The sequence below is a fragment of the Paracoccus endophyticus genome, from assembly GCF_003286075.1.
GTDB lineage: Bacteria > Pseudomonadota > Alphaproteobacteria > Rhodobacterales > Rhodobacteraceae > Paracoccus > Paracoccus endophyticus.
This window is the reverse complement of sequence record NZ_QLUV01000014.1, coordinates 1-55710: the sequence shown is the minus strand read 5'-3', so window position 1 is coordinate 55710 and position 55710 is coordinate 1. Positions and strand designations below refer to the sequence as shown.

56 protein-coding genes and 1 tRNA gene (1 of these 57 only partly in view) are annotated in these 55710 nt (G+C 69.0%); 26 read left to right on the top strand and 31 right to left on the bottom strand.

Annotated elements, in window-relative coordinates; genetic code table 11:
* The 5 genes from DPQ23_RS13410 to DPQ23_RS13390 all read left to right on the top strand — a co-directional run.
* On the top strand, positions 1-102 hold the 3' portion of the coding sequence (locus DPQ23_RS13410) for a DUF3572 family protein (protein ID WP_162630745.1). 174 nt of this gene lie to the left of the window's left edge; 102 of the gene's 276 nt are visible here — the last part of the coding sequence; its start codon lies off the left edge, out of view; the stop codon is at positions 100-102.
* A 51-nt stretch (positions 103-153) separates the two neighbouring features.
* Positions 154-723, top strand: a complete 570-nt coding sequence (locus DPQ23_RS13405) for a heme NO-binding domain-containing protein (RefSeq protein WP_112875296.1) — start codon at positions 154-156, stop codon at positions 721-723.
* Entirely contained in the window at positions 720-1724 is a 1005-nt protein-coding gene (locus DPQ23_RS13400; protein WP_112875295.1) for a GGDEF domain-containing protein, read from the top strand. Before DPQ23_RS13405 ends, DPQ23_RS13400 begins: the two co-directional genes overlap by 4 nt.
* Positions 1725-2460: 736 nt before the next feature.
* Complete coding sequence (locus DPQ23_RS13395) at positions 2461-3099, top strand: recombinase family protein (RefSeq protein WP_112875294.1); 639 nt, start codon at positions 2461-2463, stop codon at positions 3097-3099.
* A gap of 95 nt (positions 3100-3194) precedes the next feature.
* Positions 3195-3680, top strand: coding sequence for a BRO-N domain-containing protein (locus tag DPQ23_RS13390; protein ID WP_112875293.1), 486 nt, complete (start codon positions 3195-3197; stop codon positions 3678-3680).
* A 1056-nt stretch (positions 3681-4736) separates the two neighbouring features.
* On the opposite strand, the gene DPQ23_RS13385 is transcribed toward DPQ23_RS13390, so the two are convergent.
* The 3 genes from DPQ23_RS13385 to DPQ23_RS13375 form a co-directional block, all read right to left on the bottom strand.
* Positions 4737-6482, bottom strand: a complete 1746-nt coding sequence (locus DPQ23_RS13385) for a DUF6538 domain-containing protein (protein ID WP_338067058.1) — start codon at positions 6480-6482, stop codon at positions 4737-4739.
* Between the two features lie 100 nt (positions 6483-6582).
* A tRNA-Ala gene (locus DPQ23_RS13380) sits at positions 6583-6658 on the bottom strand.
* A 205-nt stretch (positions 6659-6863) separates the two neighbouring features.
* A complete protein-coding gene (locus DPQ23_RS13375; protein ID WP_112875291.1) occupies positions 6864-7187 on the bottom strand; it encodes a TIGR02300 family protein in 324 nt (107 codons plus the stop codon).
* A gap of 105 nt (positions 7188-7292) precedes the next feature.
* Between DPQ23_RS13375 and DPQ23_RS13370 the strand changes: the two genes are divergently transcribed.
* A complete protein-coding gene (locus tag DPQ23_RS13370; RefSeq protein WP_112875290.1) occupies positions 7293-8018 on the top strand; it encodes a M48 family metallopeptidase in 726 nt (241 codons plus the stop codon).
* Between the two features lie 32 nt (positions 8019-8050).
* Positions 8051-8716 (top strand): GntR family transcriptional regulator, encoded by a 666-nt coding sequence (locus tag DPQ23_RS13365; protein WP_112875289.1) that lies wholly within the window; start codon positions 8051-8053, stop codon positions 8714-8716.
* 15 nt (positions 8717-8731) lie between these two features.
* Here the strand turns inward: DPQ23_RS13365 and DPQ23_RS13360 are convergent, their stop codons facing one another.
* The 6 genes from DPQ23_RS13360 to scpA all read right to left on the bottom strand — a co-directional run bounded on the left by DPQ23_RS13360 (position 8732) and on the right by scpA (position 14386).
* Positions 8732-10018 carry a homoserine dehydrogenase gene (locus DPQ23_RS13360; RefSeq protein ID WP_112875288.1) on the bottom strand — a complete coding sequence of 429 codons (1287 nt, stop codon included), beginning with the start codon at positions 10016-10018 and terminating at the stop codon, positions 8732-8734.
* Between the two features lie 59 nt (positions 10019-10077).
* Entirely contained in the window at positions 10078-10536 is a 459-nt protein-coding gene (locus DPQ23_RS13355) for a methyltransferase family protein (RefSeq protein WP_112875287.1), read from the bottom strand.
* Positions 10518-10985, bottom strand: a complete 468-nt coding sequence (locus tag DPQ23_RS13350) for a hypothetical protein (protein WP_112875286.1) — start codon at positions 10983-10985, stop codon at positions 10518-10520. Before DPQ23_RS13350 ends, DPQ23_RS13355 begins: the two co-directional genes overlap by 19 nt.
* Positions 10986-11023: 38 nt before the next feature.
* Entirely contained in the window at positions 11024-11842 is an 819-nt protein-coding gene (locus DPQ23_RS13345; protein ID WP_112875285.1) for a glycosyl transferase, read from the bottom strand.
* Positions 11843-11936: 94 nt separating this feature from the next.
* Positions 11937-12191, bottom strand: coding sequence for a hypothetical protein (locus DPQ23_RS13340; RefSeq protein ID WP_112875284.1), 255 nt, complete (start codon positions 12189-12191; stop codon positions 11937-11939).
* Between the two features lie 59 nt (positions 12192-12250).
* Entirely contained in the window at positions 12251-14386 is a 2136-nt protein-coding gene (gene scpA, locus DPQ23_RS13335; RefSeq protein ID WP_112875283.1) for a methylmalonyl-CoA mutase, read from the bottom strand.
* A 138-nt stretch (positions 14387-14524) separates the two neighbouring features.
* Here scpA and DPQ23_RS13330 point away from each other — a divergent pair, with 138 nt between their 5' ends.
* On the top strand, positions 14525-15004 hold the full coding sequence (locus DPQ23_RS13330; protein ID WP_112875282.1) for a DUF4174 domain-containing protein: 480 nt from the start codon (positions 14525-14527) through the stop codon (positions 15002-15004).
* Between the two features lie 84 nt (positions 15005-15088).
* A complete protein-coding gene (locus tag DPQ23_RS13325) occupies positions 15089-15271 on the top strand; it encodes a hypothetical protein (protein WP_112875281.1) in 183 nt (60 codons plus the stop codon).
* Here DPQ23_RS13325 and DPQ23_RS13320 read toward each other — a convergent pair.
* The 8 genes from DPQ23_RS13320 to DPQ23_RS13290 all read right to left on the bottom strand — a co-directional run bounded on the left by DPQ23_RS13320 (position 15237) and on the right by DPQ23_RS13290 (position 21928).
* Positions 15237-15908 carry a hypothetical protein gene (locus DPQ23_RS13320; protein ID WP_162630744.1) on the bottom strand — a complete coding sequence of 224 codons (672 nt, stop codon included), beginning with the start codon at positions 15906-15908 and terminating at the stop codon, positions 15237-15239. The genes DPQ23_RS13325 and DPQ23_RS13320 overlap by 35 nt on opposite strands.
* Positions 15909-15918: 10 nt before the next feature.
* Complete coding sequence (locus tag DPQ23_RS13315) at positions 15919-17976, bottom strand: acetyl-CoA carboxylase biotin carboxylase subunit (RefSeq protein WP_112875279.1); 2058 nt, start codon at positions 17974-17976, stop codon at positions 15919-15921.
* Positions 17977-18078: 102 nt separating this feature from the next.
* Entirely contained in the window at positions 18079-18291 is a 213-nt protein-coding gene (locus DPQ23_RS13310) for a YMGG-like glycine zipper-containing protein (protein ID WP_112875278.1), read from the bottom strand.
* Positions 18292-18399: 108 nt separating this feature from the next.
* Positions 18400-18633, bottom strand: coding sequence for a hypothetical protein (locus DPQ23_RS13305; protein WP_112875277.1), 234 nt, complete (start codon positions 18631-18633; stop codon positions 18400-18402).
* A 151-nt stretch (positions 18634-18784) separates the two neighbouring features.
* Complete coding sequence (locus DPQ23_RS13300) at positions 18785-19195, bottom strand: hypothetical protein (RefSeq protein WP_112875276.1); 411 nt, start codon at positions 19193-19195, stop codon at positions 18785-18787.
* A 75-nt stretch (positions 19196-19270) separates the two neighbouring features.
* The gene (locus DPQ23_RS15645; protein ID WP_170310799.1) at positions 19271-19408 is read right to left on the bottom strand and encodes a hypothetical protein; all 138 of its coding nucleotides are present in this window, start codon (positions 19406-19408) and stop codon (positions 19271-19273) included.
* Between the two features lie 193 nt (positions 19409-19601).
* Positions 19602-20399, bottom strand: a complete 798-nt coding sequence (locus tag DPQ23_RS13295) for a DUF6497 family protein (protein WP_112875275.1) — start codon at positions 20397-20399, stop codon at positions 19602-19604.
* Positions 20396-21928 (bottom strand): acyl-CoA carboxylase subunit beta, encoded by a 1533-nt coding sequence (locus tag DPQ23_RS13290; protein ID WP_112875274.1) that lies wholly within the window; start codon positions 21926-21928, stop codon positions 20396-20398. The genes DPQ23_RS13295 and DPQ23_RS13290 overlap by 4 nt, the downstream gene beginning before the upstream one ends.
* A gap of 201 nt (positions 21929-22129) precedes the next feature.
* On the opposite strand from DPQ23_RS13290, the gene alr reads away from it, so the two are divergent.
* From alr to DPQ23_RS13260, 6 genes are all read left to right on the top strand, one after another.
* Complete coding sequence (gene alr / locus DPQ23_RS13285; protein WP_112875273.1) at positions 22130-23164, top strand: alanine racemase; 1035 nt, start codon at positions 22130-22132, stop codon at positions 23162-23164.
* Positions 23161-23922, top strand: a complete 762-nt coding sequence (locus DPQ23_RS13280) for an MlaE family ABC transporter permease (protein WP_112875311.1) — start codon at positions 23161-23163, stop codon at positions 23920-23922. The genes alr and DPQ23_RS13280 overlap by 4 nt, the downstream gene beginning before the upstream one ends.
* An 11-nt stretch (positions 23923-23933) precedes the next feature.
* On the top strand, positions 23934-24653 hold the full coding sequence (locus DPQ23_RS13275; protein WP_112875272.1) for an ABC transporter ATP-binding protein: 720 nt from the start codon (positions 23934-23936) through the stop codon (positions 24651-24653).
* Between the two features lie 127 nt (positions 24654-24780).
* On the top strand, positions 24781-25869 hold the full coding sequence (locus DPQ23_RS13270) for a PhoH family protein (protein ID WP_420818590.1): 1089 nt from the start codon (positions 24781-24783) through the stop codon (positions 25867-25869).
* A gap of 27 nt (positions 25870-25896) precedes the next feature.
* Positions 25897-26454 (top strand): rRNA maturation RNase YbeY, encoded by a 558-nt coding sequence (ybeY, locus tag DPQ23_RS13265; protein WP_112875271.1) that lies wholly within the window; start codon positions 25897-25899, stop codon positions 26452-26454.
* The gene (locus DPQ23_RS13260; RefSeq protein ID WP_112875270.1) at positions 26451-27371 is read left to right on the top strand and encodes a CBS domain-containing protein; all 921 of its coding nucleotides are present in this window, start codon (positions 26451-26453) and stop codon (positions 27369-27371) included. Before ybeY ends, DPQ23_RS13260 begins: the two co-directional genes overlap by 4 nt.
* Before the next feature lie 171 nt (positions 27372-27542).
* Here DPQ23_RS13260 and DPQ23_RS13255 read toward each other — a convergent pair whose 3' ends face one another.
* From DPQ23_RS13255 to DPQ23_RS13245, 3 genes are all read right to left on the bottom strand, one after another.
* Positions 27543-27914 carry a putative quinol monooxygenase gene (locus DPQ23_RS13255; RefSeq protein WP_112875269.1) on the bottom strand — a complete coding sequence of 124 codons (372 nt, stop codon included), beginning with the start codon at positions 27912-27914 and terminating at the stop codon, positions 27543-27545.
* Positions 27911-29470: a glutamine-hydrolyzing GMP synthase gene (gene guaA / locus DPQ23_RS13250; protein WP_112875268.1), complete on the bottom strand. Its 1560-nt coding sequence runs from the start codon at positions 29468-29470 to the stop codon at positions 27911-27913. The genes DPQ23_RS13255 and guaA overlap by 4 nt, the downstream gene beginning before the upstream one ends.
* A 61-nt stretch (positions 29471-29531) precedes the next feature.
* Positions 29532-30134 (bottom strand): thiamine phosphate synthase, encoded by a 603-nt coding sequence (locus DPQ23_RS13245; RefSeq protein ID WP_112875267.1) that lies wholly within the window; start codon positions 30132-30134, stop codon positions 29532-29534.
* A 188-nt stretch (positions 30135-30322) separates the two neighbouring features.
* Here DPQ23_RS13245 and DPQ23_RS13240 point away from each other — a divergent pair, with 188 nt between their 5' ends.
* Genes DPQ23_RS13240 through DPQ23_RS13230 form a run of 3 tightly spaced genes read left to right on the top strand, consistent with a single transcriptional unit; the run spans position 30323 to position 33759 of the window.
* The gene (locus tag DPQ23_RS13240) at positions 30323-31072 is read left to right on the top strand and encodes an RNA methyltransferase (protein WP_112875309.1); all 750 of its coding nucleotides are present in this window, start codon (positions 30323-30325) and stop codon (positions 31070-31072) included.
* Between the two features lie 51 nt (positions 31073-31123).
* Positions 31124-32269 carry a heme A synthase gene (gene ctaA, locus DPQ23_RS13235; protein ID WP_112875266.1) on the top strand — a complete coding sequence of 382 codons (1146 nt, stop codon included), beginning with the start codon at positions 31124-31126 and terminating at the stop codon, positions 32267-32269.
* A complete protein-coding gene (locus DPQ23_RS13230) occupies positions 32266-33759 on the top strand; it encodes a carboxypeptidase M32 (RefSeq protein ID WP_112875265.1) in 1494 nt (497 codons plus the stop codon). The genes ctaA and DPQ23_RS13230 overlap by 4 nt, the downstream gene beginning before the upstream one ends.
* Before the next feature lie 18 nt (positions 33760-33777).
* Here DPQ23_RS13230 and DPQ23_RS13225 read toward each other — a convergent pair whose 3' ends face one another.
* The 3 genes from DPQ23_RS13225 to gltX all read right to left on the bottom strand — a co-directional run bounded on the left by DPQ23_RS13225 (position 33778) and on the right by gltX (position 37363).
* Positions 33778-34374 carry an SDR family NAD(P)-dependent oxidoreductase gene (locus tag DPQ23_RS13225; protein WP_420818589.1) on the bottom strand — a complete coding sequence of 199 codons (597 nt, stop codon included), beginning with the start codon at positions 34372-34374 and terminating at the stop codon, positions 33778-33780.
* A 257-nt stretch (positions 34375-34631) separates the two neighbouring features.
* Entirely contained in the window at positions 34632-35918 is a 1287-nt protein-coding gene (gene gltA, locus DPQ23_RS13220; RefSeq protein ID WP_112875264.1) for a citrate synthase, read from the bottom strand.
* 53 nt (positions 35919-35971) lie between these two features.
* The gene (gene gltX, locus DPQ23_RS13215) at positions 35972-37363 is read right to left on the bottom strand and encodes a glutamate--tRNA ligase (RefSeq protein WP_112875263.1); all 1392 of its coding nucleotides are present in this window, start codon (positions 37361-37363) and stop codon (positions 35972-35974) included.
* Positions 37364-37490: 127 nt separating this feature from the next.
* Between gltX and DPQ23_RS13210 the strand changes: the two genes are divergently transcribed.
* Positions 37491-39998 carry a ComEC/Rec2 family competence protein gene (locus DPQ23_RS13210; protein WP_240602760.1) on the top strand — a complete coding sequence of 836 codons (2508 nt, stop codon included), beginning with the start codon at positions 37491-37493 and terminating at the stop codon, positions 39996-39998.
* A gap of 60 nt (positions 39999-40058) precedes the next feature.
* Here DPQ23_RS13210 and DPQ23_RS13205 read toward each other — a convergent pair whose 3' ends face one another.
* Positions 40059-41429, bottom strand: coding sequence for an aminotransferase (locus DPQ23_RS13205; protein ID WP_162630746.1), 1371 nt, complete (start codon positions 41427-41429; stop codon positions 40059-40061).
* Between the two features lie 195 nt (positions 41430-41624).
* On the opposite strand from DPQ23_RS13205, the gene miaB reads away from it, so the two are divergent.
* Positions 41625-42932: a tRNA (N6-isopentenyl adenosine(37)-C2)-methylthiotransferase MiaB gene (miaB, locus tag DPQ23_RS13200; protein WP_112875261.1), complete on the top strand. Its 1308-nt coding sequence runs from the start codon at positions 41625-41627 to the stop codon at positions 42930-42932.
* 40 nt (positions 42933-42972) lie between these two features.
* Here miaB and DPQ23_RS13195 read toward each other — a convergent pair whose 3' ends face one another.
* Both DPQ23_RS13195 and proS read right to left on the bottom strand, forming a co-directional pair.
* On the bottom strand, positions 42973-43458 hold the full coding sequence (locus tag DPQ23_RS13195; RefSeq protein WP_112875260.1) for a DUF2937 family protein: 486 nt from the start codon (positions 43456-43458) through the stop codon (positions 42973-42975).
* A complete protein-coding gene (gene proS, locus DPQ23_RS13190) occupies positions 43458-44816 on the bottom strand; it encodes a proline--tRNA ligase (RefSeq protein ID WP_112875259.1) in 1359 nt (452 codons plus the stop codon). The genes DPQ23_RS13195 and proS overlap by 1 nt, the downstream gene beginning before the upstream one ends.
* Positions 44817-44970: 154 nt before the next feature.
* Between proS and DPQ23_RS13185 the strand changes: the two genes are divergently transcribed.
* The 4 genes from DPQ23_RS13185 to DPQ23_RS13170 all read left to right on the top strand — a co-directional run bounded on the left by DPQ23_RS13185 (position 44971) and on the right by DPQ23_RS13170 (position 51143).
* The gene (locus DPQ23_RS13185; RefSeq protein ID WP_205961467.1) at positions 44971-46563 is read left to right on the top strand and encodes an AI-2E family transporter; all 1593 of its coding nucleotides are present in this window, start codon (positions 44971-44973) and stop codon (positions 46561-46563) included.
* Positions 46564-46566: 3 nt separating this feature from the next.
* The gene (locus tag DPQ23_RS13180; protein ID WP_112875258.1) at positions 46567-47253 is read left to right on the top strand and encodes a P-loop NTPase family protein; all 687 of its coding nucleotides are present in this window, start codon (positions 46567-46569) and stop codon (positions 47251-47253) included.
* A gap of 150 nt (positions 47254-47403) precedes the next feature.
* Positions 47404-49569, top strand: coding sequence for an RNA degradosome polyphosphate kinase (locus DPQ23_RS13175; RefSeq protein WP_112875257.1), 2166 nt, complete (start codon positions 47404-47406; stop codon positions 49567-49569).
* A gap of 47 nt (positions 49570-49616) precedes the next feature.
* Positions 49617-51143, top strand: a complete 1527-nt coding sequence (locus DPQ23_RS13170) for a Ppx/GppA family phosphatase (protein ID WP_112875306.1) — start codon at positions 49617-49619, stop codon at positions 51141-51143.
* Positions 51144-51254: 111 nt separating this feature from the next.
* Here DPQ23_RS13170 and DPQ23_RS13165 read toward each other — a convergent pair whose 3' ends face one another.
* The 3 genes from DPQ23_RS13165 to exbB are packed head-to-tail and all read right to left on the bottom strand — an operon-like array spanning position 51255 to position 53457.
* Complete coding sequence (locus DPQ23_RS13165) at positions 51255-52223, bottom strand: TonB C-terminal domain-containing protein (RefSeq protein WP_112875256.1); 969 nt, start codon at positions 52221-52223, stop codon at positions 51255-51257.
* A complete protein-coding gene (exbD, locus tag DPQ23_RS13160) occupies positions 52220-52639 on the bottom strand; it encodes a TonB system transport protein ExbD (protein WP_112875255.1) in 420 nt (139 codons plus the stop codon). Before exbD ends, DPQ23_RS13165 begins: the two co-directional genes overlap by 4 nt.
* Positions 52639-53457, bottom strand: coding sequence for a tonB-system energizer ExbB (gene exbB / locus DPQ23_RS13155; protein ID WP_112875254.1), 819 nt, complete (start codon positions 53455-53457; stop codon positions 52639-52641). Before exbB ends, exbD begins: the two co-directional genes overlap by 1 nt.
* A gap of 220 nt (positions 53458-53677) precedes the next feature.
* Between exbB and DPQ23_RS13150 the strand changes: the two genes are divergently transcribed.
* Positions 53678-54097, top strand: coding sequence for an ElaB/YgaM/YqjD family protein (locus DPQ23_RS13150; protein ID WP_112875253.1), 420 nt, complete (start codon positions 53678-53680; stop codon positions 54095-54097).
* Positions 54098-54101: 4 nt separating this feature from the next.
* Entirely contained in the window at positions 54102-54791 is a 690-nt protein-coding gene (locus DPQ23_RS13145) for a phage holin family protein (protein WP_112875252.1), read from the top strand.
* 63 nt (positions 54792-54854) lie between these two features.
* On the opposite strand, the gene grxD is transcribed toward DPQ23_RS13145, so the two are convergent.
* Both grxD and DPQ23_RS13135 read right to left on the bottom strand, forming a co-directional pair.
* The gene (gene grxD / locus DPQ23_RS13140; protein ID WP_112875251.1) at positions 54855-55217 is read right to left on the bottom strand and encodes a Grx4 family monothiol glutaredoxin; all 363 of its coding nucleotides are present in this window, start codon (positions 55215-55217) and stop codon (positions 54855-54857) included.
* 44 nt (positions 55218-55261) lie between these two features.
* The gene (locus DPQ23_RS13135) at positions 55262-55504 is read right to left on the bottom strand and encodes a BolA/IbaG family iron-sulfur metabolism protein (RefSeq protein ID WP_112875250.1); all 243 of its coding nucleotides are present in this window, start codon (positions 55502-55504) and stop codon (positions 55262-55264) included.
* Positions 55505-55710 lie beyond the last annotated feature (206 nt).

Here is a 55710-nt window from a genome sequence, read left to right as displayed (position 1 = left end):
GACGACCGCCGCCTGCTCGACTTTGCCGCCTCGCAGGGCGTGGCCCCCGAGACGATCGCGCGGCTTCGGCAGGCCGTCGAGGCCGGTTTCGTGCATCCGTAAGCGGAATCTTAACCTCTCGGGTGCTAGGTCCCGGCCCAGAGGGGAACGGTGATGCATGGCATGATCAACCGCGCGATCGAGGATTTCGTCCGCGATGCCTATGGCGAGGGTGCCTGGCTGGCGGTGGCGGCCGCGACGGGCAGCGATTCGCGCGGGTTTCGCCTGCTGCACGATTATCCCGACGACCTGACCCGGGCGCTGCTGGCCGAGGCGGGCGCCCCCATGGGCAAGACCGGCCCCGAGCTGGCCGAGGATCTTGGCGCGTGGCTTGCCGCGCAATCCGGCCTGCGACGGTTGCTGCGCTTTGCGGGCAGCGACTTCAGCGAGTTCGTGCTGTCGCTGGTCGAACTGCCCGGCCGGTTAAGGATGGTGATCCCGGGGTTGGACCTGCCGCCCGTCCAGGTCGAGCTTGAGGGGGAGGACTATCGCATCCGCATTGCCAGCGCCGACCCGCTGTGGCTGCACGCGGTGGCCGGGATGCTGCAGGCGATGGCCGACGACTATGGCGTGCTGGCGGTGCTGGCGCTGGACCGTGACGGGCTGCGGCTGTCGGTGCCGCTGTCGGCCTATACCGAGGGGCGGCCCTTTTCGATCAGCGATCCGGCGGTGGGTGCGGCATGATCCCGGTGGCGGACATCGCGGCCATGCTGGGGCGGTTGATGCCCATGCACCTGTGGCTGGATTGCGGCGGCGCGATCAGGTCCGCCGGTCCGACCCTGCGCAAGCTGATCGGCAAGGCGGCGCAGTTCGACGACGCGTTCGAGGCGATCGGCGGGACCAGCGCCAGCCGGTCCGTGGCCCGGCTTGGCTCGGCGGACCGGCTGTTCCTGCGCCTGAGGTCGGCGCCCCAGACGGTCCTGCGCGGACGCGGCGCGATGCTGTCGGCGGACGGCACGGGCGGCGGCGCGCTGATCAACCTGGGCTTCGGCATCGGCCTGTCGGATGGCGTGCACCGCTTCGGGCTGACCGACCAGGACTTTGCCCCGGCCGATCTGGCGATGGAGCTGCTGTTTCTCAGCCAGGCCAACGCCGCCATGATGGGCGAGCTGTCGCGCTTCAACCTTCGGCTGGAGGAGGCGCGTGTCGCCGCCGAGGCGCAGGCCCTTACCGATCCGCTGACCGGCGTGTTCAACCGCCGCGGGCTGACCATGGCCATCGAAGCGGCCCTGCTGGGCGCCGGTGCGCCGGCCGATCCGGGCTTTGCCCTGCTGCACATCGACCTGGACCTGTTCAAGGCGGTCAACGACTGCCACGGCCATGCGGCGGGCGACACGATGCTGAAGGCTGTCGCGTCCAAGCTGTCGGCCGAGACGCGGCTGTGCGACAGCGTGGCCCGGATGGGAGGGGACGAATTCGTCCTGCTGCTGCCCGGACTGACCGACCCGGTCGGCCTGATGCGGCTGGCCCGCCGCATCATCGAACGCATCGAGGAACCGGTCCGCATCGGCGACGCGGACTGCCGCGTGTCGGCCAGTGTCGGGGCTGCGATCTCGACGGGTTATGACACCATCGACGCGCAGCGCATGCAGCGCGACGCGGACGCCGCGCTCTACGCCGCCAAGGCCAACGGGCGCGGCGGGGCGGTGCTGGCAGGGCCAGGGCGCCCGCAGGTGCCGGCGTGACCACCGCGCGGCAGGCCGGGGCAGCGCGAACCCCAACCCGGCGGGCCGGTCCGGGTCAGGTGGTCCCAGGACGGTCAGGGGACAGGACAGGACTTCGATCAGCAACTCGGTCCGGCGAGCCCCGCGGCAGGGCGCCGCGCCGCGGATGTGGCGCTCGTGCGGATGCATCCCCAGGGTTCTCGGATCGGTGCCGCTGCGACAGGGCCAGATCGGCGCGAACCCGGACACTGACCCGTGGAACAGCCGCAAGGGGACACACAGGCTGCGCTCCGCCGACCGGAACTCCCGGGATCAACGCCTCACTGCAGCGCTGGAGGCACGTAAAAGCTTAACTTCATTGATGAATTGGTGGAGCCAAGGGGAGATGCTACGGGGTTGCGATTTGTTATGAAACATCAATGTCTAACGCGAATATGGCGCTGTCAACGATACAGTTCTCTGTAACACCTCACCTCGGATGTTTTCCGACATAGGTCCGAAGGCCCACATCAGATAGAGGAAACGGGCAGCTTCCCCCGGTGGCCCTGACTGGTGCGGATGATGATGGTCTGCCCCGATCACAGGCAGCATAGGCCCTCGTGACTGAACCCGGCCAGCCCAGCGCCTGTCATGTGCCCACAGGGTATGCCCTAGCGGGCAGTTGGGATGGCACCAGATAGGGTGCCAACAAGGGTTGACTTCAGTCTGTTGGCAGGTGTGTCTGTGGACACCACCCTTGTTGGCAGGAGATTGCCCCATGTCCCGAACCGTCCTCTACGCCCGTGTCTCGACCACGGACCAGACCATTGCCCACCAGAAGGCGCAGGCCGAGGCGTCAGGCTTCACCATCGACGAGGTGATAGCCGATGAGGGGGTGTCCGGTATCAGCACGGCACTGCGGGACAGGCCCGAGGGGAAGCGGCTCTTCGACAAGCTGCGCCATGGTGACACGCTGGTGGTCCGCTGGGTGGATCGTCTGGGCAGGAACTACCAGGACGTGACGGACACGATCAGGGAGTTCATGCGGCGGGGCATCGTGGTCAGGACCGTGATCAATGGCCTGACCTTCGACGGTGCCACTACAGACCCCATGCAGCAGGCCGTGAGGGACGCCCTCATAGGCTTCATGGCAGCCACGGCACAGGCACAGGCCGAGGCGACCAAGGAGGCTCAGAAGGCTGGCATAGCGCACCATCGTGCAACTGACCCAAGCAAGTACCGTGGCAGGAAGCCCAGCTACACCCGTGAGCAACTGGACCTGATGCGGGACATGATGGGCCAGGGGGCAGGGGCATCTGCCATCGCCAAGGCTACGGGACTGACACGTCCCACGGTGCAGCGGATCAGGGATGATCTGGCAGGGGCTGAGGTCGTCTTGGCGAGGTGGGGGGGCTGACGGGCAAGCACTTGCATGCCAGTGAGGTGTGACATTTTCATCACAGGTGTGGTGGTGGATAATGCCGTTTCGCCCCCCATCAAGGAGCCTGAACGATGAACTCCCTCACCACCTTCGCCTTCAACGGCAACGACATCCGCATCATCGACCGTGATGGTAGCCCTTGGTTCGCCGTGGCTGACGTCTGCCGCATCCTCGGTATCTCGAACACCTCGGACGCCACGAATTATCTCGATCTGATCGAGGTAAGTCGCCTGAAGCTGACCACCGGGCGCGGCCCGTCGAACCTGATCATCAGCGAGAGCGGCCTCTACAAGCTGATCCTCCGCAGCGACAAGGCCGAGGCCAAGCCGTTTCAGGACTGGGTGACCAAGGTCGTCCTGCCGTCGATCCGCAAGGATGGTGGCTACGTCGCTGGCGAGGAGAAGCTGGCGACCGGAGAGATGAGCGAGGACGAGTTCATCCTCCGCGCCATGACCATGATGCACCGCAAGGCCCATACCTTATCTTGTGTTCTGTGCCCTCTGAAACCACAAGATGATGTGCCTGGGCAGGATGAGGCCGTGGGGGTAAATAAGTGATGAAAAGCGCTTACAGATCAATGGCTTGGATTGCCACCCCCCTTTAGAGGGAACCTGAACATCTCACCATCACCTGCACCTCCGACCCTGCACAGGGATGAAGCTGCACCTGAAGGCTCCCCTGAAGCTGCACCTGACGATGCCAGTCATCGTGGTCTGACCATCATCATCGCCCTAGTGGTCTTCCCCCAGCGCCGCTGGCGCGGCTGATCATCAGGGATGAAGCTGCACCCGATGATGCCAGTCATCATGGTCTGACCCCCATCATCTCCCGTGGTCTTGGCCTTGATCATCGGCCCGGCAGTGCCAGCCGTCGTGACCGGACAATCATCAGTGCCCTGGCGGTCCTCCCCCGATCATCAGGCTGAAGCTGTACCTGACGATGCCAGCCATCGTGGTCTGACCCCCATCATCTCCCGTGGTCTTGGTCTATGTTGGTCGGCAGTCATGACGAGGATGACTCTCCGGGACTCTGGGAGGCCACCTACAGGCCCGCTGAGGCCTCCCCTGCCGAAAGGTAGCAGATATGAAGGGTGAGTCTGTAGCACCCCTCCCAGCGCCTCCAGGGGTTTTCCCTTCATGGCGGATGTTCTGGTAGGAAGGTCAGACTGGCAGTGCCAGCCGTCATGCCCAGACCATCATCATCTCCCTAGTCCTCCCCCCCCCCAGCGCCGCTGGCGCGGCTGATCATCAGGCTGAAGCTGCACCTGACGATGCCAGTCATCATGGTCTGACCCCTCATTGCCCCTCGGTCTTCACCCAGCGCCAGCGGCGCGGCTGATCCTGGGCGCTGGTGGGGTGGCTGGTGATGACAGTCACCATCATCCAACCCCGTCCTTGCCCATCCACCATGCTGAAGCCCTCAGCGACTCTGGGAGGCCACCTACAGACTCACTAGGGGTCTTCCCTATGCGACCTAGCCGAGATGAGGGGCGAGTCTGTAGCGCCCCTCCCAGCGCCTCTACGGGGCTTCCTTCAGGGCAGATGTTCTGATGGGGAACCCGTGAAGGCAGTTCAGGTAAGAGGGTCTTGGCAGCTTCCCCCGGTCCATGCCCCCTACTCGGGACGATAGCGGGGGAGGGCTGACCAATCCACGGCTGGATAACGGATGGTCTGAAGGGCATCGTTGAGGTCGGTCAGGTCATAACCCTCCCCGCCATAAGCCCCACCAACACCCCCTTCCTCACGCCCTGCAATGGCTTCCCGATGACCGGGGAACATCTTGGCATGACGACAAGCGTCCTGAAAGTTGTGACGCAGGCTGTGGAAGGCGGTCTTCTCGGTCTTGATGCCGATCTTCTCCATGTAGGGTGAGAAGAACTTGGTCACGTTGTGCGAGTGGTATCCATTGGCTCCCACCTTCAGGTCAGGGAAGATGCGGTCTTCGGGGCGGTACCGCTTCCTGCGATCATCGACCAAGTCCATGAAGCCCAGCGCCTTCAGTTGATCGTGGATCGGCACCTTCCTGCGGCCAGCCCTGGTCTTCACCCGCTTGCCTTCGGTATCGGCTATGACGTGCAGGTAATCCACGCCGTCCTCGTGCTTGATGTCTGCCAACAGAAGCTGCCCAATCTCGTTCGATCTGGCTCCTGACCACAGGCTGATGAGGGGCAGCCAGAACTTCCAGTGACCGGATATGACCACGTTGCCCGGCTGGGATGCAAAGCGTTCGGATCGACATGACCGCCAGACGGGGCTGCTGAAAAGGGTGGTCAGGTGGCCGGTCGTGATGGGGTCCCGTTTGTCCTGATCGCGGATTGGGTCCTTGAGGCGAAGACCATCCACAGGGTCACGGACCTCCTCTGCCGTGTTGGCCTTGGCCCATTTGAAGAACGATCCAACACGAGCCATGGCCTTGTTGTAGTTGGCAATGGACATGGCTTCCATGCCCAACGCCTCGGCCTTGCCCGCAGCATCGACGATGGACAGGCCACGAATCTCCTTCACCTTCGAGATGTTCGGCGGCAGCTTCATCAGCACGGCCTTGAAGCGAAGCCCATCGGCCTTGCCATACTCGGTCAGGGGCTTGTCGCCTGCAACTTCGGTGAAGACAGACAGCCAATGACGGTGGTCATCCTGGGCCTTATTGGACCAGTCGGCGCGAGACTTCTCCGCGATCCACTCCTTGACCTTCTCAGACAGCAAGGGGGCTGATGCGCTGGGCGCTGACGGGTCTTCAGGTGTCGGGATAACGTCGCCCTGCTGCCTGCGCTGGACGGCTGCTGTGGCCTCAATGACGGCTTCCTGAAGGGCACGGATCAGGCGGCGACGTGATGGCGAGGACGGCGACAGGCGAAGGTCAAGGCCATCCCACGACAGCACCTCATCGACCTCGGCTTCCCAGAACACATCACTCTGGCCCCGTGCGTACTGATGCCGGGCGTCCTGCCCCCAGCCTTCGGCTTTCTGACCATGTTCATCAAAGGTCGGGAGGGGGTCTTCCGGCAGTGGGCCGATGACCCGGCCATCATCGTCCAGTTCAACAAAGCCAGCCAGCCTGATCTCCTCATCCTCTTCCAGCAGGTGCTGGTAGTAAGCGGTCTTGGCTGCGGCGATCTGGGCAGGTGTCAGGTCGTCAAGGATGGCCGAGCGTTCAAGGGCGATCCTGCGGCGATGCTCGGCAAAGCGTTCGTCCACCTGAACGGCAGCCACGCGAACCAGACGCAGGGCTTGGGCACGATCCTTGGTCTTCAGCGAGAAGGTTTCCTCAGCCTTCGGGTAGCTGTCCTTGATGTCCACTGGGATCGCGGCACGGTGGTAATACATGGCCCCGCGTCGGGCCAGTCGGGTGTGTCCAGTCACGGCTTCAAGCCTTGTCACTGTAACACCTCGCCGGGGCAATCCACCGATTTTCCCCAGTGATTGCAGGATCTTCCTGCGAAATCAAGCTGCTGAGATGATCTGGTGGAGCCAAGGGGAGTCGAACCCCTGACCTCTTGAATGCCATTCAAGCGCTCTACCAACTGAGCTATGGCCCCACCGGAGGTCCGGGCTGCTTTGTCTGCCGCCCGCGTGGGGGGTCGTATAGGGGCAGGTGCAGGGGGGCGCAAGCGGAAAAAATCAGGGCGGCCGGGGCGCAGCAGGCCGGGTTGGGCGTGGCCGGTGTTCGGGTGTGGGGCGCCGGCGCGGCCCATGAAAAAAGGGGCCGCGCCGGCCCCTTTCTGCATCAGCGATGGTCCGCGATCATTCGTCGTCCGGTTCGGCCACATCGGCGATGTCGTCCAGCGAGACGTCGCCATCGTCGGTGTCGTCGTCCAGCAGGTCGTCATCCAGATCGCCGGCCTCGGCGCCGTCGTCCAGATCCTCGTCGTCGATCACCTCGTCGGTCTCGGCGACGCGGGCGGCGGCCTTGTCAGCGATCATGGCGCGGCCGCGGGCGGTGGTCAGGCTTTCAGCGGTGAACTCGGACCCGCAGGACGGACAGGTCATGGGGTCGCGCCGCAGGTCGTAAAATCGCGCGGTGCAGTGGGGGCAAAGGCGCTTGGTGCCCCATTCCTCTTTGGGCATGGTGTTCTCTTTCCGCACAGGGTCAGGTAAATCCGGTGTCCCCTGCCACAGCGTGTCAGGGCTGTAAAGCGGATTGCGGCAGCGGCGCGGCAGGGAGGCTGGCGGATGGACGGGCAGGGCAACGGCGTCGTGGTGGCGGGTGGGTTGGCCGTCACGGTGCGCCGGTCCGCGCGAACGCGGCGCATCACGCTGCGGGTGTCGCGGGCCGACCACGGGGTGATGCTGACCCTGCCTGCGCGCCTGCCGCTTGCCCAGGGGATGGCGTTCCTGCAGGCGCGGGAAGGCTGGCTGCACAAGGCGGTCGCAGCGCTGCCGCCGCCCTTGCTGGTCCGGCCGGGGTCGGTCATTCCGGTCGGTGGGGCCGATCTGGTCGTCACCCCGGCGTCCGTGCGCGCGCCGCGGGTCGAGGGCCGTGCGCTGCTGGTTCCCGCCGGCCGCCCCCCCGGGCCCGTGGTCGAGGCCTTTCTGAAACATCTCGCGCGGTCCCAGGTGCTGGACGCCTGCGACCGGCACGCCGCCGCGCTGGGGCGCCGCTTTGCGGCGGTCACGCTGCGCGACACCCGGTCGCGCTGGGGCAGTTGCACCGGCGACGGCCGCCTGATGTTCTCGTGGCGGCTGGCGATGGCCCCTGTTCCCGTGCTGGATTATGTCGCGGCGCACGAGGTCGCGCATCTGGCGCATATGGATCATTCGCCTGCGTTCTGGACGGCGGTCGGGCGGCTGATGCCCGAGTATGCCGAACGCCGCGCGTGGCTGCGCCGGCACGGCGGGGCGTTGCAGGCGTGGCGGTTCCGCGCGCCTGTCCCTGCGTCCGGCTCCGCGCAGGCTTGACCGGACGGGGCATTGTGATCACAGCATCCCGGATGCCCCTGTCCCCTGCCGCACAGTCTGCCCCGCAACCGGCCGCGCACGAACGGCTGTATCGCGCCCTGCGCAGCCGGATCATGCTTGGCGAGCTGCCGCCGGGCAAGGCGCTGACCCTGCGCGGCCTTGCGGCCGAGCACCGCGTCAGCATGACCCCCGCGCGCGAGGCGGTGCGGCGGCTGGTGGCCGAAGGGGCGCTGACGCTGTCTGCGTCCGGGCGGGTCGCCACGCCGGCGCTGTCGGTGGATCGCCTCGAGGAGCTGGCCGCCCTGCGCGCCCTGATCGAACCGGAACTGGCCGCCCGTGCCTTGCCGCGCGCGCATTTCGCGCTGATCGACCGGCTGGCCGCGATCAACGCCGCGATCGGGGATGCTGCGCAGAACCGCGACGCGGTGGGGTATATCCGATCGAACCTGGAATTTCACCGCACGCTGTATCTGCGCGCCCAGGCGCCGGCGATGCTGGCGATGCTGGAGACGATCTGGCTGCAACTGGGCCCGACCATGCGCGCGGTCTATCAGCGCAGTCGGCGCAACGAGCCGCCGCGCCATCACCGCATGATTCTGGCGGCCCTACGCGCCGGCGACGAACCGGCCCTGCGGCTGGCCGTGCGGACCGACGTGACGCAGGGCCTGCGCCACCTGGCCGCGGACGGCGGGCCATAGCGCCGCGAACGTCGCTCAGACCTCTTCGATGCGCAGCTCGACCGGCTCGCCGGTGATGACGCCGGTGCGCGGAAGGGCCTCGATGGCGTGGTCGATGGCTTCGGGCGTGGTCTTGTGGGTGACGATCAGCACCGGCGCCTCTCCGGCGGCATGGCCATACTGGCGCATCCGGTCGATCGAGATGCCGCTGTCTCCCAGGACCGTTGCGACCTTGGCCAGCGCGCCCGGTTTGTCGGCCAGCATCAGGCGCAGGTAATAGGCGGCGGGCACAGCCGTGCGGGCCGCCTGCGGCCGGGCCAGCGTCACGGCGGGCTGGCCAAAGACCGGCAGGCGCACGCCCCGGGCGATCTCGACGATGTCGGACATCACCGCGCTGGCGGTCGGACCCGCCCCCGCGCCCGCGCCGCGCAGCACGATCTGGCCCACGGCGTCGCCCTCGATCACCACCATGTTGGTTCCGCCTTCCAGTTGCCCCAGCGGGCTGTCGGCGGGCACCAGACAGGGCGACATCCGCTGTTCCAAGCCCCGCGCGGTCATCTGCGCCACGCCCAGCAGCTTGATGCGATACCCCATGTCGGCGGCGCGGTTGATGTCGTCGATGCTGACGCGCTCGATCCCCTCGATCTCGACGGCGTCAAAGGCGGGCTGGGTGCCAAAGGCCAGCGCGGCCAGGATCGACAGCTTGTGGCCGGCGTCGATGCCGCCCACGTCCAGCGTCGGGTCGGCTTCCAGATAGCCAAGCTGGCGCGCCTCCTCGAACACGGTGTCATAGGGCAGGCCGGCCGATTGCATCCGCGTCAGGATATAGTTGCAGGTGCCGTTCATCACCCCCATGACGCGCCTGATGCGGTTGCCGGCCATGCTTTCCGTGATCGTCTTGATGACGGGGATGCCGCCGGCGACCGCGGCCTCGAACCGGATCACACGGCCCGCGGCTTCGGCGGTCTCGGCCAGGGCCTGCCCGTGCATCGCCAGCAGCGCCTTGTTGGCGGTCACCACGTCCTTGCCGGTCGCCAGCGCGATCTCGATCGCGTCCCGGGCGACGCCTTCGTCGCCGCCGATCAGCTCGACGAACACGTCGATGTCGTCGCGCGCCGCCAGCTCGCGCGCGCCCTCGGCCCATTCGTACATCGACAGATCCGCGTCGCGGTTCTTGTGGCGGTCGCGCGCGCAGATGGCGGTGATCTGCACCGGGCGCCCGGCGCGCAGTGCGATCAGGTCGGCGTGGAACTGGATGATCTTGACGACGCCAATCCCGACGGTGCCAAGACCGGCAATGCCGAGACGCAGGGGGGCGGACATGAGAGCCTCACTCACAGGGTTCGCGCGGTGTTAGACCGTGATGCCTGCGGATTGCAACGTCACAACCACCGGCGCGTGTGCCGCGACCACGCGCTGAAGGCCGTCGGGTATCGTTCCGCCAGCCAGGCCTCCTCGCGCCCAATGAAGCGGCGGTTGGCTATGGCAACGAACAGCGCCACCAGCCCCAGCGCCAGCGGCGCCGCGGCGACCAGGGCGATGCCGGCCAGAACGACGGCGGCGCCCAGATAGATCGGGTTGCGCGACCAGGCGAAGATCCCGTGGGTGACAAGCGTGGTCGGCGGCCGCGTGGGATCGACCGTCGCGCCCGCCCGTCGCATCGTCCGGCCCGCCATGACGATCAGGCCCAGCCCCACCCCGATCAGCAGCGATCCGACCTGCCCGCCCCAGGGCACCGGCATGGGGGCCACCCGCCCCGCCAGACCGGCCAGGGCGGCGAACAGCGCGACCCAGGCCATCGGATAATCGGCGATCCGCCGCATCATTCCCCCGCTGGCCATGTGCTGCCCTCCTCGATGGCATGGATGACGCGGGCGGCGCGGCGGGCGCTGTCCAGCGTCATCGCCCGGATGGCGCGCAGGTCCTCGACCGCGAGAGTGCCGTCGAAGACCTCGCCCGCGGTGTTCATGAACGCCGGTTGCCAGTCCCCCCTGGCCAGCGGCTTCCACGCCGCATGGCACAACAGGTTGCGCCAGCCCTTCACCTCGTCAAGCTGCGCCTTCAGGTCTTGGTCGGGATGCCGCGCGCGGGTCAGGGCGCGGTCCAGCCGGTCGATCAGCGTGCCCAGCGAATCCGCCGCCACGTGATCCATCCGGCCCAGCCAGGCACGGAAATCCCGTTCGTGGATATTGCCGTCCAGCCCCGCGCGTTCCAGCGCAAAGATCGCGCGCTTCAGCATGTCCTCCAGATGGCCGAAGCCGGCGATCGTCAGCCCCAGTTCGGCCGCCATGTCGGCCGGCAGCGGATGCCACCGCGCGGGGCCGACGCCTATTCGCGCCACAGCCGTTCGACCCAGTCGGCCGGGCGCAGATAATGGCGCAGGTGCCGGGGCAGGCTTTCGCGGCGGCGGCCGTCGAAGGCCGCGCGCAGATGGGCGGCGGGCGGTCGGGCAACGTCCTCCTCGCTCCACCGGCCGGCGATGGCGTCGGGGGGATTGAGGCTGCCTGCGAAGATCACGATCCGTGCGCCGGGGGGGATGCGGGGCGGCTGCCAGTAGCGGGCGGGAAAGGGGGGCACGCAGTCGGCGCGGAAATGGACGACCCAGCCCTTGGGCCAGAACGTGACGCCGCCCGGTGCGCGCCGGGTGACGAATCGCTGCTCGAAGCGGTATTCGTCGGCCACCCTCTGCGGATCGGCGCGGAAGATGTCCTGCAGGGGCGCAAGCTTGCCCACCCGCATCCGATAGACCGAGGTCTGGCCCAGCTTTTCAAACGGCTTGATCCGCTTGGGGTTGGTCGCCAGCACCGTGTCATCGGGTCTGCCGAAGCTGAAGAACACGTCCAGATGCCCGACGATCACCACGTCCAGGTCCATGAACAGGACCGTTCCGGTCACATCCCCCAGATCGCCCCACAGCCGCGACTTGGGCCATTTGCCCAGGGTATTCTTCGGCGGCTCGTATTCGAATCGGGGCAGGGGGCGGACCACGACGTCGGGGTGCAGCCCCGCGCCATCGTCGGTGAAGCAGATCAGCCGGAATGGGGGCGTGATGTTGCGCGCGATCATCCCGCGCAGGCGGTTGACGTACTCGGGGCCGAATTTGGTGCCCCATTTGATGCAGATGATCTGCTTGATCGCGCCGCTCATGGAGGAAGTGGTGGCATGGTGCGCCTGCTACGGCAAGCGGGAGACGAGGGCGGCTGTCCCCGCTTACTCAGGAAAAGATCAGCAGGGGAGAAGACTACTCCGGGACAAACTTGATTCTGGCTGCACGCACGATCTGGATCATCCGCCCGATGTCGGTCGATGCGAGCGTCTGCGTGAGTTTTTCCTGAACTCCGAACAACATCGTTTCGAACTTCAGCACGCGGATCGGATTGCCGTCCATCGCTTCACGGAACGGGGGGTCTGGCCGGAACTTGACGTTGTGCCGGACGAAATAACCACGGTGCGACAGGTATTCGGCAACGATCTGTTCGAGGATGTCTTCCTTCAAGGGTCGGCCCTCCCGATGGAAGTGCAGCGGCGGCCTGGCAAGGCCGCCGCTGGTCCACCTCAGCCGCGCCGTTCCCGCACGATCTGCAGGATCTCGCGCGCGGCGGCGGGGATGTTCGTGCCGGGGCCGAAGATCGCGGCCACGCCCGCGTCGCGCAGGAAGGCATAATCCTGCTGGGGAATCACGCCGCCGCAGATGACGATGATGTCGCCGGCCCCTTGGGCCTTCAGCGCCTCGATCAGCTTCGGCGCCAGCGTCTTGTGTCCTGCCGCCTGAGAGGAAATGCCGATGATATGGACGTCGTTGTCGATGGCGTCCTGCGCCGCTTCCTCGGGGGTCTGGAACAGCGGCCCCACGTCCACGTCAAAGCCGATGTCGGCGAAGGCCGTGGCGATCACCTTGGCGCCGCGGTCGTGGCCGTCCTGGCCCATCTTGACGACCAGCATCCGGGGGCGGCGGCCTTCCTCCTCGGCAAAGGTTTCGACATCGCGCTGGATCTGGGCGAAGCCCTCGTCGCCCTCGTAGGCCGCGCCATAGACGCCGGCCAGCGTCCGCACCTCGGCCCGGTGGCGGCCAAAGGTCTTTTCCATCGCCATGCTGATTTCCCCTACGGTTGCGCGCGCGCGGGCGGCCTCGACCGCCGCCTCCAGCAGGTTGCCACCCTCGCGCGCGCGGCGTTCGACTTCGGCCAGCGCCGCATCGCAGGCCGACTGGTCGCGCGTGGCGCGGATGCGCTCCAGCCGCTCGATCTGGCTTGCGCGCACCGCCATGTTGTCGATGTCGAGGATGTCGATCGGGTCTTCCTTGTCCTTGCGGTACTTGTTGACGCCGACGATCACCTCTTCGCCGCGGTCGATCATCGCCTGCCGCCGGGCCGCCGTCTCTTCGATGCGCAGCTTGGGCTGGCCGGAGGCGACGGCCTTGGTCATGCCGCCCATCGCCTCGACCTCCTCGATGATGGCCCAGGCTTTTTCGGCCAGTTCGGCGGTCAGGCTTTCGACGTAATAGGACCCGGCCAGCGGATCGACGACATGGGTAATGCCGGTTTCCTCCTGCAGGATCAGCTGGGTGTTGCGGGCGATGCGGGCGCTGAATTCGGTGGGCAGCGCGATCGCCTCGTCCAGCGCGTTGGTGTGCAGCGACTGGGTGCCGCCCAGCACGGCGCTCATCGCCTCATAGGCGGTGCGGATCACGTTGTTGTAGGGGTCCTGTTCCTGCAAGCTGACGCCCGAGGTCTGGCAATGCGTCCGCAGCATCAGGCTGGACGGCTTTTTCGCGCCGAAGTCGGTCATGATGCGGTGCCACAGCAGGCGCGCGGCGCGCAGCTTGGCGGCCTCCATGAAGAAGTTCATGCCGATGGCGAAAAAGAACGACAGCCGCCCGGCGAAATCGTCCACGTCCATGCCCGCGGCGATCGCGGCACGGACATATTCGCGCCCGTCGGCCAGCGTATAGGCCAGTTCCTGCACCAGGTTCGCGCCCGCTTCCTGCATGTGATAGCCGGAAATCGAGATCGAGTTGAACTTAGGCATCTGGGCCGAGGTGTAGCCGATGATGTCCGCAATGATCCGCATGCTGGGTTCAGGCGGATAGATATAGGTGTTGCGGACCATGAACTCCTTGAGGATGTCGTTCTGGATGGTCCCCGACAGGACCGACCGGTCGTGCCCCTGCTCCTCGCCCGCGACGATGAAATTGGCCAGGATCGGGATCACGGCGCCGTTCATCGTCATGCTGACCGACACCTTGTCCAGCGGGATGCCGTCGAACAGGATCTTCATGTCCTCGACGCTGTCGATGGCGACACCCGCCTTGCCCACGTCGCCCTCGACCCGCGGATGGTCGCTGTCATAGCCGCGGTGGGTCGCCAGGTCGAAGGCCACCGACACGCCCTGCTGCCCCGCCGCAAGGTTGCGACGATAGAAGGCGTTCGATTCCTCGGCGGTCGAAAACCCCGCGTACTGCCGGATGGTCCAGGGGCGGCCCGCATACATCGTCGCCCGCGGCCCGCGGGTAAAGGGGGCAATGCCCGGCAGGCTGCCCATGTGGTCCAGTTCGGCGGTGTCCGCCTCGGTGTACAGCGGCTTGACGGCGATCCCTTCAAGCGTCTGCCAGGTCAGCGTGGCGGGGTCCTTGCCGCGCAGTTCCTTTGAGGCCAGGGCGCGCCATTGGTCGAGCTTCTGGGAATGGGTCATGGCTGGGTCCTTTCGGATGGAACTTGCGTGGCTATATTCAGGGACATGATGACGGAACGATCAACATGGCGGGCGACCGCACGGGCGGGGTGCGTGGCGGCGGCTGTGCTCTGGATGGGCATAGGCGCGATTTGGGCGATGGGGGCGGCCACCCCGCCGCCCGGACCCGTGGCGCTGCCCGAGGAGGGACGCCGCGCGCCCGCCCGCGGCATCGCGCCTGCCTCGCCGCCCCCCGATCCGTTGAGCCAGGCGTCTGCCGGGCTGGCGCTGGCCGATGCGGCCGAGGTGACGCCGGACGATCTGCGGTTTCGGGCGCGGCCGGTGATCGTCTTTGCCGACACGCCCGAGGACGCGTCGTTTTCCGCGCAGATGGCGCTGCTTGCGCGCGATCCCGCGACGCTGGCCGCCCGCGACGTGCAGGTGATCGTGGACACCGATCCGGCCTCGGGCAGCGCGTGGCGGACGATCCTGCGTCCACGAGGGTTCTCGCTGGTCGTGCTGGACAAGCAGGGTATGGTGATCGAGCGCCGGCCGACGCCGTGGGACACGCGCGAAATCGGCCGTGCCATTGACAAGACGCCCGAGCGGCGGGCCGAGGTGGCGCGCGGCGGGCGATAGCGGCGGCAGTTGATCGCGTGGTGCATCGCCCCTATGTTCGGTGCACAAGGCGCGCCATGCGCGCCGCAGATCCGGGGGATCGCGATGGCCAAGGACACCACTGCGCGCAAGATCACGCCGCCGCCGCCGCCCAAGCCAGCCGGGCGTCGCGGGTCGACCGAAGACCTGGTCGAGCGGCTGCTGAACGCGCGCAACTCCAACGAGATCGCGGCTGTGGCCGGCTTGCCCCCCATCATCGGCCTCTCGGGTCCGAAGATCGCCTATTGAGACCGGCGCGCAGCTGCGCCAGTTCCGTCGGCAGGGTGGCCGCGATACGCTCCGCCTCGCGGTGGCTGGCTGCGGCGATCAGGGCCTCGACCGCCTCGCCCCCGCCCTCCAGGCCCGCCGTCAGCACGATCATCGCGCGGCGTCCGGTCGTCAGCGTTTCGTCGTTCAGCGTCAGATAATCGCGGAACATCTCGGTCGCGCGCTCGGGGTGGTCCTTGGCGTTGGCCCGGATGTCCTGCGCCAGCGCGGCGCGCACGGCCAGCAGCCGATAATAGCGCACCACCGGATCGATCGCCCATTCGGGCAGGATGTGCACGTCCTCGACAATGGCGCGAAAGATGCGGTCGTTGGCGTCATGGGGCAGGATCGGCACGTGCCGCCCCTGCGCCAGCCGCGCCACCATCGCCTCGCGCGCATCGGGGTCGTCTAGCGTCTGGCTCTCCAGCGCGGCGACATGGGCGCGGATCTCGGCCAGCAGCGCGCGCTGGATGTCGGTCACGCGTTCGTCGCGCAACTGGCGGTCGCGCCTGCGCGACAGCGCGTGCGTCCAGAACCACCCGGCCGCCACCACGCCGCCGCCGACAAGGGCGGTGACGAGGGCCGCGGCGACCCGGTCGTTCAGGAACAGCGCGCGCACGTCCAAGGGGTCACTCGAACTCCAGGATGACGTCATCGACCCTGAGGCTTTGCCCCGCCTCGGCCTTGACCGACTTGACGACGCCCCTGCGCTCGGCCCGCAGGATGTTCTCCATCTTCATCGCCTCGACGGTGGCCAGTGCCTGGCCCTCCTGCACCTCGTCGCCCGGCTGGACATTGATCCGCACGACCAGGCCCGGCATCGGGCACAGCAGGAACCGCGAGGTGTCGGGCGGCAGCTTTTCGGGCATCAGGCGGGCCAGTTCGGCCGTGCGCGGGCGGCGGATGTGAGTCTTCAGATCGGCGCCGCGGGTGCGGATGCGCAGGCCGGCGGGGATCTTGTCCACCTTCAGGACCAGGGGCGCGCCGTCCACGGTCACGCGGGCCAGTGACATTCCCGGCTTCCACTCCGATTCCACCCGCAGGTCGCGCCCGTCCACATGAACGGTCGACCCGTTCCGATCCGCCTTGACGCGGACGGGATACTCGCGGCCGTTCAGCGTCACCACCCACTTCTCGCCCACGCGGCGTTCGTGGTTGCCAAGCCGGCCCGAAATCTGCGTGCGCCGGATTTCGGCGATCCTGTGCATGGCGGCGGCGACGGCAGCGATCCGGCTCAGCTCGTCATCCGCCAGCGTCGTGCCCTGGAACCCCTCGGGGTATTCCTCGGCGATGAAGGCCGTCGAGATATCGCCCGAGACGAACCGCGGGTGGTCCATCACGGCGGCCAGGAACGGCAGGTTATGCCCGATCCCCTCGACCTCGAAGGAATCCAGCGCGACGCGCATCGCCTCGATCGCCTGGGCGCGGTCGGGCCCCCAGGTGCACAGCTTGGCGATCATGGGGTCATAGAACATGCTGATCTCGCCCCCCTCGTAGACGCCGGTGTCGTTGCGCACGCCCGTCGTCGCCTCCGGCGGCTGGTCGCCGGGATGCGCGGGCACCCAGCGATCGGCAGCCAGCAGCGGCCCGGCGGCGGTTTCCACCGGCGGGCGATAGCGGCTGAGCCGGCCGATCGAGGGCAGGAAGTTGCGGTACGGGTCCTCGGCGTAAAGCCGGCTTTCGATGGCCCAGCCGTTGATCGTCAGGTCCTTCTGCGCAAAGGGCAGCGGCTCTCCCGCGGCCACGCGGATCATCTGCTCGACCAGATCGACCCCGGTGATCAGTTCGGTAACGGGATGCTCGACCTGAAGCCTGGTATTCATTTCAAGGAAATAGAAGTTCTTGTTCGCGTCCACGATGAACTCGACCGTGCCGGCCGAGGTGTAGCCCACCGCCTGCGCCAGCGCGACCGCCTGTTCGCCCATCGCCCGGCGTGTGGCCGGATCGAGAAACGGCGAGGGCGCCTCCTCGATGACCTTCTGGTTGCGGCGCTGGATCGAGCATTCGCGCTCATGCAGATAGACGCAGTTCCCGTGCTTGTCGCCCAGCACCTGGATCTCGATGTGGCGCGGCTGCGTCACGAATTTCTCGATGAAGATGCGGTCGTCGCCAAAGCTGCTGGCCGCCTCGTTCTGCGACGATTCAAAACCCTCGCGCGCCTCCTGATCGCTCCAGGCGATCCGCATCCCCTTGCCGCCGCCGCCGGCGCTGGCCTTGATCATCACGGGATAGCCGATCTCGTTCGAGATCCGCACGGCCTCCTCGGCGTCTGCAATCAGGCCCATATAGCCGGGAACGGTCGACACCCCAGCCTCTTGCGCGATCTTCTTCGAGGTGATCTTGTCGCCCATCGCCTCGATGGCGGGGCTTGGCGGACCCACGAACACCACGCCCTCTTTCTCAAGGGCGGCAGCGAAGTTCATGTTCTCGCTGAGGAATCCATATCCGGGGTGGACGGCCTGCGCACCCGTCCGGCGGACCGCGTCCATGATCTTGTCGATCACGATATAGGACTGGCTGGCAGGAGAGGGGCCAATGTGGACCGCTTCGTCGGCCATGCGCACGTGCAGCGCGTTGCGGTCGGCGTCCGAATAGACGGCGACGGTGGCGATCCCCATCTTCTTCGCGGTCTTGATGACACGGCAGGCGATTTCGCCGCGGTTGGCGATCAGGATCTTGTTGAACATGTCTGTCCCTGGTGGCGCTGGATGTGAAAAAGCCGCCCCTGCGCAACGGCAGGGACGGCGATGGCAAGGGGGCCGAGGGCGCGCAGGCGCCCGGCGGTCAGATCACTGGCAGAGGCGGACGTCGTCGCAGAGCGCGCCGCCCACGGCCCCGATGGCCGCGCCCTTGGCGACGGATTTGCCCGACAGGTCGGCCACAACGGCGCCCGTTCCTGCTCCGATAAGCGCACGGTCCAGGTCGGTGGGCTGGATGTTCTGGGTGCAGCCGGCCAGAAGGGCCGCGGCAACACCGGTGACGAGCAGCAGTTTTTTCGACATCTGTTGTCTTTCTTGCTTGTGGACGCGCAGACCGGAAGAGGTCGCGCCGCGACCACGGGGTTCAGGTCATGCCGCGTCCGTGACGGGAACGCGCAGGCCGCAGCAGGCTTATTGCTGGCAGACACCCACGTCGTCGCACAGCGCCCCGCCGGCCGCGCCGATGAGCGCACCGGTGGCGACCTTTTCGTCCAGTGCCTTGGCAACGACCGCCCCGGCAAGGGCCCCGCCAGCAGCGCGCTGGGTGTCGGCCGACAGGCCGGTTTGATAGCCCTGCGCGCAGGCCGACAGGCCGACGGCCAGAAGAGCGACGCCCGAAAGGCGAATGAAAAGAGCGGTCTGCATGAGTCTCTGCCTGTCTTTATGGCCCATTTTCGGGCAAGTTGGTTGTAGCACGCGCCTCTTATGACACGCGCGTCGGCAGCGTCAAACTGACAAGCGGGTGATGCCGATCCGATCGGCGCCGGGCTGCTGATCCGCTGAGGGGGGTGCGGATTCATGCGTCGTCCTCGTCACCGTCGTCCCAGTCGGCCGCGCTGTCCCAGCCGAAGTCGGGCGGGCTGTCCTTGGCGAACAGTTCCGGGAACGAGGCTTCGGCGCGCCGCAGGTCGACCTTGAGCAGCTGGTCATAGCTGGTCGGGTCCAGTTGGCCCACCGCCACCACCTCGCGCCCCAGAAGCCAGGACAGCCGTCCCGCGTCCAGATTGCCGCGCACGAAGGGCTGGTCCCCGAAATGGTCGATCAGCGCCGACAGGAACCCCGCGTCGGCGCGCCGATCAGAGGGAGAGCGGTCGCGATAGCGTTCGCGCGCCACCAGCTTGGTCGCACCCTTGGCGTTTGCGCGCCGGATCGTGAACTGGTGGTCCGTGGACGGCAGGCGTCCTGGAAAGCCGCGATGCTTCAGCATGATGCCGCGCCCTTCTTGAACGGTTCAAAGAATGCGGCGGGCTGGCGCGGGCAGCAAGGCCCGCGCCTGTCGCGGTCAGTTTGCGCCGAACTTGCCCTGATAGACAGGCTCGGGCTGCACGGGCGCGGGCATGGGTTGGGGCGCGGGCTGCTGCTGGGCGCAGGCGGCGACCAGGCCGACCAGCACCAGGACAAAGGCGAGTTTCTTGGACATGACGGACGTCTCCTGTAATGCGGGGCTTGCGTGCCCCGACTGCTCGATGGCGCGGCCGCGTCATGCGGCCGACGCGGGATCGTATCTGCGCCCGCCGGCGACCGACAGCGGCCGGCTGCGTGGCACCCCATCGTCTGTGGCCGCGCTGCATCAGCACGGTGGCGGGGTGCGGGGCAGGGTGCGGCAGGCCGGGTCACATCGCCTCCCACACGCAGGTATCGCGGTCGGCAGGCAGCGAAAATCCCTCGAACAACTGCACGATGTCGGGATCGAAGCTGCCGAATTCGCTGGCAGCGGATGCGACCGAGATCACGATCTGGGTCGGCCGCGGCGAATGGCGCACCGCCTCGGGCAGGGCGTCGTGGGTGCACAGATAGTCGATGTCCCTGTGAACCGGATCCTGCATCAGCGCCTCTGGCGCCGCGGGCAGGGCGATGTCACCCTGGATGGCGGCAAGGTCGCCCGCGGATTCGGCGTCGCCGTCCATGTCGCCCCCGGCGCCGGCCGTATCCGGCGCGGCCAGCTCGGACGGCAGCGGGCCGTCGGATGCGCCGTCGTCGGCACCGGCCAGGGCCCCCAGGTCAAGCCCAGGCGTCGCCGCCAACCCGCCACCGGCCGGGGCGGCAGGCTCCTCCTGCGGCACGCCCTCGATCACCAGCTCGCCCATGGACAGTTCGGCCAGCGCCGCGTCCAGTTCGGCCTGTTCGGCTGGGGTCAGGGGCTGTTCGGCCTGGTCGGGGGGCATGTCGATCATGTCGGCGGGCAAATTGTCCATCAGGTCTTCTTCGGGGATCGGCGGGACCAGTTCGGCCAGCGCCGGCATCACATAGCGATAGCGCTGCACCAGACCCATTCCGGGCACGCGCTCGGTCAGCACCTCCTGTCGCCAGACCTCGGCGCCCGAGGGGACCGGGATGCGGGCAGGGGTGACCGCCGCGGCCGCGCCGGCCGCCAGAAAGGCGCACAGCAGGGCAGCGGCGGGTCCGGTCACAGGGGAATGTTGTCGTGCTTTTTCCAGGGGTTGCTAAGCTTCTTGGAGCGGAGAGAGGCGAATGCCCGGGCCACCCGGCGCCGGGTCGAATGGGGCTGGATCACCTCGTCGATAAAGCCCTTCTCGGCCGCCACGAAGGGGTTGGCGAAGCGGCTTTCGTAGTCGTGGGTTCGTGCCGTGATCTTGTCGGCGTCGCCCAGCTCGCTGCGATACAGGATCTCGACCGCGCCCTTGGCGCCCATCACGGCGATCTCGGCAGTGGGCCAGGCATAGTTGAAATCGCCCCGCAGGTGCTTGGACGCCATGACGTCATAGGCGCCGCCATAGGCCTTGCGGGTGATGACCGTCACCTTGGGCACCGTCGCCTCGCCATAGGCGAACAGCAGCTTCGCGCCATGCTTGATGACGCCGCCATATTCCTGCGCGGTGCCCGGCAGGAATCCCGGCACGTCCACGAAGGTCAGGATCGGGATCTCGAACGCGTCGCAGAACCGCACGAAGCGCGCGGCCTTGCGGCTGGAATCGATGTCCAGAACCCCTGCAAGGCACATCGGCTGGTTCGCCACCACGCCGACCGTCTGCCCTTCGATCCGAATGAAGCCGATGATGATGTTGCCGGCGAAATCCTTCTGGATCTCGTAGAAATCGCCCTCGTCCGCGACCTTCGCGATCAGCTCCTTCATGTCGTAGGGCTGGTTCGGGTTGTCGGGGATCAGCGTGTCGAGACTGGGTTCGATCCGCGCCACGTCGTCGAAGAAAGGCCGCACCGGCGCCTTTTCGCGATTCGACAGCGGCAGGAAATCGAACAGCCGGCGGATCTCGGTCAGCGCCTCGACGTCGTTGTCGAATGCGCCGTCCGCGACCGAGGATTTGCGCGTGTGGGTCGAGGCGCCGCCCAGTTCCTCGGCGGTGACGACCTCGTTGGTGACGGTCTTCACCACGTCCGGCCCGGTCACGAACATGTAGGACGTGTCCTTCACCATGAAGATGAAGTCGGTCATCGCCGGCGAATAGACCGCGCCGCCCGCGCAGGGACCCATGATGACGCTGATCTGCGGGATCACGCCGGATGCCATGATGTTGCGCTGAAACACGTCGGCGTAACCGGCAAGGCTGGCCACGCCTTCCTGGATGCGCGCGCCGCCCGAGTCGTTCAGCCCGATCACCGGCGCGCCGTTCTGCATCGCCATGTCCATGATCTTGCAGATCTTCTGCGCGTGGGTTTCCGACAGCGAGCCGCCGAAGACGGTGAAATCCTGCGAAAACACATAGACCATGCGGCCGTTGATCGTGCCCCAGCCGGTCACGACGCCGTCGCCATAGGGGCGGTCGTCCTCCATCCCGAAGTCGGTCGAGCGATGGCGGACGAACATGTCGAATTCCTCGAACGAGCCTTCGTCCAGAAGAATGTCCAGCCGCTCGCGCGCCGTCAGCTTGCCGCGGGCGTGCTGCGCGTCGATGCGCCGCTGGCCGCCGCCCAGGCGCGCCTGGTGCCGCAGCTCTTCCAGCTGACCCAGAATGTCCTTCATGCCACCCTCCGTCGATTTGGGCGGACACTAGTGCGGCGCGCGCGTCCCGCAAAGCGGAAAGGGGAAAGTTTGCAAAGAGACGGTTAGCATTTGATGAACTCCGCAAACTGGTGTGGCGCCTTCCTGACAGGTCCCGCGGTTTCGCGCGGCGCCCTTCGCGCGAGTCTTGACCTGGCGCGCGACGGGGGCCATGCCGCGTGTATGGGACTTCGCATCGATACCGCCGCGGTTGCGGCAAACTGGCGGGCGCTGGCGGACCTGGCACCGGGCGCGCGGACGGGCGCGGTGGTCAAGGCCGACGCCTATGGCCTGGGCGCGGCCAGGGTCGCGCCCGCGCTTTATGCGGCCGGCGCGCGGGATTTCTTTGTCGCGCAGGCGGCCGAGGGGCGGGCGATCCGCCCCCATCTGCCCGAGGATGCGCGCGTGTTCGTGCTGGCGGGCCATATGCCGCGCGAGGCGCTGGACGGGCTGATTCCGGTTCTGAACAGCGCCGAGCAGTTCTTTCGCGACCGTGCCCTGCGCCCGCGCGGGGCGTTCGCCATCCAGCTTGACAGCGGCATGCATCGCCTGGGGATGGACAACGCCGAATGGGCTGCCGTCGCGTCCGAGGCGCTGGCCGCGCGCACCGACGCGGGCACCGGCCCCACCCTGGTGATGTCGCATCTGGCCTGCGCCGACGAACCCGCGCACCCTGCCAACGCAGTGCAACTGGCCGAGTTCAGACGCCTGACGCAAGGCGTCTCGGCGCCGCGCTCGCTGGCGGCGACCGGCGGCATCCTGCTGGGGCGGGATTTTCACTTCGACCTGACCCGGCCGGGGATCGGGCTTTATGGCGGCGCGCCGTTCACGGACGCGCGGCCGGTGGTCACGCTGTCGCTCGAGGTGATCCAGACGCGCAGCGTCGGTCCGGGCGACTGTGTCGGCTATGGCTGCACCTGGACGCCCGAGCGGCCGTCGCGCATCGCCACGGTTTCGGCGGGTTATGCCGACGGGCTGCTGCGGTCGCTGTCGGGGCAGGGGGCGGTGCTGTGGGCGGGCGACCAACCCTGCCCGATCGTGGGCCGGGTGTCGATGGACCTGATCACGGTCGACGTGACCGACCTTTCGGTCGTCCCGCCCGAGCTGGAAATCCTGAACCCGCGCCAAGGCGTCGATGCGCTTGCCGCCTGCGCGGGCACCATCGGATACGAGATCCTGACCTCACTGGGCCATCGCTATACCCGGCAGTGGTCGTGAACCCAGTCCGGCTTGTCGGCCGCGCCACGCTGGCAGTCGCGCGCCGGGTGGGACAGGTGACGCTGTTTGCCGGCCGCGGCCTTGCCGCGCCGGGGTTCCGCCCGCATCTGCTGGCCGAGCAGCTGATCCGCATCGGATGGTTGTCGCTGCCGGTCGTCGGACTGACGGCGCTGTTCACCGGCGCCGCGCTGGCCTTGCAGATCAACGCCGGGGGCGAGCGGTTCCAGGCCGGGGACGTGGTCCCGGCGATCGTCGCCATCGGCATGGTGCGCGAGTTGGGGCCGGTGCTGGGGGGGCTGATGGTGGCCGCGCGCGTCGCCTCGTCCATCGCGGCCGAGCTGGGGTCGATGCGCGTGACCGAGCAGATCGACGCGCTGGTGACGCTGTCGGTGGACCCGGTCGGGTGGCTGGTCACGCCGCGCCTGTGGGCGGCGGTGCTGTCGGTGCCGATCCTGGTGGGCGTCGGCGACATCATCGGCATCATGGGCGGCTGGCTGGTCGGGATCACCTCGCTGGGGTTCACCTCGCAGGGCTATCTGGCGAACTCGTGGGCCTATCTGGAAAGCTGGGACGTGATCTCGGGCCTGCTCAAGGGCGCGGTGTTCGGCGGCATCGTGGCGCTGGCGGGAAGCTGGTTCGGCATGCGCGCCGCCCGCGGGGCCGAAGGCGTGGGCCGGGCCACGACGAACGCGGTCGTCGCGGCCTCGGTCGGAATCCTTTCGGCCAACTTCCTGATGACGGGGCTGTTCTTTACATGACCCCGTCCCCGGTGATCGAGACGCGGGGCCTGGCCAAGGCCTTCGGCCCCAACCGCGTGCTTGACGGCGTGGACCTGGACCTTGCCCGCGGCGAAAGCCTGGTCGTGATCGGCGGGTCGGGGTCGGGCAAGTCGGTCCTGCTGCGCACCGTCCTGGGCCTGGAGGAGGCCGACGCCGGCACCATCCGGCTGAACGGCGCGCTGGCGACCGCCCCGGTGCGGGCGCGCTTCATGCAGGACTTCGGGATGCTGTTCCAGACGGCGGCGCTGTTTGACAGCCTGCCGGTCTGGCGCAACGTGGCCTTTCGCCTGCTGCGCGCCATGCCCGCCCCTGCGGCCCGCGCGCGCGCCATCGAAAAGCTGGCGCGTGTCGGGCTGGGCCCCGAGGTCGCGGACCGCATGCCGTCCGACCTGTCGGGGGGCATGCGCAAGCGCGTGGGGCTGGCGCGCGCCATCGCGGCCGATCCGGGCGTGCTGTTCTTCGACGAGCCGACCACGGGGCTGGACCCGCAGCGCGCGGCCGGGATCAACGCCCTGATCCGCGGCATCGTCACGGAAACCGGGGCCACGGCCGTCACCATCACGCACGACATGGACAGCGTCCGTGCCATCGCTGACCGCGTCGCGATGCTGGACGCCGGGCGTCTGCGCTGGCAGGGTCCGGTGGCCGACATGGACAGCGCGGGCGACCCTGTCCTGCGCGCCTTTGTCGAGGGACGGCCCGCAGAGTGATGCGCGTCGCCCCGCAGCCGCCTCGCACCATGATGACACCGCGCCGAGACTTGCCCTTGCCACGGCCCGCCGCGCTTGCGACCATGCAACCGTCGGTTTTCCGCGTCCCCTTGAACATGAGGCACCTTTGGGTCTGACCCCCACCTCCCCCGCTGCCATGCCCCATGCCGGCGAAACCCTGCTGGAATTGCCTGACAACAGGCTGCTGATCGACCTGTGCGGCCCGCACGACCGCCATCTGGCCCGCATCGAGCAGGCGCTTGGGGTGCATATCCTGCGCCGCGGCAACCTGCTGGCGCTGGTCGGCCCGGCCGAGGCGCAGGCCGAGGCCGCCGCCCTGCTGCGCAACCTTTATGCGCGGCTGGAACAGGGCAAGCCGGTCGAACTGGCCGAGGTCGAGGCCGGGCTGCGGATGGGCACGGACACGGACGCCCCCAGCCTGACGCCTGCCGAACAGCTTGAGATGTTCGCCGCCGGACCCATCGAGCTGCGGACCCGCAAGAAGACCGTCGAGCCGCGCACCGAGGCGCAGAAGGACTATGTCCGCAACCTGTTCGGGCACGAACTGGCCTTCGGCATCGGCCCGGCGGGCACGGGCAAGACCTATCTGGCCGTCGCGGTCGGCGTCACCATGCTGGCGGGGGGGCACGTGGACAAGATCATCCTGTCGCGCCCCGCGGTCGAGGCGGGCGAGCGGCTGGGGTTCCTGCCCGGCGACATGAAGGAGAAGGTCGATCCCTACATGCAGCCGCTGTACGACGCGCTGAACGACTTTCTGCCCGCCAAGCAGATGCAGAAGCTGATGGAGGAAAAGCGCATCGAGATCGCGCCCCTGGCCTTCATGCGCGGCCGGACGCTGTCGAACGCCTTTGTCGTCCTGGACGAGGCGCAGAACGCAACGACCATGCAGATGAAGATGTTCCTGACGCGCCTGGGCGAAGGCTCGCGCATGGTCGTGACCGGCGACAGGACGCAGGTGGACCTGCCGCGCGGCGTGGCGTCGGGCCTCTCCGAGGCCGAGCGCATCCTCAAGGGCGTGCCGGGGATCTCGTTCAGCTATTTCACCTCGTCGGACGTGGTGCGCCACAAGCTGGTGGCGCGGATCATCCAGGCCTGGGACAGCGACGACGAAACAGCCCAGGCCCGCGCCGCAGCCGCAGGCGACGGCGGCACGCCCCCGCTGCGCGACAGCTGGCGCCGGGGCCGCGATGCATAGGGCGCGGCAGAGGACCGGGGGCACGGCATGACGGACGAGACACGCGGCACGACGTGGCATGACGCCCCGGCGACCGACGGCGCAGGGGACCAGTCCGCGCCCGTCGACCTGGTGATCGAGGACGAGCGCTGGCTGGACGTCGATCTGGGCGCGCTGGCGAACCGCGCCGCCATCGCCGCGACGCAGTATCTGGGCATCGACCAGGTCGAGATCGTCGTGATGGGATGCGACGACGCGCGCATCGCCACGCTGAACGACCATTTCCGCGGCAAGCCGTCGCCCACCAACGTGCTGAGCTGGCCGTCCGCCGATCCCGCCCCGCGCGCGCCGGGCGCCCCGCCTGCGCCCCCGGACGGCCCCGAACTGGGTGACATCGCGATCAGCTTCGACACCTGCGCACGAGAGGCGGCCGACCAGGACAAGCCGATCGCCGACCACGTCACCCACCTGCTGGTCCATGCGATCCTGCATCTGGCCGGCTATGACCACGAGATCGACGCGGACGCGGAAACCATGGAGGACGCCGAGCGTTCCATCCTGGCACGTCTTGGCATCCCCGATCCCTATGAGACTGCACAGGCATGAGCGATCCCCGAAGTAGCGACCCGGTTTCCCCGCCCGACCCCCCGGGCTGGGGCGAGGAGACCGAGGATCGCGACCAGCCCCGGCCCCGTGGCTTTCTGGGCCGCGTGCTGAACCGGCTGGGCGGCGCGGCGGACAACGGCGACGATGCGCCCCCTTCGCTGATGGAGGCCGCGACATCGGCCCACGCGCCCAACCTGCTGAACCTGCGCCGAAAATCTGTTGATGACGTGGCCGTCACCCGCGCCGACATCGTATCGGTTCCGGTCAACGTGGGGCTGCCCGAGCTGGTCGAGGTGTTCCGCGAACACGGCTATTCGCGCCTGCCCGTCCATCGCGGCGAGCTGGACCATCCGCTGGGGCTGGTGCACCTCAAGGACCTCGCGCTCAAGCACGGGTTCGGGGCGCGCCCGCCCACGCCGCGCTTTGCCCTGCGGCCGTTGCTGCGGCCGCTGCTGTATGTGCCGGGCACCATGCCGATCGGCGCGCTGCTGCAGCAGATGCAGCAGAAACGCATCCACATGGCGCTGGTGATCGACGAATACGGCGGCGTGGACGGGCTGATCACCATCGAGGACCTGATCGAGCAGGTCATCGGGCAGATCGACGACGAGCACGACGACGGCGACGAACCGCTGTGGACGCAGGAGCGTCCCGGCCATTGGCTCGTGCTGGCCCGCGCCCCCATCGGCGCGGTCGAGGCAGAGATCGGGGTCCGGCTGGTCAGCGGCGAATACGAGGAAGAGATCGACACGCTGGGCGGGCTGATCTTCATGCTGGCGGGGCGCGTGCCGGCGCGGGGCGAGACGATTGTCCACGAAAGCGGCGTGGCGTTCGAGGTCGTGGACGCCAACGCGCGCCGGATCATCCGGGTTCGCGTCCAGCGCCCCGACAGCCTGCAGCACCCCGCGCCGGCCTGAGCGGAGGCTGCGCCGCCTGCCTGAGCAGATGGCGCCGGACCTGCTCTCGACCGAGGGCGATACGGTGGCGTTTCGGCAGGGCCGAGGTCGAAAGCCGGGCACCTTGCCTGTCCTGCTCGACGATCAACGGCCGCCCGCTGCCCTGGCCGGCCGGCGCCTGCGGCGTGGGCGTCAGTCCAGCCCGCGCCGGTCGAAGCCGCGCCGTTCCACGCCGGCCGTCGCGGCGTGCCAGGGGGTCGCGCGGGCGCGCGCCTGGTGGGCGCGATAGGCGTCCGGGTCGGCAAAGCGTTCCGCCAGCGCAAAGACCAGCGGCTCGTCGGTCTGCCACAGGTCGAACTGCAAGCAACCCGGCTCGGCCCGGCTTGCGGCGATATGGTCCCCCGCGTGGTCCAGCACCGCCAGCATCTGCGCCACGTCGGCGCAGACCAGTTGCCCCGTCAGCGACACCTGCGCGCCGGTCCGTGCGGCGTGGGGATCGGCGACCACGGCGCCATGGTGGCCGCAGCCGCAGCCGGGCGCGTGGCCCGCGGGATGCTGGCTCATTCCCACTCGATCGTCCCCGGCGGCTTTGAGGTGATGTCATAGGTCACGCGGTTGATGCCGCGGACCTCGTTGATGATGCGGGTGGCCGTTTCGCCCAGAAACTCGTGGGTGAAGGGGTAATAATCCGCCGTCATGCCGTCCACCGAGGTCACGGCGCGCAGCGCGCAGGCAAAGTCATAGGTCCTCCCGTCGCCCATGACCCCGACGGTGCGGACCGGCAGGATCGCGACGAACGCCTGCCAGATGTCGTCGTAAAGCGCGTGGCGGCGGATCTGGTCGATGAAGACGGCATCGGCCTTGCGCAGGATCTCCAGCTTTTCGCGGGTGATCTCTCCGGGGCAGCGGATCGCAAGGCCCGGGCCGGGGAAAGGGTGGCGGCCGATGAACGTCGCGGGCAGGCCCAGCTCGCGGCCCAGCGCGCGCACCTCGTCCTTGAACAGTTCGCGCAGCGGCTCGACCAGCTTCAGGCCCATCTTCTCGGGCAGGCCGCCGACATTGTGGTGCGACTTGATCGTGACGGACGGCCCGCCGGTGAAGCTGACCGATTCGATGACGTCGGGATACAGTGTCCCCTGGGCCAGGAACTCGGCTCCGCCCACCGCGGCCGCGTGCTTCTGGAACACGTCGATGAACAGCCGGCCGATGGTCTTGCGCTTGACCTCGGGGTCGCTGACGCCGTCCAGCTCGCCCAGGAACAGGTCGGATTCGTCGGCATGGATCAGCGGGATGTTGTAGTTGTCGCGGAACATCGCCACGACCTCCTCGGCCTCTCCCTGCCGCAGCAGGCCGTGATCGACGAAGACGCAGGTCAGCTGCTCGCCGATCGCCTCGTGGATCAGCACGGCCGCGACCGAGGAATCGACGCCGCCCGACAGGCCGCAGATCACCTTTGCGTCGCCGACCTGCTCGCGGATGCGGCGGATCGCCTCGTCCCGGTATCCCGCCATCGTCCAGTCGCCGGTGAACCCCGCCATGCGGACGAAGTTCTCCAGCATGATGCGCCCGTTAGGGGTGTGATGGACCTCGGGGTGGAACTGCACGGCGTAAAGGCCGCGCGCCTCGTCCGCGATCATGGCCAGCGGCGCGTTGGGCGAGGTGCCGATCACCTCGAACCCCGGCGCAAGCTGCGTGACGCGGTCGCCATGGCTCATCCAGACCTCTTCGCGGCCGGCGACGAACAGCCCGGCGAAGATGCCGTCGCCGGTGTGGCCCGGCGCGGGATGGATGAAGGCCCGGCCGTATTCGGCGTGATGGCCGCTTTCGACGCGGCCGCCCAGCTGCTCCATCATCACCTGCTGGCCATAGCAGATGCCGAACACCGGCACGCCCAGGTCGAACACCGCCTGCGGCGCGCGCGGGCTGCCGGGACGGGTCACGCTGTCGGGGCCGCCCGACAGGATGATCGCCTGCGGGCCAAGCGCGCGGACGCCCGCGTCGGTCAGGGTCTGATAGGGGTGGATTTCGCAATAGACGTTCAGCTCGCGCAGGCGGCGCGCGATCAGCTGGGTCACTTGGCTGCCGAAATCGACGATGAGCAGAAGCTGGTGCTGGGTCATGGCCAGCGGCTTACGATGCAACCCCGCGCCGGGCAAGCGCCCGCGCGCAGGACCGGGACGCTCAGGCAGGCCACAGGCCCGACAGGGCCGCGGCAGGGTCGGCGGCCGACCAGATCTCGGGGCCGACGGCGATGAAGTCGGCGATGGTCCACAGGCTGCGGATCAGCGCGGCGTCCAGCGCGCCTTCGGCGACGACCGGAACCTCGACCACGTCGGACCACCACTGGAACAGGTCCAGATCGACCGGCGTGCCGCGGCCCAGGGCGGTGGACCCGCAGGGACCGAACGCCACATAGTCGGCGCCGGCCTCGCCCGCGCTCATCCCCTCGTGGCGCGAGGTGCCGCAGAAGGCGCCGACGATGGCGTCGGCCCCCAGTTCCTTGCGGGCATAGCGGACGCTGCGCGCGCCGTCGGTCAGATGCACCCCGTCCAGTCCGTGGGCGCGCGCCAGCGGAATATGGTTCTCGATCACCACGGCGACGTCGCGGGCGTGCGCGATGTCGCGGGCCAGGTCGGCCAGCCGCGCCAGCTCGCCCTCGTCGCCGGCGCCCGGCAGCCGCAGGCAGGCAACGGGATGCGTGTCCAGCACCGCCGCCAGCCGCGCGGCCATCTCGGACGCGGGGATCAGCGTCGGGGCGATCAGGTAAAGCTGCGGCGCGTCCATGGCGGTCCTTTCCGGGAATGTCAGGCAGATAGCGCAGCGGCGGGTTCCTTGAAAGGGGGGCGCTGCCCCTTGCCCGCGTGCCGTGCGATCCCGGAATGCCGGCCCTTGGGTATGCGGCCCCGGCGTATTCGGCCACGCCGACGTCGCTGGCGCTTGTCCCCGGACGCGGCCGCGGGGTAGATCGCGCCATGTCCCACAGCGTGCCGCCTGTCGTCATCCTCGTGCGCCCCCAGATGGGCGAGAACATCGGCGCGGCCGCGCGCGCGATGCTGAACTTCGGCCTGACCGAGATGCGGCTGGTCGCCCCCCGCGACGGCTGGCCGAACCCGCGCGCGGTGGCGATGGCCTCGGGGGCGGCCGGGCAGGTTCTGGACAGGGCACGGGTGTTCGCCACGCTGGCCGACGCGATGGAGGACGTCCACGTCGCCTATGCCACCACCGCCCGCGGGCGCGAACTGACCAAGCCCGTCCACACCCCCGCCACCGCCATGGCCGAGGCGCGGGGCCTGACCGCCGGGGATCGGCGCCTCGCGCTGATCTTCGGCCCCGAGCGCGCGGGGCTTGAGAATGACGAGATCGCCCGCGCCAGCGCCATCGTGACCGTGCCGGTGAACCCCGAGTTTCCGTCCCTGAACCTGGCGCAGGCGGTGTTGCTGATGGGCTATGAGTGGGGCCGCGAGGCCTTGCCCGCGCAGCCCGCGCCCGCCGGCCGCCGCCCCCCCGGCGAGGTCCCCGCCACCCGGCTGGAGATCGAGCGCCTGGCCGACCACTGGGAGGAGAGGCTGAACGCCGCGCGGTTCTTCTTTCCCCCCGACAAGGCGGCGACCATGCGGCTGACGCTGCGCAACCTGTGGTCGCGCCTGCCGCTGACCCGCGCCGACGTGCAGATCTTTCACGGCATGATCCGCCAGCTGACATGGACGCCCCCCCGCGATTGACCTTTCGGGGCGTCGCGGCCAATGTCCGCCCGCAATCGCAAGGAGCCGACCATGGCCAAGCGCCCGATCTTCCAGGAGGTGGCCGCCCCCGCGGCCCAGCCTCTCGCGCCCACCGGCAGCCTGATCGACACAGCACCCCGGGGCGCCCGCGGCTGGGTCCGGGCGTGGCTGGTGGTGCTGTTCGTCATGGTGGTGGCGATGATCGCGCTGGGGGGGGCCACGCGCCTGACCGGGTCGGGGCTGTCGATCACCGAATGGAAGCCCGTCACCGGCACGCTGCCGCCCAGCGGGCAGGCGGCGTGGGAAACCGAATTTGCCAAATACCAGCAGATCCCCCAGTTCCGCGAGGAAAACCCGACGATGGACCTGGCCGGGTTCAAGCGGATCTACTGGTGGGAATGGGCGCATCGGCTGCTGGGCCGCGCGGTCGGGCTGGTCTGGGCGCTGGGGTTCGTCTTTCTGTGGGCCAGCGGCCGCATGCCCGCGGGCTGGACGCCGCGGTTGCTGACGCTGGGCGCGCTGGGCGGGTTGCAGGGGGTCGTGGGCTGGTGGATGGTCAGCTCGGGGCTGGCGCCGGGGATGACCTCGGTCGCCTCGTACCGGCTGGCGGTGCACCTGGGGCTGGCGTTTTCCATCCTGGGGCTGATTGCGTGGTACGTGCTGCATCTGTCGCGGCCCGAGGCGGCCCTGCTGCGGGCGCGCCGGGCCGGCGAGGGCAAGCTGTTCTCGATGGCGACGGGGCTGATGCATCTGGCGTTCGTCCAGATCCTGATCGGCGCGCTGGTCGCGGGCATCGACGCCGGCCGGCAGTACACCGGCTGGCCGAAGATGGGCGGCGAATGGATTCCGGCCGCGATCTGGGACCCGGCCCTGGGCTGGCGCAACCTCTTCGAGAACGCGGCGACGGTGCAGTTCACTCACCGCATCGCGGGCTATCTGCTGGCGATCTTTGCCGTGGTGGTCTGGGCGCGGGCCCGCCGGTCGCCGCATCCCGTGACGCGCGGGGTCTTCACGGTCATGCTGGCGGCGGTCGCGTTCCAGATCGTGCTGGGCATCGCCACCGTCATGCGCGGCGCGCCGCTGCCCGAGGCGCTGGCCCACCAGCTGGGCGCCGTCGCGCTGTTCGTGCTGATCCTGCGGGCGCGCCATCACGCACGCTATCCCTATGAAACCAGCGTCCGGGGGACGATCCGATGAACCAGCCGACCGCCATGAACGACCTGTTGGCCTTTCAGCGCCAGACCGAGGCGCTGTCGTCGATCGCCGAGCGGCTGGGCTGGGACCAGGAAACCGTCATGCCCCGCGGCGCGACCGAGCAGCGGTCCGAGGAGACGGCCGCCATCGCTGCCGTCCTGCACGACCGCCGCACCGACCCGCGCATCGGCGAGTGGCTGGACGCCGCGCGCCCCGAAAGCCCGCGCGAGTCCCGCATCGTCGAACTGATCGCCCGCGATCACGCGCGCGCCTGCGCCATTCCGGCGCCGCTGGCCACGGAACTGGCCCGCCAGACCAGCCTGGCGCAGGGGATCTGGGCCGAGGCGCGCGCCAACGACACGCCCGAGGCCTTCCTGCCGGCGCTCGATTCGATCCTGGTCCTGACGCAGGACGCCGCCCACGCGCTGGTCGCGGCGGGCTTTGGCGGCGGCGATCCGTATGACGCGCTGCTGGACGACTATGAACCCGGCGCGACGCAGGCCGACCTGGCGGCGCTGTTCGACAGCATGCGCCCCCGGCTGGTGGCCCTGCGCGAGGATGTGCTGGGCGCCGACGATCCGCCTGCCGCGCTGGAGGGCCGGTTCCCGCAGAAAAGCCAACTTCGTCTGGCGCGGGCCTGCGCCACGGCCTTCGGCTATGACTGGACCCGCGGGCGGCTGGACCTGGCGGTGCATCCGTTTTCGTCGGGGCGCTGGCAGGACAGCCGGATCACCACCCGCGTGGTCGAGACCGAGCCTTTCAACTGCATCTATTCCACCATCCACGAGGTCGGCCATTCCAGCTATGAGCTGGCGATCGACAGCGACCACGCCTTCACGCCGCTGGGCCGCGGGGTGTCCATGGGCGTCCACGAAAGCCAGAGCCGGATCTATGAAAACCAGATCGGCCGCGGCCGGGCCTTTACCGGGTGGCTGCACAGACGGATGACCGACATGATGGGTCCGCTGTCGGTGTCCGACGCGGACCAGTTCTATCGCACCGTCAACCGGGTCACGCCCGGCCACATCCGCACCGAGGCCGACGAGGTGCAGTACAACCTGCACATCATGATGCGGTTCGACCTGGAACGCGACCTGATCGCGGGACGGCTGTCCACCGATGATCTGGTCGAGGCCTGGAACGCCCGCTTCCTCAAGGATTTCGGCATCGCGGTGGACCGTCCGGCCAACGGCGTGCTGCAGGATGTTCACTGGTCCGTCGGGCTGTTCGGGTATTTCCCCACCTATGCGCTGGGGAACGTCTATGCCGGCTGCCTGAACGCCGCGATGCGCGATGCGGTGCCCGACCTGGACGCAAGCCTTGCCGTCGGCGATGCCGGCCCGGCCGTCGAGTGGCTGCGCGAGACCCTGCAACGCCACGGCGGCCTTTACGAGCCGCGCGCCCTGATCGAGCAGGCGACAGGCGCGCCGGTGACGGCCGGGCCGCTGCTTGACTATCTCGAGGACAAGTTCACCGGCATCTACGGCCTTTAGGCCGCAAGGGCACCTGCGTCAGTCGAGGACCACGCGCAGGATGCGCTCGGCCTCGGCCCCGCAGGGGGTCAGGGCGCTGCGGTTCTCGCCGGGGAAAAAGCGCGCGCGGGTGGCCGTCGGCATCGGCGCGGGTGTCTCGACGACGACGCGGGGCCCCAGGCGCGCCGTCTCGGCAGCCCAGCTTTTCGCCATCGCGGTCTGCGCGGCCTTGGTGGCCCCGTAGGCGCCGAAAAACGGCTGGCCCGCGCGCGGATCGTCCAGAAACAGCGCCGTGCCCCCGCGCGCGCGCAACAGCGGCTCGACCAGCGCGATCAGGCCATGGGTCGCGGCGACGTTGACCGCGATGGACTTGGCCATGTCCTTGGGATCGACGTGCGGCATGGGCGACAGGGGTGCGGCGTGGATGGTCGCATGAACCCACAGATCGACGCCGCCCCAGCGTCCCTGGATGCCCTGCACCAGCTGGATCATCGCATCCGGCAGGGCCACGTCCATGGGCGCCAGCGTGGCCGATCCGCCGGCCGCGCGGATGCGGTCGTCCAGCTCCTCGAGCGCGCCGACGGTGCGGGCAACGGCCACGACATGCCAGCCGCGCGCGCCCAGATTTTCCGCCATCGCCGCGCCAAGTCCGCGCGACGCCCCTGTAATCAATGCGATCCTGTCGTTCATGGCGTGCGATTGCCACCGCCGCGCGCGGCCCGCAAGCCGGAAATGCACGGGTCCCTTGCGGCGCGCCGCCGCGGCCACAGGGCGGGCAGGGCAGGGCGCGGATCACCCCGGGCGGGGCGCTGCCGCGGTTCGGTGCGCCCGACCCGCCGAAAACAGAAAAAGGGGGCCGCCTGGGCCCCCTTTTGTCCTTTTGTCCCGTCCGCTCAGCGGCTGGCGACGGGCGGATAGTCGCGGCGATCGGCGCCGACGTACAGCTGGCGCGGGCGGCCGATCTTGTTGTCCGGGTCGCCCAGCATCTCCTTCCACTGGCTGATCCAGCCCACCGTGCGCGACAGCGCAAAGATCGGCGTGAACATGGCCGTCGGAAAGCCCATCGCCGACAGGATGATGCCGGAATAGAAATCGACGTTCGGATACAGCTTCTTGCTGACGAAATAATCGTCTTCCAGTGCGATCCGTTCCAGTTCCTTGGCAACCTGCAGGGTCGGGTTGTTCTCTACGCCCAGGATCTCCAGCACCTCGTCCGCCGACTGCTTCATGATCTTGGCGCGCGGGTCGAAGTTCTTGTAGACACGGTGGCCGAAGCCCATCAGGCGGAAGGGGTCGTCCTTGTCCTTGGCGCGCCGGATATAATCCGGGATGCGGTCAACGCTGCCGATTTCCTGCAGCATTTCCAGCGCAGCCTGGTTGGCGCCGCCATGCGCGGGCCCCCACAGGCAGGCGATGCCCGCCGCGATGCAGGCGAACGGGTTCGCCCCCGACGATCCCGCCAGACGCACGGTCGAGGTCGAGGCGTTCTGCTCGTGATCGGCATGCAGCGTGAAGATGCGGTCCATGGCGCGGGCCAGCGCCGGGTTCACCTCATAGGGTTCGGCCGGGACCGAGAAGCACATGTGCAGGAAGTTCGACGCGTAATCCAGGTCGTTGCGCGGATACACGAAAGGCTGGCCGATCGAGTATTTGTAGGCCATGGCCGCCAGCGTCGGCAGCTTGGCGATCAGCCGGATCGACGCGATGTCGCGCTGCTTGGGATCGTTGATGTCGGTGGAATCGTGGTAGAACGCCGACATCGCACCCACGACGCCGACCATCGTCGCCATGGGGTGGCTGTCGCGGCGGAACCCGCGATAAAAGTAATGCATCTGCTCGTGCACCATCGTGTGGCGCGTGATCAGCGTCTCGAAATCCTCCATCTGCCGGGCATTCGGCAGCTCGCCGTTCAGCAGCAGATAGCAGACCTCGAGATAGTGGCTTTTCTCGGCAAGCTGATCGATCGGATAGCCGCGGTACCACAGCTCGCCCGCGTCACCGTCGATATAGGTGATCGCGCTTTCGCAGGCCGCGGTCGAGGTGAAGCCGGGGTCGAAGGTGAACACCCCGCCCTGAGCATAAAGCTTGCGGATATCAATGCAGTCCGGCCCCACCGTGGGGGAAAGGACGGGCAGTTCGATGTCCGTGTCCTTGACGGTGACCTTGGCTGTCGTGGCCATCACTTCCCTCTTCGCCTGTGGCCCGTGCCGGGCCGTGAATCCCGGCGGCTGGATCAGCCCGCCGCATCCGCCAGCCGGGCGAGCGTCTCGTCCCGGCCAAGCGCCAGCATCATGTCGAACACGCTGGGGGTCGAGGTCCGCCCGGCCAGGGCGGCGCGCACCGGCGCCGCAACCTTGCCCAAGCCGATCCCGTTCGCCTCGGCAACCTGATGGGCCGCGGCCTCCAGTGCGTCTCGCGTCCAGCTAACATGCTGCAACGCAGCGGTCAATTCTGACAGTATGCGAAGGGATACCGTATCCAGCGCGGCCTGCGCCTTGGCGTCCGGCTGGACCGGGCGGTCGATCAGCGCGAAATGCCCCTGTTCGAGCAGCTGCGGATAGGTCCGTGCCTTGTGCTTGAGCACGTCCAGCGCCGGGGTCAGCCGGGCAAGCTGGATGTCCGTAAGCGGCGGATCGCCGACCTCGGCCCGGAAGGCGGACAGCTCGTCCAGCAGCGTGGCCTGCGGCATCGTTCCGATATGATGCCCGGACACGTGTTCCAGCTTTTTGAAATCCAGCCGCGCGGGGGCCTTGCCGATTCCGTCCAGGTCGAACCAGGCGCGGGCCTGGGCATCGTCGAACAGCTCGTCGTCCCCGTGGCTCCATCCCAGACGCGCCAGATAGTTCCGCATCGCTGCGGCGGGATAGCCCATCGCCGCATAGTCGTGCAGCCCGACGGCGCCGTGGCGCTTGGACAGTTTCTTCCCGTCGGGCCCATGAATCAGCGGGATATGGGCAAAGACCGGGATGTCCCAGCCCATGGCCTGATAGACCTGCACCTGCCGCGCGGCGTTGGTCAGGTGGTCGTCGCCCCGGATCACGTGCGTCACGTTCATGTCGTGGTCGTCCACCACCACCGCGTGCATGTAGGTCGGCGTTCCATCCGACCGCAGCAGAACCATGTCGTCAAGCTGGTCGTTGCGAAAGACCACATCCCCCTGCACGGCATCGCGGATCACCGTCTCGCCGGTGCGCGGTGCGCGCAGGCGGATGGCAAAGGGCGCGTCGGGTCGGCTTGCGGGGTCGGCGTCCCGCCACGGGCTGACAAAGGTCTGGTTGGGGTGCCCGGCCCGCCACGCCTCGATCTCGGCCGGCGTTGAATAGCAGCGATACGCGGTCCCCGCCTCCAGCATCTGCCGCGCCACCTCGGCATGGCGCGGCTGCCGGGCGAACTGGCTGATCGGCTCGCCGTCCCAGTCCAGACCCAGCCACGTCAGGCCCTTCAGGATCGCGGCTGTTGCCTCGGGCGTCGAGCGGGCACGGTCGGTGTCCTCGATCCGCAGCAGGAACCGGCCGCCGCGCCCGCGGGCGTAAAGCCAGTTGAACAGCGCCGTGCGTGCGCCGCCGATGTGCAGGTATCCGGTGGGCGAGGGGGCAAACCGGGTCACGGGGGCGGCAGCGGTCATGGCAGTCCTGTCGGATCGGGCAGCGCCGCGGACGGGCTGCAAGAGACGGCGAACGTTAACCTTTCGGAAAGAACCGCCGCCTAGGGTCAGCGCGACAGATACTGAACCGCCTGCGAAAGGACAAGGATTGGCCGTCATCGACGTCCCTGGCGGACCGGGTGGTGATCCTGTCGCGCAGGACGCGCCCCGCCGCGGGCGCCTGCCGCGCCGCAGGCAGGGCGGATCGGCCGCCGATGCGCCGGATGCCGCGGCCGGGCGGGGGGCGCAGGCGGTCCCGACGCCGCGCCCCGACGCCGTTGCCCGGGCCGGGCTGCTTGTCTGGGCGCCGGTCCTGCTGGCGGTCGGCATCGGGGCCTGGTTCACGCTGCCGGTCGAACCGCGCGCGCCTGCCTATGCCGCCGTGGCGGTCGCCGCCGTCGCGGCCCTGCTGCTGGCGCGGGGGCTTGCGCGGCGCGCGGCGCGGGGGCGCATGGACCCCGACCGCGCCGACCGGCTGCGGCTGGCAGCCCTGGGGGCGGCGCTGGTTCTGGGCGGGACGCTCGTCGCCGGCGCGCGCGCCCACCACGTCGCGGCCCCGGTTCTGGATTTCCGCTATTACGGACCGATCGAGGGCAGGGTGGTCGCGATCGACCGCTCGGCCCGCGACCGGATGCGGATCACGCTGGACCGCGTGGTCCTGCGCGACACGCCGCCGGGTCGCACCCCCGCCCGCGTGCGCCTGTCGCTGACCGATCCGCAAACCCTGACCGACCCGCAGGCCTTGCCCGATCCGGGCGCGCGGATCATGCTGACCGGGCACCTGGGGCCGCCGCCCGGACCCGCGGAACCCGGCGGCTTCGACTTTCGCCGCGGGGCGTTCTTCGACCGGCTGGGGGCGGTGGGCTATACGCGCACGCCGCTGATGCTGGCAGAGGCCGCGATGCCCGGCCCTCTGGACGCGCAAACCCTGCGCCTGCATCTGGCGCAGGCCATGCGCGAGTCGATCCGCGGGCCCGAGGGCGCGGTCGCCGCCGCCCTGATGACAGGGGACCGCTCGGGCATCTCCGAGGCGACGAACCAGGTCATGCGCGACTCGAACCTCTATCACATCGTGTCGATCTCTGGCCTGCACATGTCGATGCTGGCAGGCTTCGTCTATGGCGCGCTGCGGATGGCGCTGGCCGCCGCGCAGGCGACCGGGCCGCTGGCGGGCGCGCTGGCCGGCCGGCCGGTGCACAAGATCGCGGCGGCCGTCGGCCTGGCCGCCGCGGCGGGATACCTGTGGCTTTCCGGCGGCGGCGTGCCGACCGAGCGGGCCTTCCTGATGGTGGCGGTGATGCTGGCCGCGGTGCTGGCGGACCGCCGCGCCATCTCGCTCAGGACGGTGGCGGTCGCGGCGCTGGTGATCCTGCTGGCCGCGCCCGAGGCGCTGGTGAGCGCCGGCTTCCAGATGAGCTTTGCCGCCACGGTCGCGCTGATCGCCGTATTCCCGACCTGGTCGCGACGCGCGGGCGCGCTGCCCTGGTGGATGCGCGGGGCCGCGATGCTGGTGCTGTCGTCCCTGATCGCGGGCCTTGCCACCGCGCCGATCGCCGCGGCGCAGTTCAACCGCACCACCCACTATGGGCTGGTCGCCAACCTGTTGGCAGTGCCGGTGATGGGGGTGCTGGTCATGCCGGCCGGCGTCTTTGCCCTGCTGCTGGCGCCGCTGGGGCTGGCGGGCCCGGCGCTGTGGGTGATGGGTCTGGGCACCCGCTGGATGCTGTGGGTCGCGGCGACCGTCGCGGGCTGGGGGGGCGCCGTCACCCCGCTGCCCGCCCCGCATTGGACGGCGCTGCCGCTGATGGCCACGGGCGCGACGGTCGCGCTGCTGGTGATGCGCCGGGGCGCGTCGCGCAGCCGCCGGCTGGTCGCGGCCGCGGCGCTGGCGCTGGTCGGCGCGGGCGTGGCGGTCTGGGTGAACAGCCCCCGTCCCGCCCTGCTGGTTGCCGAGGATGCGGGCGCAATGGGCGTGCAGACCGCGCAGGGCCGCGCGCTGTCCAAGCCCGCGGGGGCCTTTGTCGCGGACAGCTGGCTGCGCGCCGACGGGGACCTGGCCTTGGCGGACGAGGCGGCGGCACGGCCGGGCTGGTCCGGTCCGCGCGGCGCGCGCAGCGCCGATCTGCCCGGCCCGGACGGCACGACCCTGCGCGTCACGCATCTGTCGGGAAAAGGGGCGGCCGGGCGCCTGTCCACGGCCTGCGCGGACGCCGACATCGTGGTGCTGGCCGCACCCGCGCCTGATGGCGCGCCGCGGGGCCGCTGTCGTCTGATCGACCAGACCGACCTTCGCCGCAGCGGGGCACGGGCGCTCTGGGTGGGTGCGGGCAAACTGGTGTGGCGCACCGCGGCCGGGACGGCGGGCGCCCGGTTGTGGAGCGACCGGGCCGTGCGCGCCCGCGCGGGTCTGGCGCCACCACCCCAGCCGTGGCGCCGAAAGGCGGGCACCCCAAGTGCAGCCCCGCCGCCCGCGGACGCCGCACCGCACAAAAAGACGCCAAGGCCCACCCACTCCGCAGGCCCAGCGGGATCGCACCGGATGCCCGCGGGCGGGGCGACGGGCGACGGCGTCGCCGCGCCCCGTCCTGCCGCCGCCCGCCCGATGCAGCAACCCTGACGCCCGAAGGACCCGTGGCGTGCCGGCGATCCGTCTGGGGGGGGAGGAACGCCCCGCCGTTCAGTCCCGGGGCAGCTCCGCAAAGACCTTGGTCAGCGCGGCGTCGAGCTTTTCGAACATCTCGTCCATCTGGGCGTCCGTCAGGATGAACGGCGGGCACAGGACGATGGCTTGCCCCAGCGGCCGGCAGATCAGACCCAGGTCGGTGCAGGTGTTGGCGATGCGTTCGCTGACCGACAGGTGGGCAGGGAACGGCTGCTTCGTCGCCGCGTCCTTGACGGCCTCCAGCGCCCACATGTATCCGATGCCGCGCAGCTCGCCGATATTCTCGTGCGCCTGCATGATGCGGCGCAGGCCGGCCTCCATCCGGGGGGCGCCGCGCACGACGTTCTCGGCCAGCCCCTCGTTCATCACCACGTCGATGGCCTTCAGGGCGATAGCGCAGCCGACCGGATGGCCCGACGCGGTGAAGCCGTGGGGGAATTCCTCGATCGGCGCGATGGCCGCGTCCAGCCGGTCCGACAGCTCGGGCCCCAGGATCACGGCGCCCATCGGAAACAACCCGGCGGTCAGGTTCTTCGAGCTGATGATCGCGTCGGGCATGAAGTCATAGGTCTGGCAGCCCCAGGTGTTGCCGGTGCGGCCAAAGCCGGTGATGACCTCGTCGGCGACCAGCGGAATGCCGTGTTTTTTCAGGATCGGTGCGATGGCCTGGAAATACCCTTTCGCCGGGGGGATCACGCCGCCCGCGCCCTGCACGGGCTCGGCAAAGAAGCCCGCGATGGTGTCGGCCCCTTCACGGGCGATCATCGCCTCAAGCTCGCGCGCCAGGCGCGCCACGAACTCGGCCTCGGACTCGCCGGCCTCGCCCTCGCGCCAGAAATGCGGGCAGGTCAGGTGGATGAACCCGTCCAGCGGCAGGCCGAAGACGTCGTTGTAGGGCTTGCCGGTCATCGAGGCGCTGACCACGGTGACGCCGTGATAGGCGTTCCAGCGGGTCAGGATCTTGCGGCGCTGCGGGTTGCCCTCGGCGCGGTGCAGGAACCACAGCATCTTGACCATGGTGTCGTTCGCCTCGGACCCCGAGTTCGTGTAGAACACCTTGCCGCGGGAAAACGGCGACACCTCGACCAGTTTTTCCGACAGCATCACGGTCTGGTCGGACATCCGCCCGAAAAAGGCGTGATAGCCCGGAAAGCGGTCGTACTGGGCCTTGGCGGCCTCGATCAGGCCCTTGTGATCGAAGCCCGCGACCATGTTCCACAGGCCCGAATTGGCGTCCAGCCAGCGCCGCCCCTCGGTGTCGACGACATACGGACCCTCGCCATGGGTCAGCACGATGGTGCCCCGGCGCTCGATGCTGGGCAGATCGGTAAAGCCGTACATCGAATACTGCTCGGCGCGCGCGGACCAGCTCTTGTCGTCCATGATCGTTCTCCGGAATGGGTTGGCGACAGGCTAGCCGGGCGGCCCGCCGGGATCAACGGACGCCGGCGCGGCGGAATGGCGGGACGGCCGGGCAGGGTGCGCGTCCGGGCCCCTTCCGCCCGGCGGTCTGCCCGGGGCGCTTTCCACGACGCGCCGTTTGCGCTATGGACGGCGGGTGATCCCCCGGAAAGCGCGACCATGACCGACCAGACGCCCAAGCGGCTGTTCATCAAGACCTACGGCTGCCAGATGAATGTCTATGACAGCCAGCGCATGGCCGAGGCCATGGGCGCGGACGGCTATGTCCAGACGGACCGGGCCGAGGACGCGGACATGGTGCTGCTGAACACCTGCCACATCCGGGAAAAGGCGGCGGAAAAGCTGTATTCCGACCTGGGCCGGCTGAAGCCGCTGAAAAACGCGCGCCCGGACCTGAAGATCGGCGTCGCGGGCTGCGTGGCGCAGGCCGAGGGCGACGAGATCATCCGCCGGATGCCGCTGGTCGATCTGGTCGTGGGCCCGCAGGCCTATCACCGCCTGCCCGCGATGGCGCGGGGTCAGGGTCCGGCGGTGGACACCGACTTTCCGGCCGAGGACAAGTTCGACCACCTGCCGCAGCGCGCCGCGACCCGCCGCGCGCCGGCCGCGTTCCTGACCGTGCAGGAAGGCTGCGACAAGTTCTGCGCCTTTTGCGTCGTCCCCTATACCCGCGGGGCCGAGGTCAGCCGCCCCGCCGCCCGCATCCTGGCCGAGGCGCGCGACCTTGTGGCGCGCGGCGTGCGCGAGATCACCCTGCTGGGCCAGAACGTCAACGGCTGGCATGGCGCGGCGGGCGAAGGCTTCGGCACCCTGATCCGCCGGATGGCCGAGATCGATGGCCTCGACCGCATCCGCTATACCACCAGCCATCCCAACGACATGGCCGCCGACCTGATCCAGGCGCACCGGGACATCCCGCAGCTGATGCCCTATCTGCACCTGCCGGTGCAGTCGGGGTCCGACCGCATCCTCAAGGCCATGAACCGCAAGCATACGGCCGACCAGTATCTGCGCCTGATCGAGCGCATCCGCGCGGCGCGTCCCGATATCCTGCTGACCTCGGACTTCATCGTGGGGTTCCCGGGCGAAACCGATCAGGACCACGCCGCCACCCTGCGGCTGGTGGAACAGGTGGGCTTCGGCACCGCCTTCAGCTTCAAGTATTCGCCGCGCCCGGGGACGCCTGCGTTCGACCGGGCGCTGGTGGACGATGCCGTCGCCGATGCGCGGTTGCAGCAGTTGCAGGCGCTGCTGACGCGCCAGCAGAAGGCCGCGCAGGACGCGATGGTCGGCCGCACGCTGGGCGTGCTGTTCGAGAAGCCGGGCCGCTTGGCCGGCCAGCTTGTCGGCAAGTCGGACTATCTGCATTCGGTCTTTGTCCACGCGCCGCAGGCGCAGGTGGGCGATCTGGTGCAGGTGCGGATCAAGGCCAGCGCGCCGAATTCGCTTGAGGGCGAGCTGGTCTGAAAGCGGCGCGGCCGGGCCTCCCGACCCGCCGCAGACAGTCTCAGGCCCAGCGCCGTTGCGCGTCGCGCCGGAACAGCCCCCCCAGAAGGCCGACGAGCACCCATCCCAGCAGAAAGCCGATGCCCGTGGCCCAGAGACCCTCGGGCGTCAGCGGCAGCGCCGGGCGGAAGTCGCCCCAGGTCGCCTTGAGCGTTTCGGCGTCGCGCATCCGGTGGGGCAGGGCGATGCGTTCCAGCGCCGAGGCCGCGCGCAGCAGGCCGAGGTCGCTTTCGACCCGCGCCAGCCGGACGAAGACCCGGCCCATGTCCTGACCGTGCGAGTCGAGAAAGGCCGTCCCGGCGATCTGCTCCAGCGCCTCCGGCCGGGTCAGGCCCGCGCGCTTGGCGCTGGCGTCGAACTCGGCCGCGACCTGGCGCAGGGCGTCCGCCTGACCTCCCAGCCGCTGGACATACTGGTCCGAGAAGGCCGGGAAATGCGACAGCGCCGCGGCAAGGCCCAGCGCCGGGATCAGGCGCAGCAGGCCCATCAGGGCGTGTAGGTCGCCGCAAAGACGGGGGCATAGACCTCGGCCACCCGTGCCACCGCCTCGCTGGGCGACATCTCGACCGACTCGCCCGTCCGGCGGCTGGTCAGTTCCACGACGTTGTTGGCCAGCCCGCGCGGGCCGACGGTGATCCGCCAGGGCAGGCCGATCAGGTCCATGGTGGCGAACTTGGCGCCCGCGCGTTCGTCGCGGTCGTCATACAGCACCTCGAGGCCCCGCGCGCGCAATTCGCGTTCCAGCGCCTCGCAGGCGCTGTCGGTGGACGCATCGCCCTGCTTGAGGTTGACCAGACCGACGTGGAAGGGTGTCACCCCCTCGGGCCAGATGATGCCGCGGTCGTCGTGGCTCGCCTCGATGATCGCGCCCAGCAGGCGGCTGACGCCGATGCCGTGCGACCCCATGTGGACGGGCGTGCGGCCTCCGTCGGGGCCGACGACGGTCGCGCCCATCGGTTCGGAATACTTGGTCCCGAAGTAGAAGATCTGGCCGACCTCGATCCCGCGGGCGGACTTGCGGCGGTCCTCGGGGATCTGGGCGAACAGCGCCGCGTCGTGCGTTTCGTCCGTGCGGGCGTAGCGGCTGGTGAATTCCTCCAGCACGGCGGCGCAAGCGGCGTGGTCGTCATAGTCGATCTGCCGGTCGCCGAAGGTCAGGTCGGTGATCTCGGCGTCATAGAAGACTTCCGACTCGCCCGTTTCGGCCAACACCAGGAACTCGTGCGTGTTCTCGCCGCCGATGGGGCCGCTGTCGGCGCGCATCGGGATCGCCTGCAGCCCCATGCGCTCATAGGTCCGCAGATAGCTGACGAGATGCCGATTGTAGGCGTGCAGCGCGTCTTCCTTGGTCAGGTCGAAGTTGTAGCCGTCCTTCATTAGGAACTCGCGCCCGCGCATCACGCCAAAGCGGGGGCGGATCTCGTCGCGGAACTTCCACTGGATCTGGTACAGCGTCAGCGGCAGGTCCTTGTAGCTGTTGACATGGGCCCGGAAGATGTCGGTGATCATCTCCTCGTTGGTGGGGCCATACAGCATCTCGCGCTTGTGGCGGTCGGTGACGCGCAGCATCTCCTCGCCGTAATCGTCATAGCGGCCGGACTCGCGCCACAGGTCGGCCGACTGCAGCGTCGGCATCAGCACGGGGATGTGGCCCGCGCGGCTCTGCTCCTCGTGCACGATCTGCTCGACCCGGCGCAGGACCCTGAGGCCCAGCGGCAGCCAGGAATAGATGCCCGCGGACTGCTGCTTGATCATGCCCGCGCGCAGCATCAGCCGGTGGCTGACGATCTGCGCCTCGGACGGGTTCTCTTTCAGGACGGGCAGGAAATAGCGCGACAGACGCATGGCAGGCGGCACCTTCTTGGACCCGGCCCGGTTAACGGATCGCGGCCCGTCCGGCAACCACCCCCGCGGGACGCCCCTGCTGGACGGTCGCACGCTTGCACATCGGCAGGCCTCGGATATGGTCGCGCGAAGATTCCGTAGACAAGGATTGGCGATGCGGGTGCCGGTTCACAAGCAGATCTGGTCCTGGGGCGCGGTCGCGGCGGTCGTCGCGCTGGCGCTGTGGGGCCTGGGCAACGTGATGACCCCGTTCCTGATCGGGGCCGGCATCGCCTATGTGCTGGACCCGCTGGCCGACCGGCTGGAGCGCAGCGGCCTGTCGCGAACCTGGGCCGTGGCGCTGATCACCCTGATCGCCGTGCTGGCGTTCCTGCTGGCGATGGTGCTGCTGGTCCCCATGGTGATCCGCCAGCTGGCCCAGCTGATCGAGGCTGCGCCTGGCTATTTCCAGGCGCTGCAGGTCCTGTTGTCCCAGCAGTTCCCCGAGCGGTTCCCCGAGGGCGGGACCGTGCGCAGCGCGCTGAACGACATTGCCGCGCAGATGTCGCAGATGGGCGGGCAGGTCCTCAGCACCGTGCTGTCGTCGGTGCGCAACCTGATCTCGGTCGTGCTGCTGGCGGTGATCGTCCCCGTGGTGGCGTTCTACCTGCTGCTGGACTGGGACCGCATGGTGGCGCGCATCGACGCGCTGCTGCCGCGCGAGCATGCCGACACGATCCGCGGCATCGCGCTCGAGATCAACGACAGCATGTCGGGGTTCCTGCGCGGGCAGGGGCTGGTGACGCTGATCCTGGCCACGTTCTATTCCACATCGCTGCTGGCCGTGGGACTGCCCTTTGCGCTGGTGATCGGGATCTCGGCCGCGGTGCTGTCGATCATCCCCTATGTCGGCGTCTTCACCGGCGGCGTCACCTCGGTCGCGGTGGCGGCGTTCACGTTCTGGGACGATCCGAAATGGATCATCGCGGTGCTGGCGATCTTCGTCGTCGGCCAGATCGTCGAGGGTAACTATCTGCAGCCCAAGATCATCGGCGGCCATGTCGGGCTGCACCCGGTGTGGCTGATGATCGCGCTGGCCGTGTTCGGCAAGCTGTTCGGCTTTGTCGGGCTGGTCGTCGCCGTTCCGCTGGGGGCGATCATCGGCGTGCTGGTGCGGTTCTTCATCGATCGGTACAAGGAAAGCGCCCTTTACACCGGCAGCGACGTGATCCCCGAGCCGCCGCCGCCCGTGCTGATCGAGGTCGTGCCCCCCGGCACCACGGCAGAGGTGCGCCGGCGGGCCCAGGCCGCCCATCTTGCCGCCGTGCAGGAGGTCAAGATCGAACTGGCGCGCCAGGCCGCGCGCGAGGCGGCGGCCGAGGCCGCCCAGCGCGACGGCGCCCACCTGGCCGAAGCGTCGGTCGAGGTGCCGCCGGTCGGCCCCGAAGGGTCCGTTCAGTCGCTGGATGTGGCCCCCGAGGTGCGGACCTGGGGCGGAAAGACGCCCGACGGCACCGATCCCGACGACCCCAAGGGCAAGTCCGCCGCAAGCCAGGCCGAGGCCGCCCGCAAGCGCGTCGAGACCGCCGTGAGCGGAGCCGACCGCCACCCCGGTCCCGCAGCCGACGCGGCCCTGGCCAAGGCAGCCGAAACCGCCGCCCGGGCCGAGGCCGAGGCCGCCCGCAAACGCGCCGACGCTGCCCCCGCCCAGCAGGGCCGCTCGCCCGCGCCCCCGCAGGACGCCGGGCCGACCGCCGGACGGTCCTGACAGGTGGGGCGTCAACTGGCCCTGGACCTGCGGACCCCGGCTTCGCTGGGGCGCAACGATTTCCTGCCAGCGCCGTCGAATGCGACGGCGCTGGCGATGCTGGACCGGCCCGGCGACTGGCCGCAGGGCCGGCTGATGCTGATCGGGCCGGATGGGTCGGGCAAGTCCCACATGGCGGCCTTCTGGGCGGCCGAGAACGGGGCGCGCCGGGCACGGGCGTCGGCTCTGCGCGACGAGACCTGCGACGCGCTTGTCGATCCGATGGGTGCCCTGGTGGTCGAGGACGCGCACCGCGCCGGTGGCGCCGCGGGGGCCGAACGGGCGCTGTTTCACCTGTGGAACCTTGCGGCCGAACGTCAGGCGCTGCTGCTGATCACCGCCCGCACGCCGCCGCGCGACTGGGGGCTGGCGCTGCCCGACCTCGCGTCGCGCATGGCGTCGATGGCGGCGGTGCGCCTGGACCCGCCCGACGAGGATCTGCTGGCCGCGGTGCTGGTCAAGCTGTTCGCCGATCGCCAGCTCATGCCCGGCGCGGGGGTGATCGAGGCCCTGGTGCGGCGCATGGACCGCGACCTCGGGCTGGCCCGCCGGCTGGTCAGCCGCATCGACCAGTCCGCGCTGGCCCAGGGCCGCGCCGTCACCCGCCCGCTGGCGCTGAGCGCCCTGCAGATCCTGACCGACGAGGGCTGACCACGGGGGCTGACCGCCGCCCTGCGCCGCCAGACCGGCCCGGATCGGGGCCCTGGCCCGCGGCAATCCACAGGGGCGCGTTTGCATCCCCGCGGTCGCTGCCCCATGATGTGGGCCGTTGCCCGTCCGACCCCAAGGCGCCGATTCCTGATGACGCAAGCCGATTTCCTGAAGTGTCCCTTCCCCGAGGCGCGAAGCCTGCCCGACGGGACGCCGACAGGTCCGGCCCGGTTCTTCAACCGCGAGCTGAGCTGGCTCAGCTTCAACTGGCGGGTTCTGGACGAGGCGCGCAACCCGCGCGTGCCGTTGCTGGAACGGCTGCGCTTCCTGTCGATCTCGGCCAACAATCTGGACGAATTCTACACCGTTCGCGTGGCCGGCCTGCGCGAGCTGGTGCGCGAGGGCAACACCACGCCTTCTGACGACGGCCTGTCCCCGGCCGAGCAGCTGACGCTGGTGAACGCCGACGCGCGCCGCCTGATGGCCGCCCAGCAGGGGGTCTGGAACCGTCTGCGCCGCGACATGGAACAGGAAGGACTGGTGATCCTGTCGCGCAGTCGCGTGACGCGGGCAGAGGCCGAATTTCTGCGCGTGACCTTCATGGAGCGGGTGTTTCCCGTCCTGACGCCGCTGGCGATCGACCCGGCGCACCCGTTCCCGTTCATCCCGAACACCGGCCTGTCGCTGGCGCTGCAACTGGCGCGCGAATCCGATGGCCGGCAGATGCAGGCCCTGCTGCCGATCCCCGGTCAGTTGCCCCGCTTTGTGCCCCTGCCTGGCGGAGAGCGGTTCCTGCGGCTCGAGGACCTGCTGCTGATGAACCTGGGCCGCCTGTTCCCCGGCTATCGTGACACCGGCCATTGCGTGTTCCGCGTGCTGCGCGACAGCGACCTGGAGGTCGAGGACGAGGCCGAGGACCTGGTGCGCGAGTTCGAGACGGCGCTGAAGCGCCGCCGGCGCGGCGATGTCATCCGGCTGAAGATCACCACCGGCGCGCCCAGCCGCCTGCGGGCGCTGGTGATGCGGGAACTTCAGGTCGGCGCCGACGAGGTGATCGAGGTGGACGGGCTGGTCGGCATGACCGACCTGCGCGAACTGGTGCTGGACAGCCGCCGCGACCTGCAGTGGCCGTCGTTCACCCCGCGGGTGCCCGAACGGGTGCAGGATCACGACGGCGACATGTTCTCGGCGATCCGGCACAAGGACATGCTGCTGCATCACCCCTATGAGACCTTCGACATGGTGATCCGCTTTCTGAACCAGGCGGCGGTGGACCCCGATGTCGTGGCGATCAAGCAGACCCTCTATCGCACAAGCCGCGACAGCCCCATCGTGGACGCGCTGTGCGAGGCGGCCGAGGCCGGCAAGTCGGTCGTGGCGCTGGTCGAGCTGAAGGCGCGGTTCGACGAGGCCGCCAACATCCGCCAGTCGCGGCGGCTGGAACGCGCCGGCGCGCATGTCGTCTACGGGTTCATGAACTACAAGACGCACGCCAAGATCTCGACTGTGGTGCGGCGCGAGGGCGACGGTCTTGTGACCTATACGCATTTCGGGACCGGCAACTATCATCCGATCACGGCCCGCATCTATACCGACCTGTCGCTGTTCACCTGCGACGCGGCGCTGGGGCGCGATGCGACCAAGGTGTTCAACTATCTGTCGGGGTATGTGCAGCCCGAGGGGCTGGAGAACCTGGCAATCAGCCCCATCAACCTGAAATCGACGCTGCTGGACCTGATCGCGCGCGAGGCCGAGTTCGCCCGCCTGGGCCGCCCCGCCGAGATCTGGGCCAAGATGAACAGCCTGATCGACAAGGACGTGATCGAGGCGCTGTATGCCGCATCGGCCGCAGGCGTCCGCATCAACCTGGTCGTGCGCGGCATCTGCGGCGTGCGGCCCGGCATCGCGGGGCTGTCCGACAACATCCGCGTGAAATCCATCGTCGGGCGCTTTCTGGAACACAGCCGGATCGTCTGCTTTGGCAACGGCCACGGCCTGCCGTCGCGCAAGGCGCGCGTGTTCATCAGCTCGGCCGACTGGATGGGGCGCAACCTGACCCGGCGCGTCGAAACGCTGGTCGAATGCCACAACGAGACCGTCAAGGCGCAGATCACCAGCCAGGTCATGGCCGCCAACATGGCCGACGAGGCGCAGAGCTGGCTGCTGATGCCGGACGGGCGCTATCTGCGCCACCTGCCCGCCGGGCGCGACGACCTGTTCAGCTGTCACCGCTTCTTCATGGAAAACCCGTCCCTGTCGGGGCGCGGCACCGCCGGGGCCGGGGATGTGCCCGCCCTGACCCATTCGTCCGACTGAACCCGATGACCGGCGCGACGTTGCGCGATCATGACCCGGAGACGTCCATGAACCTCACCACCACCTCGGGCCGCCGCGTCTCGCCCTTTGGAAAGGCGGGCCTGCCTGTCCGGTCAGCCCGCGAACTGGCGCGCGTCGGCGTCGTCGATGTCGGATCGAACTCGATCCGGCTTGTGGTGTTCGACGGTGCGGCCCGCAGCCCCGCGTATTTCTACAACGAAAAGGTCATGGCCGGGCTGGGGCAGGGGCTGGCCAGTACCGGCAAGCTGAACCCCGAAGGCGTGCGTCGCGGCATGGCCGCGCTGACGCGCTTTGCGGCGCTGGCGCGCGGCATGGGGATCGAGACGCTGACCTGCGTCGCCACCGCGGCGGTGCGCGAGGCGTCGGACGGCCCGGCGTTTCATCGCGCGGTCGAACGGCAGACCGGCCTGAAGCTGTGGGTCATCGACGGCGAGGAGGAGGCGCGGCTGTCGGCCCAGGGCGTCATGCTGGGCTGGCCGGATGCGCGCGGACTGGTCTGCGACATCGGCGGCAACTCGATGGAACTGGCCGAGGTGGCGCAGGGCGCGGTGGGGCGCCGGATCAGCACGCCCCTGGGGCCGTTCCGGTTGCAGCAGGTCGAGCCCAAGGCCCAGAAGCGCCACATCGAGAAGGTGCTGGCCGATGCGGCAGAGCGGATCGGCACCGACCACACGCGGATGTATCTGGTCGGCGGATCGTGGCGGGCGATCGCCCGGCTGGACATGGAGCGCCGCTCTTATCCCATGACGGTGCTGCATGAATACCGCATGACGACGGACGACGTGCTGGCGACGGTCAAGTGGATCGGCCAGAACGATCTGGGGGCGCTGCGGGCGCGCACCGGGATTTCGGGCAGCCGCATCGAACTGGTGCCCTTGGCCTCTCAGGTGCTGCGCCAGCTGGTGCAGACCTTTCCGAACGCGGAAATCGCCATCAGCTCGTACGGCATCCGCGAGGGGCTGCTGTACGAGCAGATGCCCGACAGCATCCGCAGGCGCGACCCGCTGATCGAGGCCGCGCGCTTTACCGAGCGCCAGATGGCGCGGATGCCGGGATCGGGCAAGAAGCTGCACCAGTTCCTGGCGCCGCTGTTTCCCGACGTGGCGCCGTCGCGCGACCGCCTGATCCGGGCGGCCTGCCTGCTGCACGACACGAGCTGGCGCGCGCACCCCGATTACCGGGCCGAGGCCTGTTTCGACAACGTGACGCGCGCCAATCTGGCCGCGCTGTCACACCCCGAACGCGTGTTCCTGGGTCTGGCGCTGCTCTACCGCTACCGCTCAAACCGCGCGGGGTCGTCGATGGCGCCGCTGTTTTCCCTGCTGAGCGAGGACGAGATCCGCGAGGCCGAGACGCTGGGCCGCGCAATGCGCTTCGGCGCGATGTTTTCCGTGGGCGACCCGTCCGACGCCGGCGCACTGGCGCTGGACCGCGACAAGGGCGAGTTGCGCCTGACGCTGACCCGCACGGGCCGCGAGCTGATGGGCGAGGTTGCCGAGGCGCGGCTGGCCTCGCTGGCGGAGGTTCTGGGGGTCGAGCCGGTCGTGGCGTAGCCCCAAACCGTCGGCTCTGGGCTTGGGCGGCGGGTGGACGAGCCGCGCTGACCCAGCCCTGCACGGGCGGTCTGGGATGCGCAACCGCATCGGCTGTGCCGCGGCTGCGGATCAGAACTCGACGCGGATCGGCTGGATGAAGGACTGCGCCGTCCCCCCGGGCGGCGCGGGCATGCGCGGCAGCCGGGCGGCCTGCCGGGCCAGCGCCGCATCCACCCCCGGGTCGCCGGTCGAACTGACCAGCCGGGCGGTCGCCGCGCCGTTCGCGGCGATGGTGACGGACACCTGCACGCGCGCCGCGCCGCGGCCGCCCGGCAGGCGGGTCCGGGCCATGTGGCGAGAAATGCGCGCGCCCACCTGCGATTGCCAGCTTTGCATCTGTGCCCGACCGGGCGCGCGCTGCGAGGACCCCTTGCCTCCCTCGCGCCCTGTCCCGGCACGCCCTGCTTCGGCCGCGCGATCGGCTTGCTGCGACGCCTGTCGCGGCTCGGCCGGTTGCGGGCGGGGCGTGTGGTCGGGCGAGGGGTCCTGGCGGGTTTCGGTCGTCTGCGCCGCCGGGGTGCGGTCGGCACGGCGCGGGGATGCGCTGTCACGGTCCGGGCGGGGCGCAGGACGGCGCGAGGCAGCCAGCGGCTTGGACGGGACCAGCGCGGCAAAATCGCCCAGCGGCGGCAGCGTGGCAAAGTCCGTCACGGTGAAATCCGCGGGCGGCTCGGGCGGGGCCGGAAACAGGGCGGCGGTGTCGCTGACCGGGGGCAGGGTGGGCAGGGGCGGCCGCTGCGGTTCCTTCAGGGCGGGCGCGGCCGGGACCGCATCGGACGCGGGCTTGGCCGAGCTTGCCTCGGCCCGTGTCGCCTGAGGCGGCGAGGAATCCTGCAAGGGCGACGCGGCCTCGCTGGCGGGGGCAGCTGCCGGGGGCTCCGCGGCCAGTTCGACCATCACGGCATCCGGGGGCGGGGCGTGGGGACCTGGGGCGACGTTCGCCAGCAGCAACTGTGCTGCGGCGACATGGGCCGCGCAGACTGCGGCGGTGGCTGCAAACCAGACGCCCGTCCGACCCAGAAAGCCCCCGGGGTTCATGGTGCCCCCGGCTCCAGCCCGACAAGCGCGATGTGGGTGAAGCCGGTGTCACGGATCTGGTTCAGCACGCCCATGACATCGCCATAGCTGACGCTGCGGTCCGCGCGCAGATAGATCCGCGCCTCGGGATCGCCGCCCGTCGCCGCCTGCAGGGCCTGTCCCAGCGTGCCGGGCGCCAGCCTGTCCGACCCCAGCGTCAGCGACAGATCCGGGGCCACCGTCAGCCAGACCGGCTGATCGGGGCGGGGCGATGCCGCGCCCGCCGCAACCGGCAGGTTGACCTGGATGTCCACGGTGGCCAGGGGCGCCGCCACCATGAAGATGATGAGCAGGACCAGCATGACGTCGATGAACGGCGTCACGTTGATCTCGTGCTGTTCGGTCAGGTCGTCGCCGTCGTCCGGCCCGCCCGCCATCACGCGTGCCCCGCGGCCTGCCGGTCGAGGTCGCGGCTGACCAGCCGTTCCACGGCCGCCGCGCCGTCTGCCAGCCGCAGGCGATACCCGGTGATCGCCCGCACCAGCGCGTTGTAGCTGACGACCGCCGGGATCGCCGCGACCAGCCCCAGCGCGGTGGCCAGCAACGCCTCGGCGATGCCGGGGGCGACCACGGCCAGGTTGGTCGTCTGCGATTCAGAGATGCCGATAAAGCTGTTCATGATCCCCCAGACCGTCCCGAACAGCCCGACAAAGGGTGCGGTCGATCCGATCGTGGCCAGGATGCCCGTCCCCATGGCCGCCTGCCGGCCCGCGCGTCCCACCACGCCGCCCAGATGCGAGGCGATGCGGCCCTTGAGGCCATCGGTCCCGGCGGGCAGGGCAGGTGCCGACCGGCGCCGCTCGGCGTCCGCCAGCCGCAGCATGTGGCTGATCGGATCGCGGCGCCCGCCGGCCGCGGTGACCGCCGCGGGCAGCGTCGGCGCGGCCGCAACCGCGCGCGCGCTGCGGCGTGCGGCGCCGGTTGCCAGCGCCAGTTCCACTGCCTTGACCAGCAGGACCGTCCAGGTCACGACCGAGGCCGCGATCAGCCCCAGCATCACGCCCCGGACCACCACGTCGGCGGCCCGGAACATCCCCAGGGGGGACAGGTCATGGGGCAGGGGGCGTGCGAACTCCTGTGCCGACGCGGCGGCGGCGGCCAGCGCCAGCGGCAGCGAAAGCGCCAGCGCTCGGGCAAAGATCACCAGCGCCCGGCGCGTCGCGGCACCGGACAGCGTCGAAGGAAATCGGTCCATGGGACGTCCTGGGGCGAACGGTTGCGTGATGACGCGCGCGTGTGCTGGCGTCGCCCAGACCCGATAGGTCGCCAGACTAGTTCTGTCAACAATCCGCAGATCCTGCGTCGACCACGCGGCGGGGCAGGGCGAAAGGCGAATGTTTCCCGGTGCCGGAACAATCCGCGCGCCCGGCCGTTCTGCCCCCATAAGGAAACTTTGCTGTCGAAAGGATGGACAGATGGCCACCGATTACACGACCAACGATCTGAAGAACGACGTCAAGGACGCTGCCAACGACGCCCATGACACCGCCAAGTCGATCGGCCGCGACGCCAAGCAGGCGTGGAACGAGGCAACCGACAACACCACGACCGACAAGATCAAGCATTCCGCGGCCGACCTTGCAGCCACCGCCCGTGAAAAGGGCGAGGAGTTCGTCTCGACCGCCAAGGAAAAGGGCGCCGAATTGGCGGATCGCGCGCGCAGCGAGGCTGACCGCCTGTATCGCGCCGGCGAACGCCGGGCCGGCGAGGTGGCCGCCCATGCCGGTGACTATTACGACGAGATGTCGGACATGGTCCGCCGCAAGCCCGCACAGGCCCTGGGGATCGCCGCTGGCGTCGGTTTCCTGGTCGGTCTGATCCTGGCGCGTCGCTGATCCGATGTTCGACTATGCGCGCAACATGCAACTCGCGCTGAGCGATGCGGCGCGGCGGGCAGGCATGAAGGCCGCCGCCGGCGTCGTGATCGCCATCGGCGCAGGGTTTCTGATCGCCGCGCTGTGGACCTTCCTGGCGGATACCCTCGACTGGGGTCCGCTGGGGGCCTCTCTGGCCATTGGCCTGCTGTTCGTGATTGTCGGGTTCGTCGTCATCAGGATGTCGATGACCGTCAAGCATCCGATGCCGTCCACCGACGAGCTGCGTGCCGAGGTCGAGACGCGGGTCAGCCTGGCCACCGATGCCGCGCTGGAAAAGGCCCGCATCAAGGCGACCGAGGTCGTGGACACCGTCGAGAACAAGGTCCACGGCCTTGTGGACACCGTGTCCTACAAGGCCGGCCAGTTCGCCGAGGACGCCGAGGCCAAGGTGCAGGGCATGACCCGCAACGCCGCTGAAAAGGTGGGCCTGACGCCACAGTTCCTGGCGCAGGCCCGGCAGACCGCGGGGCAGGTCAAGCAGACGGCCGAGCACGTCAAGCAGTCGAACGCAGCCACCGTGCCACCCCTGCTGGGGGCATTCGCGGTCGGCATCGCACTGGCGTCCCGCATCCAGGCGTGGCGCCACCGCGACGACGAAGACGACGACTGGTCCTACAGCGACGACCATCTGGATCGCGACGATCTCTACTGACACGAAAAGGGCCGCGAGAGCGGCCCTTTTCAATAGCTTGTGCCGGATGGTCCGACCGCGTGATCAGGCGTTTGCCGCCCGGATCTTTTCCGCTGCATCCTTGTCGAAGGCCACTCCGGCACGGTCGAACAGCTGGTCCAACTCTCCCGACAGCGTCATCTCGGTCACGATATCGCAGCCGCCCACGAACTCGCCCTTGACGTAAAGCTGGGGCACGGTCGGCCAGTCGGAAAATTCCTTGATCCCCTGGCGCATCTCGTCGCTCGACAGCACGTTCACGTCGCGATAGGCGACACCCATATAGTTCAGGACGCCCACGACACGGCTTGAAAAGCCGCACTGAGGCACGTCGCGCGTTCCTTTCATGAACAGGACGACGTCGTTGGCGTCGAGGGTTTCCTGTATCTGGTCACGGATCGTGGTCATTTTATATCCTCGCGTGGCGTGCTGCCGGGGGGCAGAGAGAGCGTTCAGTCCGGGGCCTTGGTGGTCAGGGCCAGCGCATGCAACGCACCGGCCGGCCCGTCCATGCGGCCTTGCAGCGCAGCATAGACCGCCCGCTGCTGCTGGACGCGGTTCAGCGACCGAAAGCTTTCATCCACGACCTCGGCCGCAAAGTGATTTCCGTCGCCGGCCAGGTCGGTGATGGTGATCCGTGCCTGTGGAAAGGCCGATCTGATCAACGCCTCGATCTCGTGGGCTTCCATGGCCATGCCGCTCTCCTTGTTGCGTGCGCCTGATGTAGGCTGCGCGTCGCAGGGCTGCAAGGGCGACACGGCGCGCTGCCGGAGCGGTGGGACGAGACCGCGGAACAGCAGACCCACTGTTGTCACCAAGTTAATGTGTCGCTGTCGGGGCAATTTAGAAATGTCGCAGTTGGACCCGCCGGAGCATGGCCGGGTCGGGCGGAGACCTCCGC

Excerpts from the sequence above, each read along its gene's own strand:
- DPQ23_RS13345 (WP_112875285.1), bottom strand. The coding sequence starts at position 11,842 with ATGAGCGGCGCGATCAAGCAGATCATCTGCATCAAATGGGGCACCAAA.
- DPQ23_RS13290 (WP_112875274.1), bottom strand. The coding sequence starts at position 21,928 with ATGAAGGACATTCTGGGTCAGCTGGAAGAGCTGCGGCACCAGGCGCGC.
- DPQ23_RS13310 (WP_112875278.1), bottom strand. The coding sequence starts at position 18,291 with ATGTCGAAAAAACTGCTGCTCGTCACCGGTGTTGCCGCGGCCCTTCTG.
- ybeY (WP_112875271.1), top strand. The coding sequence starts at position 25,897 with ATGACGGACGAGACACGCGGCACGACGTGGCATGACGCCCCGGCGACC.
- DPQ23_RS13230 (WP_112875265.1), top strand. The coding sequence starts at position 32,266 with ATGAACCAGCCGACCGCCATGAACGACCTGTTGGCCTTTCAGCGCCAG.
- DPQ23_RS13175 (WP_112875257.1), top strand. The coding sequence starts at position 47,404 with ATGACGCAAGCCGATTTCCTGAAGTGTCCCTTCCCCGAGGCGCGAAGC.
- DPQ23_RS13150 (WP_112875253.1), top strand. The coding sequence starts at position 53,678 with ATGGCCACCGATTACACGACCAACGATCTGAAGAACGACGTCAAGGAC.
- DPQ23_RS13325 (WP_112875281.1), top strand. The coding sequence starts at position 15,089 with ATGGCCAAGGACACCACTGCGCGCAAGATCACGCCGCCGCCGCCGCCC.
- DPQ23_RS13170 (WP_112875306.1), top strand. The coding sequence starts at position 49,617 with ATGAACCTCACCACCACCTCGGGCCGCCGCGTCTCGCCCTTTGGAAAG.
- DPQ23_RS13135 (WP_112875250.1), bottom strand. The coding sequence starts at position 55,504 with ATGGCCATGGAAGCCCACGAGATCGAGGCGTTGATCAGATCGGCCTTT.
- miaB (WP_112875261.1), top strand. The coding sequence starts at position 41,625 with ATGACCGACCAGACGCCCAAGCGGCTGTTCATCAAGACCTACGGCTGC.
- DPQ23_RS13165 (WP_112875256.1), bottom strand. The coding sequence starts at position 52,223 with ATGAACCCCGGGGGCTTTCTGGGTCGGACGGGCGTCTGGTTTGCAGCC.
- DPQ23_RS13350 (WP_112875286.1), bottom strand. The coding sequence starts at position 10,985 with ATGGCGGCCGAACTGGGGCTGACGATCGCCGGCTTCGGCCATCTGGAG.
- DPQ23_RS13375 (WP_112875291.1), bottom strand. The coding sequence starts at position 7,187 with ATGCCCAAAGAGGAATGGGGCACCAAGCGCCTTTGCCCCCACTGCACC.
- DPQ23_RS15645 (WP_170310799.1), bottom strand. The coding sequence starts at position 19,408 with ATGTCCAAGAAACTCGCCTTTGTCCTGGTGCTGGTCGGCCTGGTCGCC.
- DPQ23_RS13245 (WP_112875267.1), bottom strand. The coding sequence starts at position 30,134 with ATGGACGCGCCGCAGCTTTACCTGATCGCCCCGACGCTGATCCCCGCG.
- DPQ23_RS13240 (WP_112875309.1), top strand. The coding sequence starts at position 30,323 with ATGTCCCACAGCGTGCCGCCTGTCGTCATCCTCGTGCGCCCCCAGATG.
- ctaA (WP_112875266.1), top strand. The coding sequence starts at position 31,124 with ATGGCCAAGCGCCCGATCTTCCAGGAGGTGGCCGCCCCCGCGGCCCAG.
- DPQ23_RS13305 (WP_112875277.1), bottom strand. The coding sequence starts at position 18,633 with ATGCAGACCGCTCTTTTCATTCGCCTTTCGGGCGTCGCTCTTCTGGCC.
- DPQ23_RS13185 (WP_205961467.1), top strand. The coding sequence starts at position 44,971 with ATGCGGGTGCCGGTTCACAAGCAGATCTGGTCCTGGGGCGCGGTCGCG.
- DPQ23_RS13300 (WP_112875276.1), bottom strand. The coding sequence starts at position 19,195 with ATGCTGAAGCATCGCGGCTTTCCAGGACGCCTGCCGTCCACGGACCAC.
- DPQ23_RS13260 (WP_112875270.1), top strand. The coding sequence starts at position 26,451 with ATGAGCGATCCCCGAAGTAGCGACCCGGTTTCCCCGCCCGACCCCCCG.
- gltX (WP_112875263.1), bottom strand. The coding sequence starts at position 37,363 with ATGACCGCTGCCGCCCCCGTGACCCGGTTTGCCCCCTCGCCCACCGGA.
- exbD (WP_112875255.1), bottom strand. The coding sequence starts at position 52,639 with ATGGCGGGCGGGCCGGACGACGGCGACGACCTGACCGAACAGCACGAG.
- DPQ23_RS13365 (WP_112875289.1), top strand. The coding sequence starts at position 8,051 with ATGCCCCTGTCCCCTGCCGCACAGTCTGCCCCGCAACCGGCCGCGCAC.
- DPQ23_RS13255 (WP_112875269.1), bottom strand. The coding sequence starts at position 27,914 with ATGAGCCAGCATCCCGCGGGCCACGCGCCCGGCTGCGGCTGCGGCCAC.
- DPQ23_RS13370 (WP_112875290.1), top strand. The coding sequence starts at position 7,293 with ATGGACGGGCAGGGCAACGGCGTCGTGGTGGCGGGTGGGTTGGCCGTC.
- DPQ23_RS13400 (WP_112875295.1), top strand. The coding sequence starts at position 720 with ATGATCCCGGTGGCGGACATCGCGGCCATGCTGGGGCGGTTGATGCCC.
- DPQ23_RS13195 (WP_112875260.1), bottom strand. The coding sequence starts at position 43,458 with ATGGGCCTGCTGCGCCTGATCCCGGCGCTGGGCCTTGCCGCGGCGCTG.
- DPQ23_RS13405 (WP_112875296.1), top strand. The coding sequence starts at position 154 with ATGCATGGCATGATCAACCGCGCGATCGAGGATTTCGTCCGCGATGCC.
- DPQ23_RS13145 (WP_112875252.1), top strand. The coding sequence starts at position 54,102 with ATGTTCGACTATGCGCGCAACATGCAACTCGCGCTGAGCGATGCGGCG.
- guaA (WP_112875268.1), bottom strand. The coding sequence starts at position 29,470 with ATGACCCAGCACCAGCTTCTGCTCATCGTCGATTTCGGCAGCCAAGTG.
- scpA (WP_112875283.1), bottom strand. The coding sequence starts at position 14,386 with ATGACCCATTCCCAGAAGCTCGACCAATGGCGCGCCCTGGCCTCAAAG.
- DPQ23_RS13330 (WP_112875282.1), top strand. The coding sequence starts at position 14,525 with ATGGGGGCGGCCACCCCGCCGCCCGGACCCGTGGCGCTGCCCGAGGAG.
- DPQ23_RS13395 (WP_112875294.1), top strand. The coding sequence starts at position 2,461 with ATGTCCCGAACCGTCCTCTACGCCCGTGTCTCGACCACGGACCAGACC.
- exbB (WP_112875254.1), bottom strand. The coding sequence starts at position 53,457 with ATGGACCGATTTCCTTCGACGCTGTCCGGTGCCGCGACGCGCCGGGCG.
- DPQ23_RS13315 (WP_112875279.1), bottom strand. The coding sequence starts at position 17,976 with ATGTTCAACAAGATCCTGATCGCCAACCGCGGCGAAATCGCCTGCCGT.
- DPQ23_RS13360 (WP_112875288.1), bottom strand. The coding sequence starts at position 10,018 with ATGTCCGCCCCCCTGCGTCTCGGCATTGCCGGTCTTGGCACCGTCGGG.
- gltA (WP_112875264.1), bottom strand. The coding sequence starts at position 35,918 with ATGGCCACGACAGCCAAGGTCACCGTCAAGGACACGGACATCGAACTG.
- proS (WP_112875259.1), bottom strand. The coding sequence starts at position 44,816 with ATGCGTCTGTCGCGCTATTTCCTGCCCGTCCTGAAAGAGAACCCGTCC.
- alr (WP_112875273.1), top strand. The coding sequence starts at position 22,130 with ATGGGACTTCGCATCGATACCGCCGCGGTTGCGGCAAACTGGCGGGCG.
- DPQ23_RS13390 (WP_112875293.1), top strand. The coding sequence starts at position 3,195 with ATGAACTCCCTCACCACCTTCGCCTTCAACGGCAACGACATCCGCATC.
- DPQ23_RS13355 (WP_112875287.1), bottom strand. The coding sequence starts at position 10,536 with ATGGCCAGCGGGGGAATGATGCGGCGGATCGCCGATTATCCGATGGCC.
- grxD (WP_112875251.1), bottom strand. The coding sequence starts at position 55,217 with ATGACCACGATCCGTGACCAGATACAGGAAACCCTCGACGCCAACGAC.
- DPQ23_RS13225 (WP_420818589.1), bottom strand. The coding sequence starts at position 34,374 with ATGGCGGAAAATCTGGGCGCGCGCGGCTGGCATGTCGTGGCCGTTGCC.